Origin of the sequence: Pseudoalteromonas rubra, assembly GCF_005887095.1 — a bacterium.
Taxonomy (GTDB): Bacteria; Pseudomonadota; Gammaproteobacteria; order Enterobacterales; family Alteromonadaceae; genus Pseudoalteromonas; species Pseudoalteromonas rubra_E.
This window is the reverse complement of sequence record NZ_PNCI01000004.1, coordinates 1-57,671: the sequence shown is the minus strand read 5'-3', so window position 1 is coordinate 57,671 and position 57,671 is coordinate 1. Positions and strand designations below refer to the sequence as shown.

Annotated in this window: 52 protein-coding genes (1 of these 52 running past the window's edge); 23 read left to right on the top strand and 29 right to left on the bottom strand. The window is 48.9% G+C overall.

Annotated features, from left to right (window positions below; all coding sequences use genetic code 11):
- The 6 genes in view from CWB99_RS02060 to zapB are tightly spaced (at most 48 nt apart) and all read right to left on the bottom strand, a layout consistent with a single transcriptional unit that may run on beyond the window.
- A protein-coding gene (locus CWB99_RS02060) for an SDR family NAD(P)-dependent oxidoreductase (RefSeq protein ID WP_138549868.1) crosses the window boundary here: on the bottom strand, positions 1-225 show its 5' portion. The gene continues 504 nt to the left of window position 1, outside the view; only the first 225 of its 729 coding nucleotides appear in the window; it begins with the start codon at positions 223-225; its stop codon lies beyond the left edge, outside the window.
- A 9-nt stretch (positions 226-234) separates the two neighbouring features.
- A complete protein-coding gene (locus CWB99_RS02055) occupies positions 235-729 on the bottom strand; it encodes an FKBP-type peptidyl-prolyl cis-trans isomerase (RefSeq protein ID WP_138549867.1) in 495 nt (164 codons plus the stop codon).
- A gap of 41 nt (positions 730-770) precedes the next feature.
- Positions 771-2,264, bottom strand: coding sequence for a transglycosylase SLT domain-containing protein (locus CWB99_RS02050; protein WP_249331618.1), 1,494 nt, complete (start codon positions 2,262-2,264; stop codon positions 771-773).
- Between the two features lie 48 nt (positions 2,265-2,312).
- Positions 2,313-3,281, bottom strand: a complete 969-nt coding sequence (locus CWB99_RS02045; protein WP_138549866.1) for a hypothetical protein — start codon at positions 3,279-3,281, stop codon at positions 2,313-2,315.
- Positions 3,282-3,569, bottom strand: a complete 288-nt coding sequence (locus tag CWB99_RS02040; RefSeq protein WP_138549865.1) for a cell division protein ZapA — start codon at positions 3,567-3,569, stop codon at positions 3,282-3,284.
- Positions 3,569-3,796, bottom strand: a complete 228-nt coding sequence (gene zapB / locus CWB99_RS02035) for a cell division protein ZapB (protein ID WP_046005422.1) — start codon at positions 3,794-3,796, stop codon at positions 3,569-3,571. The genes CWB99_RS02040 and zapB overlap by 1 nt, the downstream gene beginning before the upstream one ends.
- A 223-nt stretch (positions 3,797-4,019) precedes the next feature.
- Between zapB and CWB99_RS02030 the strand changes: the two genes are divergently transcribed.
- Complete coding sequence (locus tag CWB99_RS02030) at positions 4,020-4,856, top strand: 23S rRNA (adenine(2030)-N(6))-methyltransferase RlmJ (RefSeq protein ID WP_138549864.1); 837 nt, start codon at positions 4,020-4,022, stop codon at positions 4,854-4,856.
- 17 nt (positions 4,857-4,873) lie between these two features.
- On the opposite strand, the gene CWB99_RS02025 is transcribed toward CWB99_RS02030, so the two are convergent.
- Entirely contained in the window at positions 4,874-5,662 is a 789-nt protein-coding gene (locus CWB99_RS02025; protein WP_138549863.1) for a substrate-binding periplasmic protein, read from the bottom strand.
- A gap of 147 nt (positions 5,663-5,809) precedes the next feature.
- On the opposite strand from CWB99_RS02025, the gene CWB99_RS02020 reads away from it, so the two are divergent.
- On the top strand, positions 5,810-7,087 hold the full coding sequence (locus CWB99_RS02020; protein ID WP_138549862.1) for an EAL and HDOD domain-containing protein: 1,278 nt from the start codon (positions 5,810-5,812) through the stop codon (positions 7,085-7,087).
- 109 nt (positions 7,088-7,196) lie between these two features.
- Here CWB99_RS02020 and CWB99_RS02015 read toward each other — a convergent pair whose 3' ends face one another.
- The 3 genes from CWB99_RS02015 to CWB99_RS02005 all read right to left on the bottom strand — a co-directional run bounded on the left by CWB99_RS02015 (position 7,197) and on the right by CWB99_RS02005 (position 11,492).
- Positions 7,197-8,684, bottom strand: a complete 1,488-nt coding sequence (locus CWB99_RS02015; RefSeq protein WP_138549861.1) for an exopolyphosphatase — start codon at positions 8,682-8,684, stop codon at positions 7,197-7,199.
- Positions 8,685-8,694: 10 nt separating this feature from the next.
- Positions 8,695-10,782, bottom strand: coding sequence for a polyphosphate kinase 1 (ppk1, locus tag CWB99_RS02010; RefSeq protein WP_138549860.1), 2,088 nt, complete (start codon positions 10,780-10,782; stop codon positions 8,695-8,697).
- Positions 10,783-10,988: 206 nt separating this feature from the next.
- The gene (locus CWB99_RS02005) at positions 10,989-11,492 is read right to left on the bottom strand and encodes a glycine cleavage system protein R (protein ID WP_054014383.1); all 504 of its coding nucleotides are present in this window, start codon (positions 11,490-11,492) and stop codon (positions 10,989-10,991) included.
- 466 nt (positions 11,493-11,958) lie between these two features.
- Here CWB99_RS02005 and CWB99_RS02000 point away from each other — a divergent pair, with 466 nt between their 5' ends.
- The 7 genes from CWB99_RS02000 (at position 11,959) to CWB99_RS01970 (ending at position 20,627) form a co-directional block, all read left to right on the top strand.
- Complete coding sequence (locus CWB99_RS02000; RefSeq protein WP_138549859.1) at positions 11,959-14,193, top strand: ABC transporter permease subunit; 2,235 nt, start codon at positions 11,959-11,961, stop codon at positions 14,191-14,193.
- Positions 14,194-14,208: 15 nt separating this feature from the next.
- On the top strand, positions 14,209-15,858 hold the full coding sequence (pstA, locus tag CWB99_RS01995) for a phosphate ABC transporter permease PstA (RefSeq protein WP_138549858.1): 1,650 nt from the start codon (positions 14,209-14,211) through the stop codon (positions 15,856-15,858).
- Positions 15,859-15,887: 29 nt separating this feature from the next.
- A complete protein-coding gene (pstB, locus tag CWB99_RS01990) occupies positions 15,888-16,715 on the top strand; it encodes a phosphate ABC transporter ATP-binding protein PstB (RefSeq protein ID WP_138549857.1) in 828 nt (275 codons plus the stop codon).
- An 82-nt stretch (positions 16,716-16,797) separates the two neighbouring features.
- Positions 16,798-17,499, top strand: a complete 702-nt coding sequence (gene phoU, locus CWB99_RS01985) for a phosphate signaling complex protein PhoU (RefSeq protein WP_125558340.1) — start codon at positions 16,798-16,800, stop codon at positions 17,497-17,499.
- A 130-nt stretch (positions 17,500-17,629) separates the two neighbouring features.
- Entirely contained in the window at positions 17,630-18,307 is a 678-nt protein-coding gene (locus tag CWB99_RS01980) for a TIGR00153 family protein (protein WP_138549856.1), read from the top strand.
- 50 nt (positions 18,308-18,357) lie between these two features.
- Positions 18,358-19,626, top strand: a complete 1,269-nt coding sequence (locus tag CWB99_RS01975; RefSeq protein WP_138549855.1) for an inorganic phosphate transporter — start codon at positions 18,358-18,360, stop codon at positions 19,624-19,626.
- Positions 19,627-19,703: 77 nt separating this feature from the next.
- The gene (locus CWB99_RS01970; protein ID WP_138549854.1) at positions 19,704-20,627 is read left to right on the top strand and encodes a hydrogen peroxide-inducible genes activator; all 924 of its coding nucleotides are present in this window, start codon (positions 19,704-19,706) and stop codon (positions 20,625-20,627) included.
- A 64-nt stretch (positions 20,628-20,691) separates the two neighbouring features.
- On the opposite strand, the gene CWB99_RS24530 is transcribed toward CWB99_RS01970, so the two are convergent.
- A complete protein-coding gene (locus CWB99_RS24530) occupies positions 20,692-20,895 on the bottom strand; it encodes a hypothetical protein (protein ID WP_010383280.1) in 204 nt (67 codons plus the stop codon).
- Between the two features lie 164 nt (positions 20,896-21,059).
- On the bottom strand, positions 21,060-23,570 hold the full coding sequence (locus tag CWB99_RS01960; RefSeq protein ID WP_138549853.1) for a GGDEF/EAL domain-containing response regulator: 2,511 nt from the start codon (positions 23,568-23,570) through the stop codon (positions 21,060-21,062).
- Positions 23,571-23,837: 267 nt separating this feature from the next.
- On the opposite strand from CWB99_RS01960, the gene queA reads away from it, so the two are divergent.
- From queA to CWB99_RS01920, 8 genes are all read left to right on the top strand, one after another.
- On the top strand, positions 23,838-24,878 hold the full coding sequence (gene queA / locus CWB99_RS01955) for a tRNA preQ1(34) S-adenosylmethionine ribosyltransferase-isomerase QueA (protein ID WP_138549852.1): 1,041 nt from the start codon (positions 23,838-23,840) through the stop codon (positions 24,876-24,878).
- A gap of 189 nt (positions 24,879-25,067) precedes the next feature.
- On the top strand, positions 25,068-26,192 hold the full coding sequence (gene tgt, locus CWB99_RS01950; protein ID WP_010383277.1) for a tRNA guanosine(34) transglycosylase Tgt: 1,125 nt from the start codon (positions 25,068-25,070) through the stop codon (positions 26,190-26,192).
- Between the two features lie 33 nt (positions 26,193-26,225).
- A complete protein-coding gene (gene yajC, locus CWB99_RS01945) occupies positions 26,226-26,564 on the top strand; it encodes a preprotein translocase subunit YajC (RefSeq protein WP_010383276.1) in 339 nt (112 codons plus the stop codon).
- Positions 26,565-26,585: 21 nt separating this feature from the next.
- On the top strand, positions 26,586-28,445 hold the full coding sequence (gene secD, locus CWB99_RS01940) for a protein translocase subunit SecD (RefSeq protein ID WP_138549851.1): 1,860 nt from the start codon (positions 26,586-26,588) through the stop codon (positions 28,443-28,445).
- A gap of 9 nt (positions 28,446-28,454) precedes the next feature.
- Positions 28,455-29,396 carry a protein translocase subunit SecF gene (gene secF / locus CWB99_RS01935; protein WP_138549850.1) on the top strand — a complete coding sequence of 314 codons (942 nt, stop codon included), beginning with the start codon at positions 28,455-28,457 and terminating at the stop codon, positions 29,394-29,396.
- Between the two features lie 68 nt (positions 29,397-29,464).
- Positions 29,465-30,049 (top strand): hypothetical protein, encoded by a 585-nt coding sequence (locus CWB99_RS01930; RefSeq protein ID WP_138549849.1) that lies wholly within the window; start codon positions 29,465-29,467, stop codon positions 30,047-30,049.
- A gap of 87 nt (positions 30,050-30,136) precedes the next feature.
- A complete protein-coding gene (locus CWB99_RS01925) occupies positions 30,137-31,918 on the top strand; it encodes a bifunctional diguanylate cyclase/phosphodiesterase (RefSeq protein ID WP_138549848.1) in 1,782 nt (593 codons plus the stop codon).
- Between the two features lie 121 nt (positions 31,919-32,039).
- Entirely contained in the window at positions 32,040-32,831 is a 792-nt protein-coding gene (locus CWB99_RS01920; RefSeq protein ID WP_138549847.1) for a substrate-binding periplasmic protein, read from the top strand.
- A 118-nt stretch (positions 32,832-32,949) separates the two neighbouring features.
- On the opposite strand, the gene CWB99_RS01915 is transcribed toward CWB99_RS01920, so the two are convergent.
- The 4 genes from CWB99_RS01915 to CWB99_RS01900 all read right to left on the bottom strand — a co-directional run bounded on the left by CWB99_RS01915 (position 32,950) and on the right by CWB99_RS01900 (position 36,918).
- Positions 32,950-33,570, bottom strand: coding sequence for a hypothetical protein (locus CWB99_RS01915; protein WP_138549846.1), 621 nt, complete (start codon positions 33,568-33,570; stop codon positions 32,950-32,952).
- Between the two features lie 462 nt (positions 33,571-34,032).
- On the bottom strand, positions 34,033-35,664 hold the full coding sequence (locus CWB99_RS01910; protein ID WP_138549845.1) for a methyl-accepting chemotaxis protein: 1,632 nt from the start codon (positions 35,662-35,664) through the stop codon (positions 34,033-34,035).
- A 126-nt stretch (positions 35,665-35,790) separates the two neighbouring features.
- Positions 35,791-36,501, bottom strand: coding sequence for a 16S rRNA pseudouridine(516) synthase RsuA (gene rsuA, locus CWB99_RS01905; RefSeq protein ID WP_138549844.1), 711 nt, complete (start codon positions 36,499-36,501; stop codon positions 35,791-35,793).
- Positions 36,502-36,585: 84 nt separating this feature from the next.
- Positions 36,586-36,918 carry a 5-carboxymethyl-2-hydroxymuconate Delta-isomerase gene (locus tag CWB99_RS01900; protein ID WP_138549843.1) on the bottom strand — a complete coding sequence of 111 codons (333 nt, stop codon included), beginning with the start codon at positions 36,916-36,918 and terminating at the stop codon, positions 36,586-36,588.
- Between the two features lie 126 nt (positions 36,919-37,044).
- Here CWB99_RS01900 and CWB99_RS01895 point away from each other — a divergent pair, with 126 nt between their 5' ends.
- From CWB99_RS01895 to CWB99_RS01875, 5 genes are all read left to right on the top strand, one after another.
- Positions 37,045-37,842: a hypothetical protein gene (locus tag CWB99_RS01895; RefSeq protein ID WP_138549842.1), complete on the top strand. Its 798-nt coding sequence runs from the start codon at positions 37,045-37,047 to the stop codon at positions 37,840-37,842.
- Positions 37,823-38,446, top strand: a complete 624-nt coding sequence (locus CWB99_RS01890; protein WP_138549841.1) for a LysE family transporter — start codon at positions 37,823-37,825, stop codon at positions 38,444-38,446. Before CWB99_RS01895 ends, CWB99_RS01890 begins: the two co-directional genes overlap by 20 nt.
- A 14-nt stretch (positions 38,447-38,460) precedes the next feature.
- Entirely contained in the window at positions 38,461-38,961 is a 501-nt protein-coding gene (locus CWB99_RS01885; RefSeq protein WP_138549840.1) for a gamma-glutamylcyclotransferase family protein, read from the top strand.
- Between the two features lie 66 nt (positions 38,962-39,027).
- Positions 39,028-40,557: a serine hydrolase gene (locus tag CWB99_RS01880; RefSeq protein ID WP_432760818.1), complete on the top strand. Its 1,530-nt coding sequence runs from the start codon at positions 39,028-39,030 to the stop codon at positions 40,555-40,557.
- Between the two features lie 87 nt (positions 40,558-40,644).
- The gene (locus CWB99_RS01875; protein WP_138549838.1) at positions 40,645-41,562 is read left to right on the top strand and encodes a histone deacetylase family protein; all 918 of its coding nucleotides are present in this window, start codon (positions 40,645-40,647) and stop codon (positions 41,560-41,562) included.
- A gap of 11 nt (positions 41,563-41,573) precedes the next feature.
- Here the strand turns inward: CWB99_RS01875 and CWB99_RS01870 are convergent, their stop codons facing one another.
- Positions 41,574-41,867, bottom strand: coding sequence for a hypothetical protein (locus tag CWB99_RS01870; protein ID WP_138549837.1), 294 nt, complete (start codon positions 41,865-41,867; stop codon positions 41,574-41,576).
- 76 nt (positions 41,868-41,943) lie between these two features.
- On the opposite strand from CWB99_RS01870, the gene CWB99_RS01865 reads away from it, so the two are divergent.
- Complete coding sequence (locus tag CWB99_RS01865) at positions 41,944-44,496, top strand: EAL domain-containing protein (RefSeq protein WP_138549836.1); 2,553 nt, start codon at positions 41,944-41,946, stop codon at positions 44,494-44,496.
- A gap of 7 nt (positions 44,497-44,503) precedes the next feature.
- On the opposite strand, the gene CWB99_RS01860 is transcribed toward CWB99_RS01865, so the two are convergent.
- From CWB99_RS01860 to rsmD, 12 genes are all read right to left on the bottom strand, one after another.
- Positions 44,504-45,331: a DUF2797 domain-containing protein gene (locus CWB99_RS01860; protein ID WP_138549835.1), complete on the bottom strand. Its 828-nt coding sequence runs from the start codon at positions 45,329-45,331 to the stop codon at positions 44,504-44,506.
- A 110-nt stretch (positions 45,332-45,441) separates the two neighbouring features.
- Positions 45,442-46,725 carry a phosphoribosylamine--glycine ligase gene (gene purD, locus CWB99_RS01855; protein ID WP_138549834.1) on the bottom strand — a complete coding sequence of 428 codons (1,284 nt, stop codon included), beginning with the start codon at positions 46,723-46,725 and terminating at the stop codon, positions 45,442-45,444.
- Between the two features lie 15 nt (positions 46,726-46,740).
- Positions 46,741-47,565 (bottom strand): class I SAM-dependent methyltransferase, encoded by an 825-nt coding sequence (locus CWB99_RS01850; protein WP_138549833.1) that lies wholly within the window; start codon positions 47,563-47,565, stop codon positions 46,741-46,743.
- A gap of 102 nt (positions 47,566-47,667) precedes the next feature.
- On the bottom strand, positions 47,668-49,254 hold the full coding sequence (gene purH / locus CWB99_RS01845; RefSeq protein ID WP_138549832.1) for a bifunctional phosphoribosylaminoimidazolecarboxamide formyltransferase/IMP cyclohydrolase: 1,587 nt from the start codon (positions 49,252-49,254) through the stop codon (positions 47,668-47,670).
- Between the two features lie 239 nt (positions 49,255-49,493).
- On the bottom strand, positions 49,494-49,784 hold the full coding sequence (gene fis / locus CWB99_RS01840) for a DNA-binding transcriptional regulator Fis (RefSeq protein WP_010374122.1): 291 nt from the start codon (positions 49,782-49,784) through the stop codon (positions 49,494-49,496).
- A 15-nt stretch (positions 49,785-49,799) separates the two neighbouring features.
- Positions 49,800-50,771, bottom strand: a complete 972-nt coding sequence (gene dusB / locus CWB99_RS01835) for a tRNA dihydrouridine synthase DusB (protein WP_138544549.1) — start codon at positions 50,769-50,771, stop codon at positions 49,800-49,802.
- Between the two features lie 242 nt (positions 50,772-51,013).
- Entirely contained in the window at positions 51,014-51,886 is an 873-nt protein-coding gene (prmA, locus tag CWB99_RS01830; RefSeq protein WP_138549831.1) for a 50S ribosomal protein L11 methyltransferase, read from the bottom strand.
- 90 nt (positions 51,887-51,976) lie between these two features.
- A complete protein-coding gene (gene rpoD, locus CWB99_RS01825; protein ID WP_138544547.1) occupies positions 51,977-53,821 on the bottom strand; it encodes an RNA polymerase sigma factor RpoD in 1,845 nt (614 codons plus the stop codon).
- A gap of 103 nt (positions 53,822-53,924) precedes the next feature.
- Positions 53,925-55,682, bottom strand: a complete 1,758-nt coding sequence (dnaG, locus tag CWB99_RS01820) for a DNA primase (RefSeq protein WP_138549830.1) — start codon at positions 55,680-55,682, stop codon at positions 53,925-53,927.
- Between the two features lie 73 nt (positions 55,683-55,755).
- Positions 55,756-56,202 carry a GatB/YqeY domain-containing protein gene (locus CWB99_RS01815; RefSeq protein ID WP_046004287.1) on the bottom strand — a complete coding sequence of 149 codons (447 nt, stop codon included), beginning with the start codon at positions 56,200-56,202 and terminating at the stop codon, positions 55,756-55,758.
- A gap of 18 nt (positions 56,203-56,220) precedes the next feature.
- On the bottom strand, positions 56,221-56,436 hold the full coding sequence (gene rpsU, locus CWB99_RS01810) for a 30S ribosomal protein S21 (RefSeq protein ID WP_010362466.1): 216 nt from the start codon (positions 56,434-56,436) through the stop codon (positions 56,221-56,223).
- Between the two features lie 230 nt (positions 56,437-56,666).
- The gene (gene rsmD / locus CWB99_RS01805) at positions 56,667-57,245 is read right to left on the bottom strand and encodes a 16S rRNA (guanine(966)-N(2))-methyltransferase RsmD (protein ID WP_138549829.1); all 579 of its coding nucleotides are present in this window, start codon (positions 57,243-57,245) and stop codon (positions 56,667-56,669) included.
- Positions 57,246-57,671: the final 426 nt, after the last annotated feature.

Here is a 57,671-nt window from a genome sequence, read left to right as displayed (position 1 = left end):
ACCTGCGTTAGACACCAGTGCATCAACACGTCCTGTAGTGGCGATGATGTCTGCGATGGTATCGTGCACTGCGCTTACATCACTGACGTCACAGTGGCGATACTCTCCATGTGACGCAGCTTGAATGTCCAAATTGAACACCTGATAGCCCTGATTTAGCAGACGTTCGACAATGGCTTTACCAATGCCGACGCTGCCACCGGTTACAATGGCAACTTTTTGCATGTGTTTTCCTTAATGGTTGTGACCGCAGCCGCCTTCAGCGTGCACGTGGCCATGTGCCACTTCTTCCGCTGTGGCTTCGCGCACAGACAAGATCTCGATGTCAAAGGTCAGTGTTTTACCTGCAAAAGGGTGGTTAAGATCGCAATCTGCGTTGAAACGGCCTACTTTAATGATCTGTACCTGGTGGCGACCTTGGTTAGATTCTACAATAGCTGTCATACCTGGTTTCCAGACTTTGGCGTTGCCCAGACCCTGCAGGTGCTTAATAGGGATGCGCTGAGTCAGGCCTTCCTGATACTCACCGTAGGCATCCTTTGGTTCCAGCGTCAGGGTCACTTTATCGCCTGCCGCTTTGCCTTCTAACCCAGCTTCCAGGCCTGGCAACATGCCTTCGGCGCCGTGCAGGTATACCAGTGCGTCCTGATTGGTGCTGGTTTCCAGCTGCTCACCGGCTTCGCTCAGGGTGTAGTGGAACTCAACCACAGTATTGTTTGCGATCTGCATAGTAATCTCTTCATTTTCGTAGTGTTGTAGTGTCAGGCATTCTACGGATCGCTTTTCGGCTTGACCAGTGTTTTTAGTTCATCGAGGTAATCTTTGCCGCTCCCTGTACCTACGCTCGGCTGAGGGGTTGCAGGGGCTTCTACTGGCAAGTGAAGGATCAGTGTATCGCCAGGAGATAGCAGACTTTGTGTTGTGAGTTGATTCCAGTCGAGCAAATCTTTCATCGGCACCTGATATTGGCGGCTGAGGGCCCAAAGAGAATCACCGTCCTGAATCACATGATGCTTTTCATAGGTCGCGACTTTAGCTGGCCGTTGTTGCTGTAAATAGGGACTGATCTCATAATCTACTGTGAGGTCGTCTTTGGCATGAGCGCGGTGGATAAGCAATGTTTCGCCAACCCGAATAAGGTCCCGGGTTTTATTGTTGAGCTGTTTTAACTGCGCAACGCTGGTGTTATGTCGTCTTGCGATACCGTAAAGAGTGTCATTGAGCTTCACCTGATAGTGCGTGCTGAACTGACGGCGGTAAAAGTCGGTGGCGAACAACTGCTGTTGATCCATAGGTAGCAGCACCTTAAATGGCCCGTCAGCCGGACTCTGATGACGTAAATACCCCGGGTTGAGCTGATGTAATCGCTGCTTATCAATGTCGAGTAATGCAGCCAAAATGCCAAAATTAAACGCTTGCCCAACATCTAACACGGTCGTTTGTGCTTCATTTGGCAAACTGGGGCGTCGCAGGCCTGTCTCTGGATGCTGTAACAGGTAGCTCAAAGCCAGTAGCTTAGGCACATAGTCAGCGGTCTCCCTGGGTAGTTTCAGATGCCAGAAATGGCTACTACGCTTGTGCTTTTGGTTGTATCTTATCGCCGCTTTAACTCGCCCTTCACCGGAATTATAAGCTGCCAGTGCATGTAACCAGTTACCATTAAACCGCTGCCGCAGATAGTGTAAATAATCGAGTGCCGCATCGGTTGCGGCCAGCACATCCTGACGGCCGTCATACCAGTCATTGCTTTGCAGGCCAAAATGGTAGGCGGTTGCATCAACCAGCTGCCACACTCCGACAGCACCCTGAGAAGAGCGTGCCGTGGGCCGGAAATCACTTTCAACAAAAGGCAACAATGCCAATTCCATAGGCAGCTTTCGTTGTTCTACTTTTTTCACTATGTGATAGAGGTAGGGGGCAGCGCGCTCGTTCACGCTCAATAAGTAATTAGGCTGTGACAGGTACCATTGCACCCGTTTCTGCAGGCGTGCATTGGGTGTAATATCAAAGCTGAGGTTTGCGGCGATATATTGCCAGAGCTCTTGATATTGCTGCGGCTGTTCTGTGATCACCGGCAAAGGGGCGGTGGTGTCTGGTTGCTCAGCTTCCGGGGTTGGTAATTCCTCGCCGGCGAGGTTCAACGCCAGGTTGATATCCGCAGGGGTAGCATGACGTTCCGGGGAGCTGAGACATGCTGTCAGCACCAATGAACACAAGACGATGACACCGCAGCGTAACGAATTAAGTACGCGCCACCAAGACATAAAAAAACGGCCTGAATCTCTCATAAGGTTCACTATACTTGCTGGCGATTATTTATTCAAAGCCTTCTTGTGGGCGAGCACTTTGACAGCCTGAGAGAAATGCTGAGTCAATTGCATCTGGTTGTAGGGTAGACCCTGATAAAGGGGAGTCAGAGCTGCTGGGAAACGGGTATCTGCCTGCGCAGCCTGTTGCTGTGCCAGCGTTAAAAATGTGATTGGTACACTGAGCTGTTCAGCTTTATAGGGTTTACCAAAAGCTGGCAGGATCCAGTCGAGTTGAGGAGTTTGCTGCAAGGCATGCAAAGCAGAGTGCCAACTTGTGTTGCGGACATAGGGCAGCAAGTTTGCGCTCTGTCCGGCGAACAAAGCGCCCTGCTGCACACTGAGCACACTCAGGTCGTAACCGCTTTGGCCGTGAAACTGACTGAGTTTTAGTGTGACTCCGCCCAGTTCCAACTGGGATGGTAGTATGGCCTCGTTCGTGACAGCCGTACTTTGCAACGTTTGCCAGCGGGTCAGCCGCTGCTTGGCCAGCGCCAGCCGTTGTCGCCACGAACCTTGTTGCTCAGCTGGTAGTTTACTTACTCTTTGCTCACTGAGCTCAATACTTTTGGCAAAGTTGCTGAGCTGTGTATCCAGTGCTTTTCGCAGCGTATGGTCGGTGAGCTGTGGCGCCTTTGGCAGGTGTACGCTGGCATTCGGAAAAGCTTGCTTTAACAGCGCCAGCCCGGTGAGCTGGTGCGCTTCGCTGGTAGTGGCGATTAAATGACACAGCGGGGTGTTCAGGCGTTCTTTGAGTTGATTAATCACCTGTTCCAGTGCCACAAAGTCCCCGTGGCTGTCTATCAAGGCGCTACAGGCTTTGCCCTGAATCAGCGCCATATTCGGTAAGATAAAACGGGCTTTTGCTTGGGGTTCTATCAGGGTTATCTGAGCAGAAACCGTATGCCAGTTGGCAGCATGCGCTGTTGGTGCCAGCATCAGTGTGGTGAAGACAGCACAAAGCAGGCGCAGCACTTAAGCGCGCTCTATCTGATTGCTGATACGTTGGGTCAGCTGTTGCAGCGTTTGCTCCGCTTGCTGGGTATCACTTTGCAATGCCAGCAATTCATGACACAGATGCAGCGCAGCGAGCAACAGGGCATTGTGATCGCTGCGCACCGTATCGCGCTGACGCATTTCGTCGACCCGACCATTAAGTAAGTCGACGGCATCAATTAGTGCTTGTTGTTGTCCTGGCGTGCAGGAAAACTGGTGACTCTTTCCCAGCAGGGTGACGGTGACCTGTTCGGGCGATTCTGACATTAGCCTGCCTGACTAGCACTCTGCAGTTTTTCTAACAGTCCACTCAGTGTAGAGCTGGTTTCTTTCTGTTTTTCTTCGCTTTCCAGTACTTCAAGCTGAAGTGTCTCATTTTCATCAATTAATTTGCTGTTTTGCTCTTTGAGCGTGTTTACCTGCTCAGTCAGAGTATTGTTTTGTGCAATAAGTTGATCAATCAGTTGCTCGAGTTGAGGGAGAATTTCTTTCATTTTAAATGCGCTCATTATCACTGTGATTATGTCATGCAAATGTAAAGCAAAGTGCGCTGCAAAGCTAGTGATTAGGGCAGGTTATGCTGATTTTTGTCTCGTTTTAAGCGATAATACCCAATACTAACAATTTTGTTCATTTATGGTTCAGCCGAAGCGCTTAAAAAGCGCGGCTTTATGCGCCAAAGGGATGGACAATGCCCACCTCAATTAGGAGCGGATAATGCTCAGTTATCGACATTCATTTCATGCAGGTAACCCTGCCGATGTCATTAAACATTTGGTACTGGCTCAAGTGCTGGAATATATGACACGTAAAGATAAGCCTTTTGATTATATCGATACGCACTCTGGTGCCGGATTGTTCGAATTGGCTGCCAAAGATGCGCAAAAGACACAAGAGTATCAGCTGGGCATTGCGAAATTGTGGCAGTATTGCGGCCAGGTGGGTGCCATTCAAGATTATGTTGAGCTGGTTAAATCACTAAATCGCGACACACTGGCTTATTATCCCGGCTCGCCCAAAGTGGCTGAACAGTTTTTGCGTAAACAGGACAAAGGCTGGTTTTTTGAATTACACCCGCAAGATCTCAAACTGCTGGAAAAAAACACCGCACATAAGCGCTCTTTACGCGTGAAAGGGGAAGACGGATTTAAAGGCCTGATGGGACTGGTGCCGCCACACTCTCGTCGCGCTTGTGTACTGATGGACCCACCCTATGAAATCAAGTCTGATTACGAGGTTGCGGCTCGCTCTATTATCAAGGCACACAAACGTTTTGCATCGGGCACTTATATGATCTGGTATCCGGTAGTGGAACGTGCGCGGATCGATCAGATGGAACAGACTCTGATTGAGTCCGGTGTGCGCAATATCCAGTTGTTCGAACTGGCTACCGAGGCGGATACCGAAGAACGTGGTATGACGGCATCGGGTATGATTGTCATCAACCCGCCGTGGACACTCAAAGCCACCATGGATGAAGTCTTGCCTGAACTGGTGACGTGCTTATCCTCAGACTCCGGGTTTTTCCGCAGTGAACAGTTGGTGGCCGAGTAAGCTGACTGTGAGTCAGCCTACTCGCTCTGATCCCTGCCCGCGAAGGCATGCTCCAGATAGTAGGTTTCTATCCGGGCGATTTGACCCGATTGCTGGAGTGTCAGAATCGCCTGGTTGAGTCGGGGCAACAGGTGGGCATGCTCGGCTCGCAGACGAATATGCAGCAGGCCCTGTGAATGTAACTGGTTGAAGTGCAAATTTACCTTGTCCTGCTCTGACCAATACTTTGCGGGCAAGTCGCCAACGATGGCCAGCTCCACCCGCCCTTTATCCAGCGCCTGTAACAACGCTCGCTCCGACTCAAAGTCTACTCGGGTAAAAACATCATCGTCATGATAATAGTAACCACGCACTGTACCGACCATTTGACCTGACAAACTGGTGAGAGGCTCCAAGGGCGTGCGTGTTACAACGTACTCGCGAATAGGCAGAATTGCTTCTGAAAAAACAAATCGCGGATCGGTGCGTTGGGATGAGTTTAGCCAGGCGGGGCTGATAAGGTCGAAGTCGATTTTACCGCTCGCGAGATAACGGTTGGTGCGTTTTGCAGGCAGCACGATATTCTCGCCTTGCAGAGATGCCTGCGTCAGTATGCGCACCACTAAATCGGGCAGGATACCCGGATGATGGGGGTCGTTAGTAAAATAGGGATAAAACGTGCCAGAGCCGCTGATGCTGTATTTTAGAGTATGTTGCGCTTGAGTCGCGCTGTGATGCTCAGACAAAGCCGCAACCCCCTGACTGCTAAAAAGCAACGGGATAAGAAAAAGCAGGATGCAAAAATGCGAAATAAGTGTAACACTCATAAGACCTATAATAGTAAAAGAGTGACAGTCTCGGCAACTACCTGAGGTAACTTTGTCGTTACCACAGGGGTGAGAAAATAGATTGCTCAAGGGCGTGAGTTTTCATATGCTGGGACACTGGAAGCCTTTAAAGTACAAGAGTTAAGGATGTTAATGAGCGGTCATATTGCCAAGTCAAAAAAAGACACGGTGCAATATATAGCACGCCAGGCCATATTCAATCGAGAACAGAGCGTGGCTGCCTATGAATTGTTGTATCGGGACTCACACAATAACGCCTTTCCTATCGGGGTCAGCGATGGCCAGGCGACAGGCAGGCTGTTTTTTAATTCTCTGCTCTTTATTGGTGTCGAGCGGCTGGCTGCCGGTGCGCCTGCCTTTATCAATCTGTCAGATGAAACTTTACTGCAAGAACTCCCCAAATTACTCCGGCCACAAGGGCTGGTAATCGAAATTGTCGAGCGTTCCACGAATTTGCCAGAGCTGGTCACCACTGTGACTAAACTAAAAAAGCTGGGATATCGTTTTGCCCTGGATGACTACGATGGCGACGAGCGCTGGGAAGTGCTGTTGCCACTGATGGATTACATTAAAATAGAAGTCCTTGATCCGGTGATCAAAACCACCATGATGCTGAAAAAGCTCAAACGCCGCTTTCCTGATGCAAAAGTGATTGTCGAGCGGATTGAAACCATGGAGCACTATAGCTTTATCAAAAGTGCCGGGGCAGATTACTTCCAGGGCTTTTTCTTCGCAGTACCGGAAATGCTGAACCATGGCAATGTCGAGCCGTCGAAACTGGTGGTACTGGACTTGCTACGTTGCACCGCCAAACAGTCTTTGTGTTTTAAAGAAATTCAGCAAAGGATCGCCAAAGATCTGAGCCTGACGGCGCGGGTGCTCAAGCTGGCCAATGCCAAGGCGGGTGAAGATAAAATCGAGATCCGTTCCATTGCTCAGGCAGTGGTGTATCTTGGTGAAGATGCTATTCGCCAGTTTGTTAAAGTACTGGCGTTAAGTGAACTGGGCGCAGACAAACCCAGTGAGCTGACCAAGCTAGGTCTGGCGCGGGCCAAGTTTTTAGAACAGTTTCTGCTTCCTGGTGGCGATGAAATGGCGCAGCAGGGTTATCTGATTGGTCTGATGTCGGTCCTGGATGCTGTACTGGATGTCGAGCTCTCCGTTATTGTCGATGAATTTTCCCTGGATCCGGACCTCAGCAGCGCGCTGTTAAGCTACAAAGGCTTGATCGGTGGGGCGCTGCGTCTGGCGATAGAAGTTGAGCGCAATAATATTCAGGAAGCCGAACTTATCCTCAATGCCATTCGCCCGGCATCCAGTATTGAATTACTTTTCTCACTGGCGCTGGACAGCCGTGTCTATGCCGATGAAATCTACGCCGTTGTAAAAGAAAAAGTCGCCTAGGCCCGCATACGGGCCTGAGTGCTTAGTGTTCCAGATGAGAAATACTTAATACTGTTAGCGTCCTGTTTGTTCCTTCAAATTGAACAGATATTGAGTGAAATGAATGGTATTAACTCATTGCGGGGAACATAAGTGTCATATTCAGCGTTTTCCAGTATGCCTGCTCTTGTTGCAGGTCGGCTACAAACAATGAGTGCTGAGCCAGCCAGTCGGGCTCGAACGTCAGCAGCAGGCTGTTATCCAGCGCTTCTATTGTGAACTTAGCAACCTGATCAATTTGTCGTTTCTGATGTACCAGAATGGCCAGGCGCAATAAGGTGAGCAGGCGAGCAAAGTGTGTCAGATCGGCTTCTACTAAGGCCGACAGTTCTGCGCGTTTGATTTTTTTGCGATGAAATCGGATCAAGGTGCCCAGCAGCTGTTGTTGCTCCTGAGTAAATCCCGGCAGCTGGGCATTTAATACTATGTAGGCACTGTGCTTGTGGATCCCCGATGAGTTTATTGCCAGCCCCACTTCGTGTAATCGCGCGGCCCAGCGCAGCATCTGCAGATCGACTTCATTGAGTGCCCAGTGCGCTCGCACCATGTCAAACATTTGGTTAAGGGTCTCGCAAATATGCTCCGCATGTTGCTTATCAACGGCATAATGATCGCCGACCGCGCTGATGGTACGGGCACGAATATCAAACTCGTCATTTTGCGCCATTTCCTGCAACAGGCCTTCGCGCAATGAGTTATCGCAATAACTCAGCTCGTCAATATTGAGTTGCCTGAATACCCCGATCAGAATGGCCAGGCCGCCCGCAATGCTGGCATACCGCTCTTCGGGCAGCGCTTTAAGATTCAGCGCACTCAGGGAGTCGGCTTCAATCAGGCGTTGTCTGATCTGTTCCAGCACTGTGAGGGTCAGGGTATCCTGGTTAAATAGTTCCTGAGCGATGGCACATAAGGTTTTAATGGTGCCCGACGTACCGATACAGGTTTGCCAGCCGGCCTTACGGTAGCTGGCGGAAATAGCCTCGATGTTCTGCTCGGCCTTTATTTCGGCTTTGGCAAAGCGTTTGGCCGTCAGTTTAAGCTCCTTGAAATGACTGTTACTGAGCGTCACGCAGCCAATATTGCGGCTGGTGAGTAATTTGTGATCCAGATGTTTGCCAATGATCAGCTCGGTACTGCCACCACCGATATCGATCACCAGGCGGTTGTCGTCGCTGTGAATGTGGTTTGCCACACCCTGATAGATGAGGCGAGCCTCTTCTTGCCCGGAAATAACATTGATCTTAAAAGGAAAAACTTGTTTTGCTTTGGCCAGGAAATAGCGAATATTGCGACAGTTACGCAGTGTATAAGTGGCCACCACTTGCACACTGTGTTTATCAAAGTCCTGTAACGTGGCTGCAAACTGTTGCAGCACATGCAGCGCGCGCTCTATGGCTTCTTCGCTCAGGTTGAACTGCTCATCCAGACCGGCGGCCAGAAACACCCGCTGCTTTTCTTTGTGCAGTAATTGCAGACGACCATCGACCTCCCGCGCGACGACTAAATGAAAACTGTTCGAGCCTAAATCAACGGCCGCGATGGAAGGGTATGTGGTCATAGAGCTGCCCTTATGTGTTGGATTGGTTGCTTTCCCACTTTTTCAGATGGTCATAGATGGCTATCTGGGAGCGGATCTTCTTCTTATTACCGCGACGAACATAGAGATTCTTCTGTTCACTGTCAATGATCCGTGCTTTTGCTCTGTCTTTAAATTGCAGTTCAAGAATATCAATGATCAACTGTTTGAGTGACTCGTCGTAAATGGGAGTGCCAACTTCAACCCGGTGATCCAGGTTACGGGTCATCCAGTCTGCTGAGGAAATATAGACCTGAGGGTCGCCATCGTTTTCAAATACCATGACCCTTGGGTGTTCCAAAAAGCGGTCGACGACACTGATCACTTTGATGTTCTCACTAAAGCGTTGCAGGCCGGGTACCAGAGCACACATGCCTCGAATGATCATGCGGATCTTCACGCCAGCCATAGAAGCATTGTACAAGGCGTCAATCAGCTCTTTGTCTACCAGGTTGTTGACCTTAACAGTGATCTTGGCTGTTTTGCCTGCCTGGGCATTTTGACTTTCCTGATCAATCAAAGCGAGAATTTTTTCTCGTGCATTGATTGGCGAAATCATCAGGTGCTTGAAGTTAAACGGCCTGTAGCTGCTCTCAATGAACTTAAACACATCATCACATTCATCACAGATCTCAGGGTGCTTAGTGAATAGGCTAAAGTCGGTATATATACGGGCGGTTTTTTCATGGAAGTTACCGGTGCCAATGTGGGCATATTTCACAATTTGGCCTTTTTCCCGGCGGTGAACCACACATAGTTTACTATGTACTTTCAGTGCCGGGATCCCGACCATGACTTTGATGCCGTAATCGCTGAGCATTTTCGCCCACTCAATGTTGTTTTGCTCATCAAAGCGGGCTTTGAGTTCGACCATCACGGTGACTTTTTTACCATTTTTGGCGGCATTGATCAGCGAAGCCATCAGTCGGGAGCGTGACGCAACGCGATAAATATTGACCTTGATCTGGGTGACTCTGGGGTCAAACGCTGCCTGGCGTACATATTCCAGCATGTGGTTAAAGGTATGGTAAGGGTAGTAAAGCAGGATGTCCCGCTTGGAAATCGCTCTGAAAATGCTGCGATAGGCGTTAAATGCTTCACTTTGCAGGGGTGGCAGGGGTTTGTTTTCCAGGTAGCCGCGACCGACATTCGGAAAACCAATAAAGTCGCGGAAATTACGATACGGGCCACCGGGGATCAAGGCATCCTGACTGGTGACGCCAAGGCGCTTTTTCATGACTTTGAGGATCTCTTCTGGCATCGCTTCATCGTAAGTCAGTCGCACCGGCTCAGCATATAAACGCTGTTTAAGGCCCTTTGACATTTTATCCAGCAGGCCTTCTTCAATTTCGTCATCCAGGTTGTACTCGGCATCCCGGGTTAGTTTGATTTCATACCCTTCGATGCTGTCAAAGCTGAGGAAGTTTCTGAACACGTCGTGGAGATAAAAACGTACCACTTCGTCGAGCATCACTATGGTTTTGTGGCGTCGGGTTTTTTCCGGTGGCAGCAGAATAAAACGCTCTAAGCGATCGGTTGGCAGTTCCAGCAATGCATGGTGTTGCTTGTCGCCACGCATTTCAACAAACAGGTAGGTCAGGGCATCGTTGATGTGATCTGAGTAGTCTTTACTTTCGCTCAGTAAAATAGGGCACATGTGCTGCAGCACCTGATCCTGAAAGTACTTGGCCAGCCACTGTTGGTGAAAGTCTGACAGCTCTGCCGGCTTTTTAATATGAATATTGTGCTCATTCAGGTCCACCAGGATCTGATCATAAATATGCGAGAACTTTTTGCCCAGCTCCAGCACTTTCTTGTTCATCTGGTTAAGCAGGGCTTCGTCTTCGTCGAAGTCAGTATCAGGCAGGTTACTTAATAAGATGCGACGTTTTACATCGGCAACACGAACCCGGAAAAATTCATCTAAATTATTGGAAAATATGCCTAAGAATCGGATCCGCTCAATAATGGGGTTACTTTTGTCTTTGGCTTCCTGAAGTACACGCTCGTTAAAGGACAGCCAGCTCAGCTCTTTGGCAAAGTAGCTGATGGTAATGGGATCGTTAGATAATGCTTGCATCTTTCTTTCCATGGTAATTAAAGCTGCGGGTAGAATATGTCTGTAGTGTGACACTTATATGACATGTGCTGTCATGTCACCGAATTATCAACAAAGTATAGACCAGCCTCCTTGATCTGGCTTGTTTGACATCAAAGTGCGTGTACAAAAAAGCTAATTGGTGGAATACCCGGTAAGGTAACTTGCAACCTTACCGGTCAGTGCGATCAGGACTGTTCGACATCCACGATCAGATCGCTGGTGATGGCTTCAAGGGCTTCGATAACGTTGTCTTTGATCATACCAGCGGGCAAGCTAACGGTAGCAAATGCACTAAAAATCGGGACTCCCCAATTAGGCGCACTCTGCTGTTTGGAGTTGAGGTGGGTAATGTTAGCGCCTTTGTGACGGATCACTGTTGCCAGCTCCTGGACAATGCCTGGACGATCATTCCCCGTTATCACTAAGTTTAAGGTTTCTGGTTCTGTGCTCTGGTCTTGTTCGCCATTGGCGATGCGTACCTCTAGCCCAGATATATCAAGTACGGCGTTTTGCAGCTCTTGTAAGTGCTCCTCTGCTACCTCAACCTGCACTATCCCTGCAAATTGTCCGGCAAGGTGACTTAAATTACTGGTTAGCCAGTTGCCGTGGTGGTTAAGAATGGTTGAGGAAACTCGTTCTACGAGACCTGGTTGGTCCTTGCCTATAAGTGTTAGTACTAACTGCTTCATATCACATGTCTCTTATTATTGGTGGCTCGGTATCTAAGCCCTGAATGAAAGCGAATAATCGCTCTATAAGCCTAGTAAATGAAACTTATTTGTCTACTTCCGATAATGGATACAATGTAAAAAAATGCAAAAATCACATTGCGTACTGTAATTCGAACCTTACTCCAAGTGTTAAGTTCCTTGGACAGCGAGATATTTTGCGTCTACTGACGCAGTCAAATTGTCATCAGAACGCTGTATTTATGGGGATTGAACACATTTTTTGTCGGGCAATCTGAGAACGGTGGTGTAAAGTTGGGAACTAACATATCCTCTCTGGATCAGAATTCAGCAGGAAAAAACAAGTAATGAGAGTAACTAATGAAAACCTATTCCAGAAAGAGGGCAGACTAGGAACTGGGTGTAACACAACTGTCATCTTGATGAAATATAATGCGCCGCAGTTTGATTATGAAAGGGTATTTTGATGACTTCCAATCCGCAAAAACCATCCTTTAAAACGGATAGAAGCCGTCTCTTTAAGGACCGCTTTGCCCAGTTTGGCATTACCTCAGGTGGGGTAATGGTATTGGTCGCTTTGCTATTGATATTCTTCTATTTGCTTTACGTTGTACAGCCTATTTTCGAATCTGCTAAGGTCGAAAAACGGGTTGATATCGCGTTATCTGCCGAGAAGCGTTATTTCGCTTTGGGTGTGGAAGAGCAAACAGAGATTGCGTACCTGCTGGATAATACCGGTCAGGTTGATTTTTATCAGGTGAAAGGCGATGGCGCAGGGGAGCTTGTCAGCACCTTGCAAACCAAGCTGGACGGCCAGATCACCAGCTTTGCGAAAAGTGCACCATTTTTGGGCCAGTATGCATACGGCCTGGATAATGGCCAGGTACAGATCCTCAAGCCCAACTTTGTGGTCACCTTTCCGGGTAACCAGCGTGTAATGAAACCTCGCCTGGGTTACCCACTTGCAGGTCAGCAGTTGCTGGTCGATGAGCAGCAACAGGCACTGAAAAAATTTGCCTTTAGCCATTACGAAGATAAAACGGCGGTGGTTGCTTTGACTGCCGACAAGCGGGTGATCTTTGCGTCGTTTGCTGCCGAAGAGAACATGTTTACCGGTGAGCTGGAGTGGCAGGTAACACGCACTGAGCTGCCAATCGACGGTCGCATTGACGACTTACTGATTTCACCGGATACCACCCGTACTTTTGTGCGCTCTGCGAATCAGATTTATATTTTTGATACCCGCTTTGCGGATGATGTTAAACAGTTTCAGCTGTTAGCGGCCAACGAAGAAAATGCCAATCTGGTCAGTATGGCGCTGCTGGCCGGTGCCAACTCGCTGATGCTGGCCAATGACAATGGTGAAGTATCACAGTGGTTTGAAGTAAACACGGACGCTGGTCGTGAGTTTGCCAAAATTCGTGCCTTCGATAGCGATAAGAGCAAACACATGAAAGTGCACAGTGAGTTCTATCGTCGTACTTTCTTCACCACCACGGAAAAGGGTGAGCTGGGCGTGTACTACACCACCAGCGAAGCCGAGTTATGGCGCGGTAAAGTTGCAGATCAGGCCATTGATGCCTTCGCGATTTCACCGCGTGCCAATGCAGCGTTATTGCTAACCGGCAATCAGGTGAGTGTGTTTGAGATCCACAATGAGCACCCGGAAGTAACCTGGTCGGCATTGTGGCAGGAAGTGTGGTATGAAGGCTATCCAGAGCCGGCTTACACTTGGCAGTCAACGTCAGCCAGTGATGACTTTGAATCTAAATTCTCGTTAGTGCCGATTTCGTTCGGTACGATTAAAGCCGCTTTCTATGCCATGCTGTTTGCGGTACCGATTGCGCTTTCAGCGGCCATTTACACCGCTTACTTTATGTCGAGCGAGTTACGTCGTGTGGTGAAGCCAACGGTTGAAATCATGGAAGCATTGCCTACCGTAATTTTGGGTTTCCTGGCAGGTCTGTGGTTAGCGCCGCTGATCGAAAGCCACTTACCCGCGATTGTCGCGCTGCTGTTACTATTGCCTCTGGCTATTTTGGGCACGGCACTGGGCTGGACCAAGCTACCTAAAGCCATTCGTCATCTGGTTCCGGATGGCTGGCACTCAATCTTGCTGATCCCTGTGGTATTGCTGGTTGGCTGGGTGTCTTTTGCCATGAGCGATGTCATTGAAGGGTGGATGTTCGGTGGTAACGTACGTCAGTATCTGACTAATGAACTGGGCCTGACTTTCGACCAGCGTAACTCTTTGGTCGTGGGTATTGCGATGGGCTTTGCGGTTATTCCAACGATTTTCTCGATTGCCGAAGACGCAGTATTCAGTGTACCCAGACACCTGTCAAACGGGTCGCTGGCATTGGGTGCAACGCAATGGCAAACACTGGTGCGTGTTGTGCTACTGACAGCCAGCCCGGGTATCTTCTCGGCGGTCATGATGGGCCTGGGTCGTGCCGTGGGTGAAACCATGATTGTACTGATGGCGACGGGTAATACACCGATTATGGACTGGAGTATCTTCCAGGGTATGCGTACCTTGGCGGCGAACATTGCGGTAGAAATGCCAGAATCAGAAGTGGGCAGCTCGCATTACCGGATCCTGTTCCTTGCGGCCTTTGTATTGTTTATTTTTACTTTCGTATTTAACACGATGGCTGAGTTTGTACGTCAGCAGCTACGTGAAAAATACAGCTCAATGTAACTGGAGTGAGATGACATGGTAAGACAGTGGTTTAAGTCAGGATCTCCGTGGATCTGGATGACAGGCGGTGCGGTCAGCATCAGTTTGATCTCTGTACTGGGCCTGCTTGCAATGATAGCGTGGAAGGGCCTGAGCTTTTTCTGGCCTTCTGAAGTGGTTGAAATGCACCTGCAGGGTTCTGTGCAAAAGCAAACCGTGATTGGTGAAATCTACGACCGTGAGCTAGTGCCCAAGTCGCGACTGGAGGCAACGGGCCTGGACTTTTCAAACCATCCGGGCGAGTACATTGAACGTCTGCTGGTTAAGACGGGTAACCGTGAGTATGTTGAGCTGGACTTCCGTTGGATCTTGTCCACCGACATCCAGAGCCAGTCTAAGCCGGCACAAATAGCGGTCTTTGAGCGGACTAAAAATGGTAACTTTTATGGTTATGTTGAGCGTGTTATTCGCGACGGCCAGGTGGTTACAGACAACCCGGTAGAAGCACTGGAAGAAATGGTTGAGCGTGCCGTAGAGCTGAATGACGAAGCACTTGACCTGCAAAACGGTGAGATTGGTCACATTAACTATGAGCTGGAGCGTTTGCGTCTTAAAGAGCGTGCTTATCAGCTGGATGATGAACTGACGCCTGAAATCATCGCTGATCTGGAAGCACAGCGTGCTGCCCTGCGCGAAGAATATAAGGTATTAGAGAAAACGCTGTTTGAACTGCGTAATGGTGCCAAACGCGACGAAGTGGTTGTGCGCGACATGCGTGGTGAAGAAGTGACCTTGCCTTTATACCAGGTTTTAGACTTTTGGTTCCCGAACGACATGGGCTTCTTTGCAAAAGTAGGCCATTATATGTCGCAGATTGGCAAGTTTATTAGTGATGACCCGCGTGAAGCGAATACCGAGGGCGGGGTATTCCCGGCTATCTTTGGTACTGTGTTTATGGTTATGCTGATGGCGGTGATTGTGACGCCATTTGGTGTGGTTGCTGCGATTTACCTGCACGAGTATGCAGCTAAAAATGCCGTGACTAAGATGATCCGTATCGCGGTGATCAACCTGGCAGGTGTTCCGTCTATCGTATACGGCGTATTCGGCTTAGGTTTCTTCGTCTATATGCTGGGTGGTTCTATCGATGCATTGTTTTACCCAGAAGCGTCACCAAGCCCGGTATTTGGTACACCTGGTGTGATCTGGTCAGCACTGACACTGGCAATTCTGACACTGCCCGTCGTGATTGTTTCGACTGAAGAAGGCCTGTCACGTATCCCAAGCACAGTGCGCCATGGTTCACTGGCACTGGGGGCGACCAAAGCGGAGACCTTATGGCGGATCATTATCCCAATGGCCAGTCCGGCAATTATGACCGGCCTCATTCTGGCGGTTGCCCGTGCTGCTGGTGAGGTAGCACCGCTGATGCTGGTGGGTGTAGTGAAAATGGCACCGACCTTGCCGCTGGATGGTAACTTCCCGTATATTCACCTGGATCGGAAGTTTATGCACCTGGGTTTCCATATTTATGATGTGGGCTTCCAAAGCCCGAACGTAGAAGCGGCACGTCCTTTGGTTTATGCGACCGCCTTCTTACTGGTGACCGTGATCATTGCACTGAACATCACTGCAATTGGGATCCGTAACCACCTACGTGAAAAGTTCAGAGCTTTAGAGAACTAATAGTAAAGTATTTAAATAGGTAAAAATTTATGATTACAGTAGCGCCACAGGTAAATAATGCAGATACCAGCAAGAAGTTGGATCTGGAAAACTTGAGCCCGGAACTTACCGCGTTAGAGATCAAAAACCTTGACCTTTACTATGGTGATAAGCAGGCTCTGAGCGATATCAACATGTTGATCCCGCGTGGTCAGGTAACAGCGTTTATCGGTCCGTCTGGTTGTGGTAAATCGACGCTATTGCGTTGTATCAACCGCATGAACGACCTGGTAGATATCTGTCGTATTGAAGGTGAGATTAATCTTAACGGTACCAACATTTATGATAAAAGCGTCGATGTCGCTGCGTTGCGTCGTAATGTTGGTATGGTATTCCAGCGTCCAAACCCATTCCCTAAGTCTATTTACGAGAACGTGGTTTACGGTCTACGCTTACAAGGTGTAAAAGACAAACGTAAGCTGGATGAAGTGGTTGAGCGCTCGCTGCGCGGTGCTGCTTTATGGGATGAAGTAAAAGATCGCTTGCACGACAGTGCGTTTGGTCTGTCGGGTGGTCAGCAGCAGCGTCTGGTTATTGCACGTTCAATTGCGATTGAGCCAGAGGTATTATTGCTGGATGAGCCAACCTCGGCGCTGGACCCTATCTCGACCCTGGTTATTGAAGAGTTGATCAACGACCTGAAAGAAAAGTACACCGTGGTGATCGTAACCCACAACATGCAGCAGGCGGCGCGGGTATCCGATCAGACAGCCTTTATGTACATGGGTGAGCTGATCGAATATTCAGATACTAATACTCTGTTTACAACACCGACTAAGAAGAAAACCGAAGATTATATTACCGGTCGTTACGGTTAATTCATCAGGCTCAGAAAAGCGCTGAGCCAGCGCCTCCACAAGGAGGCGCCTATGCTGTGTTGAAACAAATTAGGAACTGACTATGGAACATAATATTAATAAGCATATCTCTGGCCGCTTTAACGAAGAGCTGGAAAACGTTCGCAACCATGTCTTGAGTATGGGCGGACTGGTTGAACAACAGTTGAACCTGGCACTGGATGCGGTGAGTCATTGTGATGAAAACAAGGCCCGCAAAGTCAGCGAGAACGACTATCAGGTTAATGCCATGGAAGTGAGCATTGACGAAGAATGCACTCGCATTATTGCTAAGCGTCAGCCGGCGGCCAGTGACTTGCGATTGGTTGTTGCCATTGCAAAAACCATTGCCGATCTGGAGCGTATTGGTGATGAAGCGGAACGCATTGCCAAAGTAGCGCTGGATTCTTTCACCAAAGACCAGCAAGACTTACTGGTCAATGTTGAAAATATGGGCCGTCTGGTTTCTCAGATGCTACATGACGTACTGGATGCGTTTGCCCGTATGGATGCCCAGCGGGCATTTGAGGTACATAAAGAAGACGCCAAAGTTGACCGTGAATATGAAGCACTCACGCGTCAGATCATGACCTATATGATGGAAGACCCACGCTCTATTCCTAAGATTATGGACCTGATCTGGTCAGTACGCTCGCTGGAGCGTATCGGTGACCGCTGTCAGAATATTGCAGAATATGTGATTTATTTCGTAAATGGCAAAGATATTCGCCATACTTCTCAGGAAGATATCGAAAAATCACTGTGATCTGTAACAAATAACGGTGCCTTTTAGGTACCGTTAATCAGAACTTCACACGAAAAAGCGTTCACAAACTGGCTTAATGCTGTAAAATTGCGCCCTGCACATGCATATTAATATGATTTAAGGGTCAGTTATGCCTAGTAATGCATTTTTAGGAGTATTCGCAAAGTCTCCTATTAAGCCAATTGAAGAGCACATTAAGATCGTCCATCAAGCCAGTGAAACCTTGATCCCGTTCTTTCACCATGCCTTCAAAGGGGAGTGGACCGAGGCCGATGCGCTTCGTGTGCAGATCCGTAACCTGGAAAGAGAAGCAGATACTTTAAAGCGTGAAGTGCGCCTGCACTTGCCACGTGGTCTGTTTATGCCGGTAGAACGTACCGACTTACTGGAACTCATTACCCACCAAGACAAGATCGCCAATAAAGCCAAAGACATCGCGGGACGCGTAATTGGTCGTGAACTGGAGATCCCTGAATCAATTCAAGCCGACTTTTTGGCGTATCTGACACGCTGTGTTGATGCGACCAAACAAGCCTCAGAAGCCATTAACGAATTCGACGAACTACTGGAAACGGGTTTCCGTGGTCGCGAAGTTGCTCTGGTCGAAAAAATGCTCGTTGAACTGGATGCCATCGAGGAAGACACCGATGAGATGCAGATCCGTATTCGTAGAGGTTTACGCAACATTGAAAGTGAACTTAACCCGATTGATGTGATGTTCTTATACAAGATCATCGAATGGGTCGGTGAGTTGGCTGACATTGCAGAACGCGTAGGTTCACGACTGGAGCTGATGCTGGCGCGCTAAGCGTACACCATCTGCCTTCACACAATTAGTTAAGAATTAAAGGTTTTACAATGGATATCATTGCATCCTATGGCACGCTATTGATTATAATTGCGGCCGCAGTTGGTTTCTTTATGGCCTATGGCATTGGCGCGAACGACGTAGCCAATGCGATGGGTACATCGGTTGGCTCAAAAGCGCTGACCATCAAACAGGCGATCATCATCGCGATGATTTTTGAATTTGCCGGTGCTTACCTGGCCGGTGGTGAGGTAACCTCGACGATCCGTAAAGGGATCATCGATGCTACGCCATTTGTGGACATTCCGGAGCTGATGGTGCTGGGTATGATCTCGGCGTTATTTGCCGCGGGTACCTGGTTGTTGTTGGCGTCTATGCTTGGCTGGCCTGTGTCTACTACGCACTCTATCATTGGTGCCATCATAGGCTTTGCTTTAGTTGCTGTGGGCAGCGAAGCAATCCAATGGGGTAAGGTTGCTGGTATCGTCGGTAGCTGGATTGTGACCCCGGCGATTTCGGGCTTTATCGCATACCTTATCTTTATGAGTGCGCAAAAGCTGATCTTTGACACCGACAAGCCACTGGAAAACGCCAAGCGCTTCGTCCCGGTATACATGGGTCTGGCAGGTTTTGTGATGTCTTTGGTAACCATCAAAAAAGGTCTGAAGCACATTGGTGTTAACCTGGGCACTGTTGAAGGGTATGCGCTGGCTATTGGTATTGCTGTGTTGGTAGGCTTGATTGGTAAAATGGCCATCAACCGCCTGAAGATAGACCCGAATGCGGATAAGCAAATGCACTTCAATAACGTTGAGAAAGTGTTTGCGATTCTGATGGTACTGACAGCCTGTTGTATGGCGTTCGCACACGGTTCGAACGACGTGGCTAACGCGATTGGTCCTCTGGCTGCGGTTGTGAACATTGTTGAACACAATGGTGAAATAGCCAAGAAAGCGGCGCTGGCGTGGTGGATTTTGCCACTGGGTGGTTTAGGTATCGTCGTCGGTCTGGCTGTACTGGGTAAAAAAGTAATCAAGACTATCGGTGAAGGTATTACTCACCTGACACCAAGCCGTGGCTTTGCTGCTGAGCTTGCAGCCGCGTCTACAGTTGTTATTGCATCAGGTACAGGTTTGCCAATCTCAACCACACAGACCTTAGTGGGTGCGGTATTGGGTGTCGGTATGGCCCGCGGTATTGCTGCACTGAACATGGGTGTGATCAGAAACATTGTGGTTTCATGGGTGATCACATTGCCAGTTGGCGCTGCCCTTGCTATTGTTATATTCTACATTCTGAGAAGCGCATTCGGCGTTTAACAGAAAGGACAGACTTTTAGCTTGAAAAGATCTCAATGCCTTTGGTGTTGGGGTCTTTTTATTTGTGGGTATAAAAAGTGAATAACTTACCAAGCATTAAACAGTTACAGTATTTAATTGCGGTGCACCAGCACCAGCATTTTGGCCGCGCTGCGGAAGCTTGTTTTATTGGCCAGTCAACACTGAGCAGTGCCATTCAGAACCTCGAAGAAACGCTGGGATGCCAACTGATAGAGCGTGAAAACCGCAGTTTAATGTTCACAGATGTGGGCGAAGAAGTGGTGGAGCGTGCCAAACGCATTATCGGCGATACCATTAGCGTGGTAGAGCTGACCAAGAGCTTTAAGCACCCCTTATCGGGCAAATTGGTGCTGGGTATCATTCCTACCATCGCCAGCTTTATTGCGGCGCCTTTATACCGATTTTGTAAAGACGCTTTTCCTGAACTTCAGCTGGTACTGGTGGAGGACACCAGTGATCGTTTGCTCGATAAACTGGAGCAGGGCCATATTGATATGGGTATGCTGGCGTTACCCTACAGAACCGAAAAGTTTCACACTCAGGTGATTGCCCGGGATCATTTTTCCTTGGTTCGCCATCAGGAGTATCAGGTACCCGAGCAGCTGGATGACTTTAATGTGCTGCCGGAGCAAAGCGTATTTTTGCTGGAGCGGGAACACTGTATGACAGATCATGCGCTCAGTGCCTGTCACCTTAACCGCAGTGCCTGTATTAATCCCTTCGAGGCCGCTAACCTGCACACCTTGCTCAGCATGGTGGAATATCAAAACGGGGTTACTTTCTTGCCACAGATGGCGCTGAACGCTGGTATTCTGGATGGCAAGCCTATGGTCGCCACCGCGCCGCAGCCTGATGCTTACCGTGAGATAGGTTTGTTATGGCGTAAAACCACCGGACGGATCAGGGACTTCCGCTTATTCAGCGATAAAGCGGGGGAGTTTGTTGCGCAGCACTGCAACGAGGCGAACACCCGAAAATAAAACCATGAAGGGCGGCTGCCCTTCATGTCAGACTATTAATTCTGAAATGGGCTCTGAGGCGCGGTTACGACTCCAGAGACCCCAGTTGACGGCTTGACTTTAGGTCGGGTAAAAATAATAAGTAAACCCACACCACCAAATTAAAGTAAGGGACTAAGCCGAGTAAGGTAAAAAACAGTTTTGGGTAGCCTTTGTGGCTTGCGCTTCGGTAACATTGTACGGCAATAACAACGTATATGAGCAACAATATAATAGACAGCTGTACCATTGCAATTCCTCCATTTCCATAGCCAGACGTGTCCAAATCCGTTGAATGTCTTGTAAATACCTGTGTTTCATGTATTTAAAGTGACACGTCAAAATGTAAGCTTAATTATAGATGAGAATTGCCCAACAGGCAGCTAATTTTTAGTCGAAATTTGTACAAAAATACTAGCAGGCTGTTTTCTCAGATAAAATAGTTTTCAGTACGGCACTGAGTTGTTCAACGGGGAGTGGGCGTGAAATATAGTAGCCCTGACCGTAATCAATCCCTATCTCTTTGAGTGCGTCAAAAATCTCTTTGCTCTCCACATACTCAGCCACAGAGCGCTTATCCAGTGAGTGACTGATGTCATTCACCGCTTTCACCAGCGCCAGATCGATTGGGTCATTAAGCATGTCACGTACAAATGAGCCATCGATTTTAACGTGTTGAGCTGGCAGCTGTTTTAAGTAGCTAAAGGTACTGAATCCGGTGCCAAAGTCATCGATAGAGAAATGACAGCCGAGTTCATTGAGCTTGGCAATCATAGCCTGAGTCGCGCTGAGGTTGTTGATACTGGCCGATTCTGTGATCTCAAAAATAATCGCACTGGCCGCCACCTGAAACTCCGCCAGACAGGATTGAATATGCGGCAGCAAACGCTCGTCCAGAAATGACTGGGCCGACAGGTTGACCGAGACCTGGTGCAGTTCCGGGTGGCAGGCAATAGCGCGAATACATTCGCGGATCACGCACTGGTCCATCAGGTAGGTATCATTGAGTAATTCCAGTGCAGGAATAAATTGATTCGGATAAACCAGGTTGTCGTCAACACGCAGCCGCAACAGAGCTTCGAAGTAGGCTACCTGATTGCGCTTAAAATCCCAGATGGGCTGATAATGCAGCTCAATATGGTTATTCTGTAACGCCTGACGAACATTGTGCCCCCATTCTAACCCTGTCTGTAAGGTGCTGTTCTGCGCATCTTCTTTGCTGTAACAGTGGACCAGGTTGCGGCCCAGGTTCTTGGCAATATACAGGGCAATGTCGGCCTGTTTGAGGCACTCGCTCGGATCGCTGTTTTGCTGTGTCACTTGTGTTAAACCAATGGAACAACTGATGGTATAGCTGGCTTCCTCGGAATGGAACTGATGATGTTCAATGGCACTGCAGACACTTTCAGCCAGCATGTGGGCATCCAGCAGCGGAGTATGTTTCAGCAAAATCGCAAACTCATCGCCACCGATGCGGAAAATAAGATGCTCATCGGCGATGTGCTCTCCAAACAGCTGAGCCACTTCTTTGAGGACAATGTCTCCCTGCTGGTGACCTTTACTGTCATTGATGATCTTAAAATGATCCAGATCGATATAGATCAATGCGTGTTCAAGGTTCGGGTCATGCTTAGCCTGTTCACAGAAGAGATTCAATTGCTGGTCAAAGTAGTAGCGGTTATGCAGTCCCGTCAGGGTGTCATGCAGTGCAAGGTGGCGTAGCTGCAATTCGGCTTGCTTGCGTTCATGGATATTGTCTATGGTCGCTGTAATAGTCGCAGTGCTGGTGACATTTTTAATCAGCTGAAAGCGACACTCAACCCAGATAGGGCATTGATTGCTCTGCATCACTTGCAGTTCAAGCAGCGCTGATTGCTGCTCGCCTTGTTGTACTTTTGTCAGCACCGATGCCAGTTTGTCACGGTGCTCTGCCAGCACGTAGTCGAACATACTGGTGTGCAGGCTGGCTTTTAATTTGTGGCCTACCAACTGCTCCCATGCAGGGTTTAAAAAGCGGATCACACCCGCGGTGTCCAGCTCCATTACCACGGTATTAAGGTGCAGTAAAATGCGCTGGTGCGCCGAGAACAGGTCTTTGTAGCGTCGTTCGCTGCGGCTCAGCTGCTCGACCTTTTCTGCAAACTCGGCATAGCTGACCATAAAGTCTTCACGACGCGCGGCATGGTCGCACACTTTACTCAGCAAAGATAAATCATAGGGAGCACGCACAAAATCGGTGACGCCGAGTAACAAAAGCTGTTCAGCATAGTCTGCATCGCGGTTGTCTATAATAGTCACGATAGCCTGGCTGGGCTTATGCTGAAGAATGTTCGCCACCAGCTCTTTACCTGCATCGCTGTGTGTTGCCGTCGCATCCAGCAGCACAATGGCAAACTCACTTTGCAGGAACTGCGACAGCGCCCCATTGGTGGTGGTGACGTGTGTGGTGGTGAAGTTCAGCGATAAATGCTGGCAAATTTCATCGGCACGGACTTGGTCTGGTTCGAGCAGCAGCAGGTTTAAGCGACTGCTTTTTTCTAAATGCGTCGACAGTACATTCGCCAATACCTGAGGCAATACATCCTGGCGCTCCAGAGGTAGCACGGCATCTATGCTATAACTGCGGGCAGTGGTTTCCGCAATGCGTTCACAGTAGGTGGGCGGCGTCAGTACAATGGGTGTATTTTTGGGCGTTTTTAATAGCCCGGAGCGCACCATTCGCGAGAATCGCCAGCCATCAATCTTGCCAACATTAAGCCCGGTAATGATCAAATCAACAGCCTGGCGCTTTAATACACCCAACGCGGTTTGTGTGTCACTGTGCTCAACAATGTGAAACACATTCAGTGAAGACAAGGTTTTGACGATCAACTGTCGCTCTTGTTGATCTGCATTGACCAGCAATAATGTGAGTTGCTTTGCCATGGTGTTACTGCCTTAAACCCATGAAATAAGTAAACAAGTTTATGCCCTTTTTATCGGTGAAGTGTCTCGCTGCCTGTACCTTAGAGGATCCCAGGGCTGGGTCGTTCGCTGTGTGGCACGTTTTAGCTGCGAAATTTCGTACAATAGCGACTAGATTAAAGCTATTTTACTACACTGACAAGCGTTACATAGTTTTACCTCAGCACTTGATTTAGCGTAGGCGGATCACTAGACTTGGCGCCTATTTGCATTAATTTGAGGTCTTCTATGCGCGTTGCTGACTTTAGTTTTGAACTCCCTGATGAGCTGATCGCTCGCCACCCTAAAAAAGAACGCTCCAGCAGTCGTTTGTTAACGCTCGATGGCAACACGGGTGAATTACAGCATAAAGTGTTTAAGGATATTGTCGATCTGATCAATCCGGAAGATCTCATAATTTTCAATAATACCAAAGTGATCCCGGCCCGTATGTTTGGTCAAAAGGCCACCGGCGGTAAGCTGGAAGTACTGGTTGAGCGGGTACTGGATGAGCACAGCGTATTGGCCCATGTGCGTGCCAGTAAATCGCCAAAAGAAGGCGCTGAGATCATACTTGAAGGCAAAGCAACAGCCACTATGGTCGCCCGTCACGGTGAGCTGTTTGAACTCAAGTTTCATGGTGATTCATCGGTGTTGTCTATTCTCGACGAAATCGGTCATATGCCTTTGCCTCCCTATATTGATCGCCCTGATGATGAGCAAGACAAAGAGCGCTATCAGACCGTGTACGGTGAAAAGCCAGGTGCCGTTGCTGCGCCCACCGCAGGCCTGCATTTTGATGACGTGCTTATGGCACAATTGAAAGATAAGGGCGTTGAGATGGCGTTTGTCACTTTACACGTCGGTGCGGGTACTTTTCAGCCTGTACGGGTAGATAATGTGAACGACCACCATATGCATTCTGAGTACATCGAAGTGCCTCAGGATGTGGTTGATGCGATTGCCGCTGCGCGCCAGCGTGGTGGACGAGTGATCGCAATTGGTACAACGTCAGTACGCTCACTGGAGTCGGCTGCAAAAGCGCATCCGGAGGAATTAAAACCCTTTTATGGCGATACTGATATCTTTATCTACCCGGGCTACGAGTTCCAGCTGGTAGATGCCATGGTCACCAATTTCCACTTGCCCGAATCAACCCTGATCATGCTGGTCAGTGCCTTTGCGGGCCAGTCGCATATTATGCATGCCTATGAGACGGCGATTGCCGAGCAATATCGCTTCTTTAGTTACGGTGATGCCATGTTCCTGACTAAACAGGACAATGCATAAGCCTTGCAAACCCAGCCAAACGGCTGGGTTTTTCTGTTTTAAACCGCGAATTCTGTGGCCTGGCGCTTTAAAGTGCTATTTTAGACCCAATATTAATGCCGTTATGGTAGAATCTGGCGGTTTTCAAAGTTGTCGGGTTTGGTGCCCGATCTGGAATAAGTTGGACTGTTTTTCCGACCAGAGGTAAGTATGAAATTTGAATTAGATTGTACACAGGGCAAAGCGCGCCGCGGTCGCCTTATCTTTGACCGAGGCGTGGTTGAAACGCCTGCTTTTATGCCGGTAGGCACCTATGGCACCGTAAAAGGCATGACACCGGATGAATTAAAAGACACCGGTGCGCATATTTGTCTGGGCAACACTTTTCATCTGATGTTACGTCCGGGTACAGAGATCATCAAACAGCACGGTGATCTGCACGATTTTATGAACTGGGATAAACCAATCTTAACCGATTCAGGCGGTTTCCAGGTATTTAGTCTGGGCGCAATGCGTAAGATCAGCGAGGAAGGTGTGTTGTTCCAGTCACCGGTCAACGGTGAGCGGATCATGTTATCTCCGGAAAAAGCGATGGAAGTACAGCGTGATCTGGGCTCTGACATCGTGATGATCTTCGACGAATGTACGCCTTATCCTGCGACGGAAAAAGAAGCGCGTGATTCAATGGAGCTGTCTTTGCGCTGGGCAAAGCGCTCTAAAGAAGCCCATGGCGATAACCCGTCTGCACTCTTTGGCATTATTCAGGGCGGTATGTACCCTGAGCTGCGCGCCGAATCTCAGGCTGGACTGGAAGACATTGGTTTTGATGGTTATGCCCTGGGCGGCCTGTCAGTGGGTGAGCCGAAAGAAGACATGATCAACATCCTTGATCACTGTGCCTATAAAATGCCGGAGCAAAAACCGCGTTACCTGATGGGCGTGGGCAAGCCGGAAGACTTAGTAGAAGCTGTACGTCGTGGTATCGACATGTTTGACTGTGTGATGCCAACCCGTAACGCGCGAAATGGTCACCTGTTTATTACCGGTGGCGTGATTAAGATCCGCAACGCGGTGCATAAAACGGATACAGGTCCATTGGATCCTGAGTGTGATTGCCACACGTGTAAAAATTACTCGCGCGCTTATTTGCATCACCTGGATAAGTGTAACGAGATCTTAGGTGCGCGTCTTAATACTATCCATAACCTGCGCTATTATCAGCGCCTGATGGAAGGGATGCGTGAGGCTATTGCGGCCGGTACGTTTGATCAGTTTGTGGCTGACTTTTATGCCCGACGTGACAGACCGGTTCCGCCATTGGCCGATACCGAATAACAGTTTGCAATAAAAATTAAATGAGGAAGAGCTATGAGCTTATTTATGTCTAGCGCGCATGCCAGCACGGCAGCCGCAGCACCAGCCGGTGGCGAGTGGAGCATGTTAATCATGCTGGGTATTTTTGGTCTGGTATTTTATTTCCTGATCTACCGCCCACAAGCAAAGCGTGTAAAAGAGCATAAAGATCTGATGGGTGCGCTGACCAAAGGTGACGAAGTACTGACTCAGGGTGGCCTGGTCGGAAAAATCTCTAAGGTTGCAGAAGACAAAGATTTTATCGTTATTGCCCTGAATGATCAGGCAGAAGTAACGGTACAAAAATCAGCGGTATCAGCTGTGCTACCAAAAGGCACAATGAAGTCGCTATAAACCAGCAATAAGGATGATCCAGTGTTAAACAAGTATCCAATGTGGAAATATTTACTTGTGCTCGCTGTATTGGCCGTAGGTATTTTATACGCTACACCTAACCTGTATGGTCGTGATCCGGCCATACAGGTTTCTGGTACTAAAGGTACCAATGCCGATCTCAGTGTGCTCGACCAGGTAAATAAAACACTTAAAGACAACAACCTCACCGTAAAATCAACTGCCCTTGAAGATGGCCAGGTGCTCGTCCGTTTCACTAACGTTGAAGACCAGCTTAAAGCGCAGGATTTGCTGCGTAATACCCTGAGTGAAGATTATATCTCTGCCATTAACATGTCCCCGGCACAGCCTGAGTGGTTAAAGAATTTGGGTGCTAATCCAATGAAATTGGGTCTGGACTTGAGCGGTGGTGTTCACTTCACGATGGAAGTTGACATGGCGACGGCCATGGACAAAGCATTTGAGCAGATGGAGCAGGATTATAAGAGCGATCTAAGAGAAGAAAAACTACGTTATCGTTCGATTCGTCGTGTTGCTAATAGTGACCGTATTCAAGTAGTTATGCGCTCTGACGAAGACAGAGATGCGGCTGAGCGGTTCCTGAAAAAGCGTTACCCGGGCAACCTGTTTATCAACGACAGCAGCAATGGCCTGGCATTTTTCTCAACGCTGAGTGAGCCAAAGATTAAAGAGCTACGCGACTACGCCATCAAGCAAAATGAGACCATCATTCGTAACCGGATCAACCAGCTAGGCGTGGCAGAGCCGAATGTACAGCGTCAGGGCGCTGAGCGAATTATTGTTCAGCTACCAGGTGTCCAAGATACCGCGCGTGCGAAAGAGATCTTAGGGGCAACGGCCACGCTTGAGTTCCGCGAAGTGGATCAAAATGCTGATGCGCGTGCCGCTGCGCAAGGTCGCGTGCCGCCGGGTTCAGAAGTGATCATGCATCAGGCTGGTTATCCGGTTGTAGTGAAAAAGCGTGTTGTGCTGGAAGGGTCACACATCACAGGTGCTCAGTCAGGCCTGGATGAATATCAGCGTCCTAAAGTAAGCATCAACCTTGACTCCAAAGGTGGCGCGAAAATGAGTGCCTTTACCAAGCGTGCGATTGGTAAACCGATGGCTACGGTATTCATTGAATACAAGCCGTCAGGTAAAGTCGACAAAAATGGTAAAGCCCTGCCACCTATCAAAGTGGAAGAAGTGATCAACGTGGCTACCATTCAGGCCCGTCTGAACAGCTCATTCCAGATCACCGGGATTAATACCCCGGCTGAAGCGCACAATCTGAGCTTGTTGCTGCGTGCTGGTGCGCTGGTTGCGCCTATTCAAATTGTTGAAGAACGTACGGTTGGTCCCAGCCTGGGTCAGGAGAACATCCAGGCAGGTATGACTGCGGTTGTGCTGGGTTTTGCGTTTGTACTGGCATTTATGTTGATGTACTACAAAGGTTTTGGTCTGGTTGCCAACATGGCACTGGCTGCCAACCTGGTGATGATTGTGGGCGTTATGTCAATGATCCCAGGAGCAACGCTGACCTTACCGGGTATTGCCGGTATTGTACTGACCGTCGGTATGGCGGTAGATGCTAACGTGCTTATCTTTGAGCGTATTCGTGAAGAGCTGGCGGAAGGGCGCAGTCCTCAGCAAGCGGTTCACCACGGCTACGACAGTGCCTTCAGCACCATTTTCGACGCTAACATTACCACGCTTATCGCTGCCGTGATCCTATTCTCTGTCGGTACGGGTCCGATTGCAGGCTTCGCCGTGACGCTGGCCATTGGTATCTTAACGTCGATGTTTACGGCTATCGTCGGTACTCGTGCGGTGATCAATGCGGTCATCGGTGGCAAGCGTATTAATTCGCTTTCAATCTAGGAGACGAAGATGCAGTTATTAAGAATCAAAGACACTATCCGCTTTATGGCGGCGCGCAAAGTGTCGATGGCGTTTTCTGCGCTACTGATCCTGGCGTCGATTTTCAGCCTGACTTACAAAGGCATGAACATGGGTCTGGATTTCACCGGTGGTACCGCGGTTGAAGTGGGTTTTTCACAGCCTGCTGACTTACCGAAAGTGCGTAGTACACTGGCAGAAAGTGGCTTCCCTGATGCGTCTGTGACCTTGTTTGGTTCAAGCCAGGACGTGTTGGTGCGCCTTGCCCCTCGTGATGACGTGAAAGCTGAGATCCTGGGTAACCAGCTGGTCGATGCGTTGAAGCAGGTCGACAGCAATGTTGAAATGCGCCGTATTGAGTTTGTTGGTCCAAGCGTCGGTGAAGACCTCAAAGAGCAGGGGGGGCTGGCAATGCTGACCGCACTGCTGTGTATCCTTATCTACGTTGCGTTTCGCTTTGAGTGGCGCTTTGCCGTTGGTGCCGTCGCGGCTTTATTCCACGACGTGATCCTGACGATGGGCCTGTTCTCACTACTGGGTTTAGAGTTTGACCTGACTATTCTGGCCGCGATCCTGGCCGTAATTGGTTACTCTCTCAACGATACCATAGTTGTATCTGACCGGATCCGTGAGAACTTCCGTAAGGTCCGTATCGACGATACGCTGGAGATCATTGATATTTCACTAACTCAGACACTGAACCGTACTTTGGTGACGTCAATCACCACGATTCTGGTACTGGTTGCACTGTTTGTCTGGGGCGGTCAGACTATCCATGGTTTTGCAACTGCACTGTTATTCGGTGTATTCATCGGTACTTACTCATCGGTCTACGTGGCCAGCTCGGTAGCCGTTGCTATGGGTGTGAGCAAAGAGGACCTGATCCCGGTTGAAGTGGAAAAAGAAGGCGCCGACCTGGATGCCATGCCATAATCAACCTGCAATGTAATAGAAAGCCGCGATTGTATCGCGGCTTTTTTGTCATCACCGGAGGAAATACAATGCGTAAGGAATTAGCGACCGTGTTATTGGGCCTGGCTTTGGCCGGCTGCTCAGAACCGTCAGAGCAGGTGGCCAATGCCCAGACTGCCACATCAGTAGAACCTGATTCTGAGATCGAAACCTATCAATTACTCGCCAGCGAACTGCTTAAGGACATCCGGATTCAAAGTGATGCCGAACTGGTTCGCAGCCATGCTGATAACCTGATAAAGCAGGGCAGTAAGGTGCTGGACGCGTTTAACCTCGCGTATCCGCAGTGCCAGCCTTACTTCAACGCTGTACAGACAATCGGGGGGTCTCTGAGCGGCTTGTCTCTGGATGAACTGGAACAAGGTTATCATGATGGTAATAAATTACCTGAGCTGCCCGATCCGGTTTGTTATCATGGCAAAGAGCTGATGCTGCACCCTGCCAGAGTCTTAGTCATCGTTAAAGATGGCTTAGGTGACGACGAAAGCTATCTGGAAGCTGAGCTGGAAATGGTCGAAGCCATGGCACATGCTGAGCAGGTTAAACAGGCAATTAAGCGCTCTGAAGCAGCGGCAGAGGAACAGGCAATTGCAAATGATTCAACATCAAATTAGGTACAATTTTCTTTTTGACATATAACTGTCATGTAAAATTGATAATTTGCTCGATTATCAATCAAACCTCATCTTGGTCATCGAGCAGTGGACTCAACGCAGATCCTTTTGGATGAAATCATCGCAAATAAGGCCGTTTATACGGCATTCCAGCCAATCTATGACTTGGCGAAGGAGCAGGTGCTGGGCTTTGAAGCGCTGAGCAGAGGCAAGCGCGGCTCTGCGCTGGAGCAACCTGACAGCTTGTTTGCTGCAGCCAGTCGCTACGATCGACTCTCTGAGCTGGAATTACTGTGCCGTCAAAGGGCGATCACGCAATTTGTGGCGCTGCAATTACCCGGTAAGCTGTTTCTCAATGTCAGCCCAAAGGCGTTACTGGATCCGCGCCATCCCAAAGGCGAAACCTTGCATCTGGTTGAGCAGGCTGGGTTGGCTGCCAATCGTATTGTGATTGAAGTGACTGAACAGGATAAGGTGGATGACGGCTTCTTACTGTTAAAAACCATTGCCCATTACCGCCAACTGGGGTTTACCATTGCCATCGATGACTTGGGTGCGGGTTACTCGGGGCTTAAGCAATGGTCAGAGCTATGCCCCGACTTCGTCAAAGTGGACCGCTATTTTATCGATTATTGCGATCAGAGTATTGTCAAACGTGAGTTTCTTAAGTCCATTATTGAACTTGCCAAAGCGACCAATACGGCGGTCATCGCCGAGGGCATCGAACGCATGGAAGAGCTCGCTTTGCTGGAGCAGTTGGGTATTGTCAATGCGCAGGGGTATCTGCTGGCCAAGCCCAGTGAACGCCCGGACCGTGAGATGATTAATCTGGCCCAGCATCGCCACAATGACAACAAAGACAATCCCTTTGAGCAGTCTATTGCCATTGGCTGGCTGGCAAAAGATGTGGCTGCCATTCACACCTGTACACAATGTCTCGATGCTCACCGGCACTTTGAACGTGATAAACGGCTGATGAGTCTGACGGTGGTCAATGACGCCAGAGAGCCGGTGGGATTGTTACACCGGGATCAGCTCACCGAAGTCTTTGCTGCGCCCTATGGTCATGCCTTGTTCGACAAAAAACCTGTGACAGAGTTGATGGACAAGCAGCCCCTGATTGTCGATGAGCAGGAACAACTTGATAGTGTCAGTCAGCTTATTACAGAACACGAATTCGATATACGACGGCATATTATCATTACCCGGGAAGGGCGCTATCTGGGGCTGGCACCACTGCGTGACATCCTCAAGCACATTACCGACGAGAAAATTCGTCATGCACAACATGCAAACCCACTCACCATGTTGCCGGGCAATGTGGCTATTAATGAGGCCATTGAACAGCGTCTGCGTGCCATGCACGGGTTTTCGCTGGCCTATATCGACCTTAACCACTTTAAGCAGTTTAATGACCTGTATGGCTATGCCAGTGGCGACAGTGTGATCAAGTTGCTGGCAGAAGTGACGGTTGCAGTATGTAAGCACAGTCATTGCTTCGTGGGTCACATTGGTGGCGATGACTTTATGGTGGTGTTTGATGAGGACGATGCAGAAACCTTGTGCCATGAGATAATCCAACGTTTCGAAGCTCAGTCTAAGGCCTTTTTCACCCCTGAGCATGTGGCTGCAGGTGGTTACTGGGCCAGCAATCGGGAAGGGCAGAAGCAATTTGTTCCTTTGCTGACTTTATCGATTGGACTGGTTTCGCCGGACGTAGAATCTTGTAGTAACAGCCATCAGGTTGCTGCACTGGCAACGGATGCAAAAAAAGAAGCTAAGAGATACCGCAATAGTTATTTGTTTGTTTGCAATCGCCGCAAACCCAGTGCCCCTGTGGTACGTTTAGACGCGGTCAGCAGCGTCTAATACCAACTTCACTCGAGTATTGTTGCAGTTAAGCACGCTAGGGTGTAGTTTGAAAGTCACCAACGTTAGCGCCTGAGATGCAATGTGCAGGGCGGACAATTCAATGTGAATTAGGTGGTGTATGGTAAAATGGTATGTTTATCTGATGCTATTCCTGCTTGGGGTCGTTGCCGAAGCTAAGTCAACCATATATGTTGCAAAAGAGATGCGGCCGCTGTACGACCGCGACTTGTTCCTCTACGAACTGCTCGACTTATCTTTAAAAGCCGCTGAATACCCGGTGGATATTCAACACGTCAAGGTCCATCCTCATCAGCAAAGAACGCTTCTGGCGCTGAGCAAAGGGGAAGTTGATTTACACTGGAGTATGTCCAGCCCGGCACGGGAAAAGCTGGCCATCGCGGTCAAGTTTCCACTCTTTGACGGTTTGATAGGGAAACGGGCATTGCTGGTTAATCGGGCACAGTTAGCACGATTTCAAGCCCTGAAGGACAAAGCTGAGCTGGCTAAATTGGTGGCTGTGCAAGGCCATGACTGGCCAGACACTAAGATACTGGCGGCCAATGGCTTAAAAGTCAGGCCGATTGTAAATTATCAGGCTATGTTCGATTTAATTACGGCTCAGAAGGCCGACTATTTTCCTCGCTCAGTGATAGAAATCGACTCTGAGCTGGCGGCACAAGCCTCTGATGACTTGATAAAGCTACCGCAGTTTTACTTGTCTTACCCGGCACATTTCTATTTTTTTGTGAACAAGCAAAAGCCTGAGCTGGCGGAGAAGCTGGCGCTGGGGTTATCGCGCCTGAAAGAAAGTGGCCAGTATGAAACGCTTTTGGCGCACTATTTTGATCTGTCCTTTTTGAGCACAGCGCGCCCTATTTATCTGGATAACCCATATTTTTACAGCGACTGAAGACCGCCTGCAAAGGTGTATTGAGGTGACGAAAACGCACGGTAAAGGCCATACATCAATACACTGACAGTTTTTAAGACAAACCGGCGCTGAACCAGGCAGGCTTGTCTATAGAATGCTAACCCCGCTTTTTAATGGTCGGTACTTTCAATTCATAGGCTTCTTTATACGAGATCACGGTCAGTGCAACCAGCATCGCACATATGGTTGAAAATATTAGGTAGCCAGTAATTTCAAATGCATAGAAGAAAAAGGTAATGTCGTAGCCTTTCGCGTTTCGGAAATAGTTTTCTATCAGCGCGAAGAAGCTGATAGCTGCGCCTATCAGATAGAGCCAGGGCATCATACTGTCAGCAAATGTGGCACGGATTTGGTGTTTAGGAAAAAGCGACTTGGTGATTTCAATACGGTAAGTCAGTAGCACCAAAATTAATAACTCTCTGACCATCGAGAGGCCGAATATAATACTGTTTTGCAGCAGGCGGTTTTCTTCGTCTGAATATAGGCTAATTAAGCCAGTGGAAAACAGCAGGTTTTCGATAAGAATGGATGACAAGTTCATCATTGCGAGTACGCAAATATTAATGTCTTTGATCCGCAGTCCAATCAAAAAAACCAGAGAGATGATCGCAATACAGGAGAGGATGAACACATAAGTGGCATCCTGCATAATAAAAATGACTACTACCATCACGACGTATGGTAGTAGTAGGTCTTTAATCGATAAATCCTTTGTCATGTCGAACTACGTGTAGCTTCAGATTTGAGAGTATATTGTTGGGCATCGGGTCTAACAGGGTGTAACACACTGGAACCGGCAGCGACTTTTTGGCAATCAGTAAATGAAAGAGTTTTCATATTGATGTTCCTTATGTCATTGTTGTTTGCCTAACCAAAACGACTACAATAACTGGCTAGTCAGGTTATTGAGTATAGGCACAGCTTCCGCCTTTGCTCATTCATCGGGAGATTACGTGTTGGCTTGGCAAACGTAATTCAGATGAACAGGGTGTGCTTTAAGACCTATCATATATGATTTATTTCATATAGCACAACATAAGGTCTATTAAGCTCTGGTTAATAAATTTACCACCTAGTCCAGAAAAGTGAAATGAAATTTTTCATATAATTTTAATTATTTGTTAATTTTGTTGTTTGTTTCACTTTTTCTTCTTGAAAATCTGAACATTAACTAGTCCAACTAAACTTTGAATTTTGCCATTTCTTTTTCCAGTTGGTGTGTCAATGCCGTAATACTGTCGGTTGCCTGGTGTGCGTGGTGAGACACCTGGGCTGTCTGACTGGCAGTATCAGATATGGTTACTACTCGGTGGGCTGTGTCTTCCCCAGCAGCAAGCTGCTCTTTGGCTGCCTGTGCAATCTGAAAGCTCATATGAGATATTGCACTGAGCGATTCGGCAACACGTTTGAGCGCTTCACTTGCTTCGCCGGACATTGTGACGGTTTTTTCACTGGTGGCAATACTGAGTGTGACCGACGCCTTTGCTTCTTGTGTCGCCGACTGAAGGTTGCCGATCATGGTATGAATTTCCTCTGTGCTGCTCTGTGTCCGTTGAGCCAGTTGTCTTACCTCGTCAGCAACAACCGCGAAGCCGCGACCTTGTTCGCCTGCACGCGCAGCTTCAATGGCCGCATTGAGTGCCAGCAAGTTGGTTTGCTCGGCAATGCTTTGGATCACACTCAGTACGTTCGCAATGTTTTTCACTTCTTCATCAAGCACCTGAATGTTGTTGCCTGCACTGTCAATCTGTTGCTCCAGCAGTGCAATGGCCTCTGATGCTTTGGTGGTCAGCTTGTCAGCACTTTGTCCCTGGCTTTCCGCTTGTTGCACAGAGTCAGCCGCCTGCTCGGCATGTTCCACAACGGTTTGTGCAGAAGCGGTGAGCTCGGTAATGGCTGATGCGACCATTTGGGTTTCTTCACTCAGGCTGCGGGTGAGAGATTCTAATTCGTTAGAGCGTTTCTCGCCATTATGGCTTTGCTCATTCAGTGAATCACTGACCGATTTAAGCCCGCCAACCACGCCTTTTAGTCCTTCTTGCATATATTCCATACCGGCCAGAATGCTGTCTGGTTTGGCGTTGTCGCTGCGTATCTCTGAAGTCAGGTTACCACGAGAGACTTCCTGAACAATATCCAGTACATCGTCCAGCTCGGCGCCCAATTTATTGGACAGTGACAACCCGAACCGCGTCAAAGCAAAAGTGAGCACAACGGCTATCAAAAGTGACAGGGAGGCAAGCCAGCTGGCGGTATCCCAATAGCGTTCGTCGACTTCCTGGTAGCTGATCCCGGTGCCAACATACCAACCAAACAAAGGCGTTTTTTGCACCACTGAGGTCATGGCTGCAATGGTGCCGTTGCGCTCAGATGTCCAGTTATAGGTAATGATACGATTGGTTTGTGAGCCAACCAGACGTTCAACCATGCGGCCAATACTGTTGCCATTGGCGTCCTTGAAATCGTTAAAGCTGGTGTCATGTAAATGTGGGTCGTGGGGGGCAGCGATAAAGTTGAGCTTATTATCTACCACGTAGACATATTCAGAATCGTGGTATTTATTTTCCCTCAGGATTTGCGATGCCAGGGTTTTGGCTTGTTCTTCAGTTAATGCTCCGCTGCGTACAAACCCTTCGAACTGTTGCACAATGTTTGCCGTGCTTTTCATCAGCTGGTTGATACGAGCAATATTATCCGTTTCGCTCGCATGCCTGAGAGATTGCAGCCCTACGATTGCCACCAAAATGAGCGCGACAAAGATTGAGGCTGCAAATAAAATGATTTTTGTTCTTAACGTAAGTGATGAAAACACGTGATGCCCCTGTAGCAGAACCTGACTTTATGATTTAACACGAATTCCGTATTGTGAAAAGCTGAAAAACATCATTGTTCGCTGTTTTTTAGATGATTTTTCCTCATTATGGGGCATGATAGCGTTTTACCTTGCATTAATTATGTTAATCTCATCATCGTCAAGTAAGCGATACTCTCCTGGGGCCAGGTGTGGATCCAGCTCGATACCAGCTACATTTTCCCGGTGTAGCTCAACAACCTTATTACCCACCGCAGCCAGCATGCGTTTTACCTGGTGATACTTCCCCTCGCAGATCGATAAGCGTAGCGCATACTTATCCAGCTGCTCCGCTATGGCGGGCTGGGTGAGGTTTTTTTCGTTGTGCAGTGCGACACCCTGACGTAATTGCTCGAGTGCATCTTCTGTGAGTTGCTCCTGTGTCTCAACCAGGTAAGTTTTGTACTTTTGCTTTTTGGGCGAGGTAATTTGATGTGACCAGTCGCCGTCATTGGTGATTAAAACAAGCCCTGTGGTATCCAGGTCCAGTCTGCCTGCAACATGAAAATCTTTTAAGTTGGGCTCGTCCAAAAGTTCAAAAACGGTTGGGTGCAGGTCGTCCTGATTGGCACATACATAACCACTGGGTTTATTCAGCATAAAGTAGCGTTTACCCAAATAAGCAAGTGGTGTGTTGTCCCATTCTACATGATCATCCTGGGCAATAGCATGATCTGCTTTGCTAATCACTTCGCCGTTGACGACGACGAGGCCTTTCTTGATCCCTATTTTGACTTGACTGCGTGGCAATTCACGAATGTGACTGACAAACTTATCTAAACGGCAGGGGAATTTCATAATAATGGCTCTGTTAAGTAAATGTGGCCCGCACGGTCAGTGCGGGTAAACTGAAGTCAGCTCTGAGTCTGGTTTTATTATACGTCAGTTCTTGCGGTAGATCTCAGGGTCCAAATCATAGGGGTGTACACTGAGGTTTATCTGCTGGTCTTGTATCAGTAAGCGCAGGGCGCTGAGTAATGCATCACTCAGCTGCTGTTTTTGTGTCAGGGTTCTTCCTGAAATAATGTGCGCCTGGACATGAATAAAGCCCTGACGCTCCCCACCAAGTTGATACTCACTGTAGGCAATTGCCCGTGTCTTTATCGATGAAGGATCAAATAGTTGAGTACCTTCGGCGCCTTGATGGACGGCCTTAACGAGTTGACTGACAGGTATATCTAAGTTTGCAGAATGTTCAATGATCAGATGGGGCATGGTATCACAGGGTATTTATCGCTAATATGGCGATATGATAAAAACCTTTTCTTACAATGCCAAGTGATTCATGGCGCAGATAGGCGCCCTTGATCGGACAGGCTTGTATAGGGATAACAGGATAGAATGCTGGCGATATTTAAATCTAAACCACTACTGGAAGAGGCACAGGCTCAGCAGTTGATTACATTGTTTGGCTGGGCAGTGGAGCACTTTGATGTTGATTTTTTTCTAACTCATACGCGAATTGTTGAGCCTACAGTGAAAGATTTCCCTGATCAGGTTAACAGTGTTGAGCAGATGGCACAGACCGTGTTTAATCGGGTGCGAGACTATGCCGGGTTGCAGCATTGGCCAATTTCCTTGCTGTCACCGCAGCAAATGCCGATGCAGCAAGCTTTTCCACAGTTTAGCTTAACGGGTGGACTTCGTGGTGAGCAGGTTTGCGTATCTCAGCCACCGGCTGTGCCGATTGCAATGTCGTATAACCCTAATCAAATTAATCAGCCTCAGGATATGGTTGCGAGCCTGGCTGGCACTTTGGCTATGATCTTAATCCACCGGGTTGGCAAGTTACCGCCTGGCGGCGAGGCGCATCTGCCTGTTGCTGCAGATGTGTTGGCTATTTATATGGGGTTTGGGGTCATGCTGAGCAACAGTGCTTATCATTTCAGGGGAGGGTGTGGCTCTTGTTACAACGCCTATGCGAATCGTCAGGCTGCGCTCAGTGAAGCCGAAACCATATTTGTCCACGCGCTCGTGTGCTACTTTAAACCAGAATATAATGGGGCCAAACACCTGAAGCCGCATTTAAGAAGCCTCTATAAGAAAGCCCGGAAACAGTTGCAGGGGATCATAAAATCATCTCCTGATCCGGTTTTACTGGCACTCGAGGAGCGCAGTCGTGTCGCCTTACCTGGATGAATTTATTTTGATTGCGCTGGCCCATTTTTTTGCGGTGGCCAGCCCCGGACCCGATTTTGCGATAGTGTTGAAACAGAGCATCAGCTTTGGTCGCCGTAATGCATTAATGACCAGTGCGGGTGTAGGCCTTGGGATCCTGGTACATGTCACCTATTGTTTGCTGGGCGTTGCGCTGTTGCTCTCCCAGTCTCCCGAGTTATTTAATGCTTTCAAATATATAGCAGGCGCATACCTAGCCTACATGGGAGTTCAAGCATTGCGAGCAACTGCTGCGCCGGTTTCGCCGCACAGTGATGCCGCTCAGCTTGTGCAGGAAAGCACGTTTTCGGCACTTCGTCGCGGATTTTTGGTTAACGCCTTGAACCCCAAAGCCACCTTATTTTTTCTCTCCTTGTTTACCCTGGTGATAGATCCCGACACGCCACAGTCCGTACAACTTTTCTACGGATTATATATGGCTGTTGCAACCTGGTTATGGTTTTCATCGCTGTCGCTGGTGTTGAGTAAAGCCGCGGTCCGTGGTTTTTTTCAGCGTGCCGGACACTGGTTTGATCGCGCAATAGGGGTGGTTTTACTTTTGCTGGCACTTAGATTGGTTATTTAACGCCGGGAGTTCGTATGGCAGCAAGAGAAATACTAAATTTTGCTTTTGGTTCAAACTTAACACCTGCGCGCCTGCAAGCGCGTTTGCCCCACGCCAGGTTACTCGGCACAGCCTGGTTACCTGGTTATACCTTAGGTTTTCGTCATCGGGGTCAGGACGGCTCTGCAAAGTGCTCCATTGAACCGGATAACAGCGGTGACGCTTGTGTCCATGGTGTACTGTATGCGCTGACCGAACAAGAAGTGTCGATGCTTGATAGCATAGAAGGAGCGGGTTATGTGCGTCAGTGTGTTGATGTGATCCGTCAATGTGGCACTCAGACCACCGCGCACTGCTACCTTACTCAACAATTTCACAACGACCTGTTGCCGTTTTCCTGGTATCTGGAACATGTGCTTCGGGGTGTTCAATATCATCAGTTTCCCGCATCATATCAGCAGCTGTTATCCAGACAGCCTTGTATCCTGGATTTGGACTATCACAGGGCCCAGCGGGAGTTGTCTATTTATCAATAAGGAAGAAAAATAAAAATGAAGTACCAATTTGGCAGAGGCCTTATCGCCGCAGCACTATTGACTGTTATGCAAACCCCGGCATTGGCCGGGCAGGTCAATTCTAAAGTCAATGTCGCAGAGGTGGAACGAGCGGTCGTCGAAGCGATGGAGACATTTAACATTCCGGGTATCGCACTGGCAGTGGTTGAGCGTTCAGAGGTGGTACTGGCTAAGGGGTTTGGAGTGCGCCATGTTGCACATCGGGATAAGGTAGACGCGGATACCTTGTTCGGCATTGCCTCGAACAGTAAGGCTTTTACTGCTGCGGCTTTGGCTATGCTGGTGGATGAGGGCAAGCTGAACTGGGATGACAGAGTGATTAATCATATCCCGGAGTTTCGTCTGGCTGACCCCTATGCAACGCGTGAGATGACCATCCGCGACTTACTGAGTCATCGCAGCGGGTTGGGGAAAGGATCCGGCGATTTGATGATTTGGCCGGACACAGACAAATCCATGTCAGATCTGCTTAATGGTATTGCGCATTTACCGACAAGCAGCAGTTTTCGCAGTGAATATGCCTACAATAACCTGATGTTTGTCGTAGCGGGTGAGGTTGTGCATCGGGTGAGCGGCCAGGATTGGCGTACATTTGTTGAACAGCGACTGTTTAAGCCTTTGGGCATGAATACCTCTAAAGCCGGATTTTCACGGATACCGGCACAAAACACCAACTGGGCCACGGGCAGCATTTACTGGGATGACCAACTTACGCCATTCTTCATCGATTATCTGGAGGACTTCCGTGGTGCAGGCGCCATTGCCTCCAGCGCAAATGACATGAGCCGCTGGTTACTGACCCAGTTATCACAAGGACAAACACCTGAAGGTAAACGCTTGTTCAGTAGTGAACAGCAAACCCAGATGTGGTTGCCTCATATTATGCGTAAGCCCAGTAAAGAGGGTAAAAAATACTACCAGCAACAATTCAGAGGCTATGGCCTGGGCTGGGCCATTGAAGATTATTTTGGCCATAAGAAAGTGGGTCATGGCGGCGGGATCCTGGGCATGGTTTCCCAGGTAGCGATGATACCGGGCAAAGAGCTGGGTGTGGTGGTGTTATCAAATCAGCAGGTTTACCCGGCCCTGACCGCCATCATCAATGAGGTATTTGAAGACGCACTCGGCTTGCCAGACAGAGACTGGGTAAAAGAAACCGCAGAGCGTTATTACGCAAAGCGCGAGGAAGCTTATAGTGAGGCGGGTGTAGTAAAAGTTGACAACCCGCAACCGGCACTGGCCAATCAGGTGTATACAGGCACCCTGAGCAGTCCCTGGTATGGTGATGTCATTGTTGAAGAGCTGGATGGTCAGTTGTATATCGATTTTACCCACACTGCGATGCTCAAAGGAAAGTTGGTCCATCATACGGGGAATACCTTTGTTGTTAAGTGGCAACAACCTATGCTGGAGGCAGATGCCTATATTCACTTTACCTTGTCCCCATCGCAACAGGTTGAGGCGGCAAGTATGTCCTGGGTAAACCCGGATATCACGGATTTCAGTTTTGATTTCCATAATTTGCGGCTTACAGCTAAATCGTTACCAGAACAGTAAGTAGGCAGGTTACACCAAAGTATCAGGGTCCGCCCTAGTCGGCTCTGATACACTTAGTCTATTACTTTACGAAGGACTGGCTTTGCTATGCGTACGGCGTTGATCATTCACCCACTTTGCCGCAAACATAAGATGATTGCGGACCATCCGGAATGTCCGGAGCGTCTGGATGCCATCTCTGATCGTATTCTGGCCTCCGGGTTGGATGTCGCCATTGAATATAAAACAGCACCCAGGGCGACATTAGAAGATATTGCACGAGTGCATGACCAGGAACATATCACTCGGGTATATGAGGCATTACCAGAGTCTGGTCTGGCAGAGCTCGATGGCGATACCTGGTTGTGTCCGGATTCTATGAAAGCCATCGAGCGGGCTGTGGGCGCCGGGATCCTGGCCGTCGATGAGGTGTTAGCAGGTAAGCTGGATGCGGCATTTTGCGCTGTTCGTCCTCCTGGCCATCATGCCAACCAACATAGCTCCTCGGGGTTCTGTGTATTCAATAATCTGGCCATTGCGGTGGCTTATGCAAAGCAACAAGGAGTAGAGCGCATTGCGGTGCTGGACATCGATGTGCACCATGGCAATGGCACGCAAGACATAGTGCGGGATGATCCTCAGGTGTTGTTCTGCTCTTTGTTTCAATATCCGTTCTACCCAAACACAGCGATTGAAAATACTGACTCAGTGTTAAATTCGCCGCTGCCGGCTGGCAGTGATGGGCGTGACTTTCGGGCGCTGGTTGAGCAGCAATGGCTGCCCAGACTCAAGACGTTTTCCCCTCAGCTGATTTTCATCAGTGCTGGATTTGATGGTCACCTGGAGGACGATATGGGCGGCCTGAGCTTTGTCGAGCAGGACTATATCTGGTTTACCGAACAAGTGATTGCTTTTGCCAAAGCCCAGTCATGTCTGGGGATCATTTCCTACCTTGAAGGCGGCTATGATCTGTCATCGCTGGGGCGCAGTGTCGAGTGTCATGTTCGGGCACTGGCAGAAGCCTGAGGTCTCCCCTGTTAACGAATATCCTCTATCAGGGTAAAGGCATCCTCTACGCTACATTCACTGAGTTTAGAGACGCAGCACTGGCCTTCCTGTACTAAGGTTTGTTGCACTAATCGGGTGAGTGCATCGGCCGACAGGGGCGCTATCACCTCCCCGGAACGAGTCATATACTGGCCATCACGATAGATACAGATCCCCTCCTCAGGGCCCGAATAATGGCACATTTCCGTCAATTCAGTCTCATTGCTGACATAAGCTAGACTTTGGTCTAACCATAATAGGAACGGGTAAGACTTTATTGTCATTATTTGTTCTTGGTCAAGGTTGTTTAAATTCTCTTCATTATACTCGATTAGATTGGCTGAAAGCGAGACTGTGCTTATGATGGGCGATACACGTCAACTGCAAATTAAAGATGTTTATTCAAATAACCTGCTGTGTTGTGACTACACCACGTGTCTGTATGATGCGCTGAGCCTGATGCGAGAGCGGCGGGTCAGTTCAATATTCATTACGCAGGACGATAGAATCGTCGGAATTTGGACGGAGTCAGACTGTGTCAGCCTGGATTTCGAACACAGTGGTCTGGCACAGACCGCCATAGGCAACATAATGAACTCTCCGGTTCATGATATCCTGATCAGCCAAACGCTGAGTGAAGCGACCATCAAGTTTCATCAACTGGGTATTCGCCACTTACTGGTGAAGGATGCCCATAACCGGCCACTGGGCGTGGTTTCTCTGTCTGACATTGTACGCAACCAGGGACTAGACCACTATCTGCACTTTCGCCCCATAGAAGATCATTTCGAGTCACAGATCAGCACCTTGGATGCTCAGGCTTGTATTTCTGAAGCCATTCAGGCGATGCGCCGGGACAAGACCACGGCCGTTTTAGTCTATCATCAGACCTTGGCAGAATATGGCATTATCACACAACGGGATGTGGCCTATGTGATCCTTAATCAGGACTGGCGTATGCCTTGCTGGGAGCTGGCCAGTTACCCCATGGAGTCCATGACACCCAAAGATAGCTTGTTTGATGCTTATCGCCTGATGACTGCCCGCTCTATCCGCCATCTGGTGATCCGTGAGCCAGAGTCTAACCAGGTGATGGGTTTACTGGCACTGAAAAATGTACTGACAGAAATAGAAACTGCCTACTGTAGTGAACTGGAAAAAGTGCTGGCTCAGCGTGACTTGGCACTGCAAAAGTCGGAGAAAAACCTCTATCTGGCCAATCGCATTATCGATGCATCGCTCGACGGTATTATGATCACCCGGGCCAACGGTGAGATCATCCAGATAAATCCGGCGTTTAGCGCATTAACCGGGTATCAGGACTACGAAGTGCTGGGTAAAAACCCCAGTATTCTCAGCTCCGGAGTACATGGTCAGGATTACTATGAACGGATGTGGAAGGAGTTACGAAATAAGGGCGTCTGGCAGGGAGAGATCTGCAATAAACGTAAAAGTGGTGAAGTCTACGTTGAATGGCTGACTATTATTGAGATCAATGAACCCTACAGCGATGATGTCCTGTATGCGGCTATTTTCAGTGACATTACTGAACGTAAAAATGCTGAGGAAAAAATTGCCCGGCTGGCCTATTTTGACGAATTAACCGGATTACCTAACCGGCGCTTATTTTACGATAGACTGTCGATGGCTCTGGCCTCAGCACAGCGCGATAAACATAAACTCAGCGTAATGTTCATCGATTTGGATCGCTTTAAAGAAGTCAATGACACGCTAGGCCACAGCGCCGGAGATAAGCTGCTCAGCCAGGTGAGTGAGCGGATCAAAGCCATTCTGAAACAAGGGGACACACTTGCCCGTCTCGGTGGCGATGAGTTCGTGGTGTTACTCACGGAAGTAGAGCACATGGAAGATGTCGTTAATTTTGCTGATCAGATCCTAAGTGAGCTCAGCTTGCCCTTTGCACTTGGAGAACTTAACGTCACTGCCACGGCCTCTTTGGGCGCGGCAATCTATCCCGAAGACGGCCTGGACAGCGAGAGTCTGCTCAAACATGCGGACGTAGCAATGTATCGCTCCAAAGAGCTGGGACGCAATTCGTTTCAGTTATACAAAGCGTCAATGAATGCGCGTTCGCTGGAACGTTTGTCGATGTTAAGCCGTTTTCAAAGTGCACTGGAAGGAGGGGAGTTTGAACTGCATTATCAACCACTGCGCTGTCTGACCAGCGGTCGGATCATGAGTGTGGAGTGCCTGCTGCGCTGGCAGGATCCAAACCTGGGCACTATCTCGCCTGCTCAGTTTATTCCACTGGCTGAAGAGCTGGGCTTAATTGTCAAGCTGGACCAATGGGTGATTAACGAAGCTTGCCGGCAAATGGCGCTATGGTTGAATGAAGGGCTGGATATACGTCGCATTGCAATCAACATCTCCGCCAGCCACCTCAGCCAGGGCGATTTGGTGATGACCATGGCCAAAGCACTGGAACAGCATAATCTGGATGGTCGCTATGTGGAGTTAGAACTGACCGAAACCAGCTTTGTCAGCAATCTGCACGATGCCAAGGTCATGCTGAAGAAGCTCAAAACTCTGGGTGTCTCGATTGCATTGGATGATTTTGGCACCGGCTATTCGGCGCTGAGCTATCTGACCAAACTGCCGATCGACATACTGAAAATTGATGCCAGTTTTATTGCCAAAATTCCCGATGAATATGGGAATAGCGAAATAGTAACGGCGATTGTCGCGATGGCCAAAGCACTGAACTTACATGTGGTGGCAGAAGGAGTTGAAAAATCGGTGCAGCAGAAGTTTTTGCAAAAGCTAGGGTGTCACACCATGCAGGGGTATCACTACTGTCGCCCGTTGCCGCAGTCAGACTGGCTTAACTTTTATCGCTCAGAGCGGGGGATAAGCGAGCTTGTGCCCCCGCAGCGCCTGGTAAACGGACGTTAAACTATGATTAATCCAGGCTCACCGAGACTTCGTATGAAGTGAACTTACGAATATTGATAACGCCTGTGTCAAAGATTAGGTACTGACCTTTAATACCTTGTAGGGTGCCACTGACAATCGGCTCTTTATCAAAGTTAAAGGAACTGATTTTACTAGGGTAACTGGTAACCGGGAAGTTCAGGTCTACCACGTCTTCATCCAGCCGCTCAATCGCCGTGGCGCCAAACAGTTCGGCCAGCTCGTCCAGCTTGGCCTGGATCTGAGGGATCAGCTCTGCTGCGGATGCTTTGAGGTCCAGCTCAGGATTAATGCCCTTAAGCATGTTGCGCCAGTTGGTTTTATCGGCAATGAATTCGGCCAATGCCACTTCCACCAAGCCGGATTGTAATCGGGTCTGGACTTTAAATATGGGCACAGCCTGTGTGGCCCCCTGATCTATCCAGCGGGTTGGGATCTGGGTATGACGAGTGATACCGACTTTAAGACCGGACGTATTTGCCAGATAGACGTAGTGGGGGATCATACAGTGGGTTTCACCCCACTCAGGCTCGCGGCAGGTACCCTGATCGTAGTGACAGGTTTCAGGCTTCATGATGCACATGTCACAGCTGGCCAGTTTTTTCATGCACACAAAACAGTGGCCCTGAGAGTAGCTCTTCTTGGTTTTTTTGCCACAGTTACAGCAGAAGATATTACCGCTGAAGGTGAGCGTCAGACGCTTGCCAATCAGGTCATTCAGTGGCAACAGCTCGTCGCCCACGGGTAGCTGATAGTTTATGGTTGGTGCTGATGCACAATTCAATTGTGCCTGCATCTTACGTAGAGTACCTTGCATCTTTACGCCCCTAAAGATGGTTGAAATAGGCGATCCTAGCAAAGCGCGACTCAGAGGTGAAGGAAGGGAGAGAAATAAAAAACCGGGTCAGCGACCCGGTATAGTATAACTTATTGCTCGCGAGCAATGGCGCGATAGGCGATATCAGTACGGTATTCAACACCGTCCCAGTTAATCTCCTGAACCAGTGCATACGCGCGTTTTTGCGCTTCTGTCACTGTATGGCCTAAAGCTGTGGCACACAGTACACGTCCGCCCGCAGTAACCACAGCGTCACCGTCTTGCTTGGTGCCAGCGTGGAAGACTTTCTCACCTTCCGGGTAAGCAACACGCAGACCAGAGATTGCGTCGCCTTTCGGATAGCTGCCTGGATAGCCTTTAGCCGCCAGGACAACGCCCACTGCAGCACGAGGATCAAACTGGATCTCAGTCTGATCAAGCTCCTGACGGTTAGCCGCTTCAATCAGTGTGACCAAATCCGATTGCAAACGCAGCATGATAGGCTGCGTTTCAGGGTCACCAAAGCGACAGTTGTACTCAATCACTTTAGGGGTACCGTCTGCAGCAATCATCAGGCCCGCATACAGGAAGCCAGTGTAAGGGTAGCCTTCCGCCGCCATGCCTTCAACGGTTGGTGTTATCACTTCATCCATAATACGCTGGTGGATCTCTGCAGTTACAACCGGAGCAGGAGAGTATGCGCCCATGCCGCCCGTGTTCGGACCTTCATCGCCATTATAAGCGCGCTTGTGGTCCTGACTGGTGGCGAATGGCAAAACGTTTTTACCATCGACCATCACGATGAACGAGGCTTCCTCACCTTCAAGGAATTCCTCGATCACCACGCGGCTACCGGCTTCACCAAAGGCATTACCCGCCAGCATATCGCGAATGGCGTCTTCCGCTTCCGCTTCGGTCATTGCCACGATCACACCTTTACCGGCAGCCAGGCCATCTGCTTTGACAACAATGGGGGCGCCTTGCGCTTTGACATAGGCCAGAGCAGGTTCGATCTCTTCAAAGGTCTGATAGGCCGCTGTCGGGATCTGATGGCGTGCCAAAAAGTCCTTAGTAAATGACTTAGAGCCTTCCAGCTGAGCGGCGCCCTGAGTCGGACCGAAAATAGCCAGACCGGCTTCTCGGAAGCGGTCTACCACGCCGATCACCAGTGGCGCTTCAGGGCCAACAATGGTCAGCTCGACCTTATTCTCTGTGGCAAAAGCCAGTAGTGCGTCGATGTCTTCCACACCAATGGCGACATTTTGCAGTTTTGGCTCAAGTGCCGTGCCTGCGTTGCCTGGCGCAACAAAGACCGTTTTTACAGATGGGTTTTGTGCAGCCTTGAACGCCAGAGCGTGTTCACGGCCACCGCTGCCAATGACGAGTATATTCATGGCAATTGATTCCTATTAAAGCTTTTTGAATTTCAGGGTCATTCGATCGCTTTCCCCGATGGCCTTGTACTGCTCGGCCTTTTCATCACCCAAAGCTAAACGTGGTGGTAAAGTCCACACGCCTTTCGGGTGGTTGGCACTGTCCAACGGGTTGGCGTTGATTTCACTGCTTGCAACTAATTCGAATCCAGCTTGCTTCGCGAGACTGATGACATGGTTTTGCTTCATATAACCAGAATTTTGCTGATCTTTATCATCACGGTGTTCAGGTAAGCGGTGTGCAACAACGCCCAAAGTGCCACCTGGTTTCAATGCTTTATTGAAAGCCTGAAAGGCAGACAACACACCTTCGTCACCCTGACGCATATACCAGTTATGTACACTGCGGAAGATGAGCACCATATCGGCGCTGCCCGCAGGCGCTATATTGGTGTGCGTGCCAGGTGCAAACTCGGTGACTTTGACTTCACTGAAACGCGCATCTTCTGCGATTTTTTTCTTGAAGCCATCCAGTGAACGTTTGAAGTAGCCTTCACTATTCTCTGGGAAGTGCGCCGCATAGTAGGTACCTTGGCCTTTAACAATCGGGGCCAGAATTTCGCTATACCAGCCGCCACCTGGGGCAATTTCAACTACCGTCATATTTGGCTGTACGCCAAAAAATGCCAGGGTTTGCTCCGGATTACGATACTGGTCACGGGCGCGGTTTTCCGCTTTACGCTCTGCGCTTGCAACGGCAGAGGTGATCTCACTGGATGCACCGCTGTCCGTGGTGCTGTTACAGCCGCTCAGAGCGGTCAGAATGCCTGCTGCGATGATAGATTTAATGGCAAATTTCATAGTCAGTTCCTTCACTGTCATTATTGTGATTGTCTTTACCCACAATACTGGAAATTAGCGCAAACAAAAAGCGCGAAACGGTGAAGGTTTCGCGCTCATCGATTAGTGACGGAAGTGACGCATGCCAGTGAAGACCATGGCCATGCCCGCTTCGTCGGCTGCGGCAATGACTTCTTCATCGCGCATTGAGCCACCAGGCTGGATAACCGCCGTGATACCGGCTTCGGCTGCTGCATCGATGCCATCGCGGAATGGGAAGAAGGCATCAGAGGCCATCACAGAGCCTTTGACTTCCAGATTTTCATCTGCGGCTTTGATACCAGCGATTTTCGCAGAGTAAACACGGCTCATCTGGCCGGCACCCACACCTATGGTCATGCCATCGCGTGCATAAACGATTGCATTCGACTTAACGAATTTAGCTACTTTCCAGCAGAACATCAGATCTTTCAGCTCTTGCTCGGTTGGCTGGCGCTTAGACACGACTTTCAGATCGCTCGCCTGAACCATGCCCTGGTCGCGGTCTTGAATCAGCACACCACCATTAACCCGTTTAATGTCGACACCGGTTGTTGCCGTTTGCCATTCACCACACTCCAGCAAACGCACGTTCTTCTTCGCTGCAACAATCTGTGCTGCCGCGTCAGAAATCTTAGGTGCGATGATCACTTCAACGAACTGACGTGAGATGATGGCTTCTGCCGTGTCAGCATCCAGTTCACGGTTGAAAGCAATGATGCCACCAAATGCAGACGTTGGATCGGTTTTAAAGGCGCGGTCATAGGCGCTCAGGATGTCTTTATCTTCTGCCACGCCACAGGGGTTGGCGTGTTTAACGATCACACAGGCAGGTTCTGAAAAGCTCTTCACACACTCAAGGGCGGCATCGGTATCCGCGATGTTGTTGTAAGACAGTGCTTTACCCTGAATCTGTTTCGCAGTTGCCACTGACGCTTCTTCAATGTCGTTTTCAACATAGAAGGCCGCATCCTGATGCGAGTTTTCACCGTAGCGCATATCCTGCTTCTTGGTGAACTGCATATTGATGGTGCGCGGGAACTTAGAGTCTTCAGCAGCCTCTTCGGTATAGTCTGGGACCATTTTACCAAAGTAGTTCGCGATCATACCGTCATACTGCGCTGTGTGCTCATAAGCTGCAATCGCCAGGTCAAAGCGCGTCTTGTACTCAGTTGAGCCATTATTCGCTTTCATCTCGTTGATAACACGGTCATAGTCAGCTGCATTCACAACAATGGTCACATCTTTGTGGTTCTTCGCAGCAGCGCGAACCATAGTTGGACCGCCGATGTCGATGTTCTCAATGGCATCTTCCAGTGAGCAGTCAGCTTTTGCAACGGTTTGTGCAAAGGGGTATAAGTTGACTACGACCATATCAATGGCTGAGATGTTGTTGTCTGCCATCACGCCTTCGTCCTGGCCGCGACGAGCCAAAATACCACCGTGGATTTTCGGGTGTAGGGTTTTGACCCGGCCGTCCATGATTTCCGGGTGACCAGTGTGGTCAGATACTTCAGTAACAGGAATGCCGTTCTCGGCAATGAGTTTACAGGTGCCGCCAGTTGATAGCAGTTCAACGCCTTGCTCGCTCAGAGCTCGGGCAAATTCAACGATACCGGTTTTGTCAGACACGCTCAGCAGCGCGCGACGAATTGGACGATGTATATCCATGATGGTTCAGGTTTCCTCAATGATAAGTTAAGGGCTAGCTTAGAAGTGCTGTATTTTAGCCTAACTTGGCTCAGAAAACGATTGAAAATGCGTGAGTGAGATTGAGAAAAACAGAGTTGCTTTTCGCTGTGTGTCTTTAATTGCTGGTAAGTGTTTTGTTTACAGCAACAATATGCCAGAGAGTAGGGGAAACAAAAAAAGCACCCGCAGGTGCTTTTTTCAATTTTAACAGGAACAGATTAGTTCATGCCGTACTTTTTCAGTTTCTTACGCAGTGTACCACGGTTGATACCCAGTAAGATGGCAGCACGAGTTTGGTTACCACGTGTGTAAGTCATTACTTCTTCAAGTAGTGGTGCTTCAAGCTCAGAAAGAACCAACTCATAAACGTCTTGTACGTCCTGACCGTTAAGCTGTTTCAGGTAGTGGTGTACAGCTTTTTTCACTGCATCGCGAAGTGGTTGCGGTTTCTCTTGTGACTGAACATGAGCGTTAGTGATAAATGGAGAAGTCACATTTTGTTCGAACATCTTTATGTCTCTTTCTTAGTTAGCTGCTAGTGTTTCAAAATAGTGTTCTAATGTCTCGACCTGCTCAGTGGCATCGTCCAGCGCATTGAATACTCGCCTAAATTGACCTTCTTGGTCATGGGCCTGCAAATACCAGGACACATGTTTGCGTGCGATGCGTACACCCATTGGCATACCGTAGAATTGATGAAGGTTCACTAAGTGCTCCATCAAAATGCTGCGAACCTCGGATAACTCCGGGGCTGCAAGCGTTTCTCCAGTACGCAAGTAATGGTCTATCTCCCGGAAAATCCAGGGACGACCTTGGGCTGCTCGACCAATCATGATGGCATCTGCGCCCGTAAATTCCAGCACCTGTTTGGCTTTTTGTGGAGAATCTATATCCCCATTAGCCACAACAGGAATGCCAACCGCCGCCTTGATCGCTTTGATCGTGGCATACTCGGCTTCGCCTTTATACATACATGCACGGGTGCGTCCATGTACGGCTAAAGAAGCAATGCCATTACGTTCGGCAATACGGGCAATCTCAATACCATTGCGATTTTCCGGATCCCATCCTGTACGGATCTTTAGCGTGACCGGGACATCGACTGCGTTGACCACAGCCTGAACTATCTCTTCCACTAGTTCCGGATATTGCAATAGTGCTGAGCCTGCCAGCTTTTTATTCACTTTCTTAGCGGGGCAGCCCATATTGATATCTATGATCTGCGCGCCATTGCTGACATTGAACTGTGCGGCCTGTGCCATCAACTCGGGATCTGCTCCGGCAATTTGCACAGAACGGATACCCGATTCACCACTGTGATCCATGCGGTTCATCGACTTATCGGTTTTCCATACCTTAGGATTTGAAGACAACATTTCTGACACCGCCAGTCCTGCACCTAAGCGCCGACACAATTGTCTGAAAGGTCTGTCGGTGATCCCCGCCATTGGCGCGACCATTAAGTTGTTTTCAAGTTGGTAAGGACCAATACGCACTGCAGTTCAATCCGCCTCTTTTCAAGGGGCGCTAAGTTTACGGTTTTTTTTGCAAAAATCAAAGGCTATAAATTGAACATAAGTGCTTTTTTTTTGAGCTTGACGGGTTGACTTTTCATAACAAACTGACTGAAGGTCAGAATTGTTTTAAAATTAACCGCTTTTCATTTTGATGAGGTAAAGGGAGCACTGTAAAAAATGCGTAAAGCCTGTTAACTAAGGGCTTTACGCGTGATAAGGCACTAACCTTTTTTTCCGCTCACTCGGGTCCATTCGCCTTCCTGAGCAATGGCGTCAAGTGCAAGGAAAGGGGCATAGACATCGGCAACCGATTGCGCCTGTTCTTCCAGAATGCCTGACATGGCAATTTCGCCGCCAGGTTTAAGGAATCCGAGGATCACTTCATGGAGCTCTCTGAGCGGCTGTGCCAGGATATTTGCGACTACAATATCCGCAGAGAAATCAGGTTGGTTCTCAGGTAAATACACTTCCAGCTGATCGGCTACGCCATTGCGTGCAGCATTGTCTCGGCTGGCAACCAAAGCCTGTGGATCGATGTCGATGCCGATCACCCGCTCTGCGCCCAGTTTGATCGCTGCGATCCCCAGGATCCCTGAACCACAACCAAAGTCGACCACAGTTTTACCACTGAGGTCCTGTTGCTCCAGCCATTTCAGACATAACGCTGTGGTGGCATGGGTACCTGTACCGAAGGCGAGGCCTGGGTCGAGTAGTACATTGACGGCATCCGGATCCGGCACGTCGCGCCAGCTCGGGCAGATCCACAAACGCTCACCAAATTTGATCGGGTGGAAGTTATCCATCCACTCGCGTTCCCAGTCTTTGTCTTCGAGCTGCTCCAGCTTGTATTTAAGTGGGGCATCACTGGCGGTCTTCAGGTAGTCGACAACCGCCTGCATATCGTGGTTGGCCTCAAACAAGCCAATCACTATGGTTTGCGGCCAAAGCAGCACTTCACCGGGCTTAGGCTCATAGATGGGGTTGTTTTGTCCGTCAATATAGGTGACGGACGGGCAGCCGATCTCCATCAGCAGATCGCTGTAATGGTCGGCGCTGTTTTTGTCGGCATCAATGCGGATCTGGATCCAAGCCATAGTTGTTACCTATTTATAAATCGGGTCTATCGATCCCAGAGTAAACTAAAAAGGCCGCAAATGCGGCCTTTGATGATTTTGAATGGGCGCTTAGCCTTTCACATCCAGGAAGCTCTTCAGTAAGTCAGAGCGTGAAGGGTGGCGAAGCTTACGCAAAGCCTTCGCTTCAATCTGACGGATACGTTCACGTGTCACGTCAAATTGCTTACCTACTTCTTCCAGAGTATGGTCGGTGTTCATGTCGATACCGAAACGCATGCGTAGTACCTTGGCCTCACGTGCCGTCAGGCCAGCAAGTACTTCATTGGTGGCACCACGTAAGCTCTCCATAGTGGCTGAATCCACTGGCGACTCAATTGTCGTGTCTTCAATGAAATCACCCAGATGCGAATCTTCATCATCACCGATTGGGGTTTCCATGGAGATAGGCTCTTTGGCAATTTTCAGCACTTTACGGATCTTGTCTTCTGGCATCATCATGCGCTCTGCCAGCTCTTCCGGGCTGGGCTCACGACCCATTTCCTGTAGCATTTGACGAGAGATACGATTCAATTTGTTGATCGTTTCTATCATGTGTACCGGAATACGAATAGTACGCGCCTGATCCGCAATAGAGCGGGTAATTGCCTGACGGATCCACCAGGTTGCATAAGTCGAGAACTTGTAACCACGGCGGTATTCGAATTTATCAACCGCTTTCATCAGACCTATGTTACCTTCCTGGATTAGATCCAAAAATTGCAGGCCACGGTTGGTGTACTTTTTGGCAATTGAGATAACCAGACGTAAGTTGGCTTCAACCATCTCTTTTTTCGCACGGCGGGCTTTGGCCTCACCAATGCTCATGCGGCGGTTGATGTCTTTAATACGCTCAATGCTCAGGCCAGTGCTTTCTTCAATGGCAGTTAACTTGTTCACACAGCGTTCGATTTCTGGCTTAACGTCTGCCAGTTTAGCTGAGTGTTTGTCACCTGCGGCAATTTCTGCATCCACCCAGGCCATGTCTGTTTCATTATTAGCAAAGTGCTTGATGAAAGTTTTCTTCGGCAGCTTTGCAATCTGAACAGCTTGCTTCATGATGATACGTTCTTGTACACGAACGCGATCCATCATGTCGCGCATGTTATTTACCATGCGGTCAAACTGTTTTGGAACCAGCTTGAACTTACGGAACAGCTCGCCAATCTCGGCGATGGCCGCTTGAGAGTCCGGGTGTGCACGACCTTTTACTTCAAAGCACTTACGTGCGTTGTTGTACAGGGTTCTTAATTCTTCGAAGTGCTCGCGTGCAATTTCAGGATCCGGGCCTGTGTCTGCATCTTCTGAATCGTCGTCGTCTTCATCACCATCATCGTCTTCATCGTCTAAGTCTTCTTCGCTTAGCTCTGAACCGATGTGTGTTGCTGAAATCGGGGCTTCATCGTCTTCTAACGAGTCAAAGAAACCAGAAACGATGTCGCTTAAGCGCATCTCTTCGGCTTCGTATTTGTCCCATTGTTCAAGCAGGTAGGTAATTGCTTCGGGATATTCGGCAACAGAGATCTGTACCTGATTAATCCCCTCTTCAATTCGCTTAGCGATTTGGATTTCGCCCTCACGAGTCAGCAGTTCAACCGTGCCCATTTCGCGCATGTACATACGCACGGGATCTGTGGTTCTGCCGATTTCTTTTTCTACCGTTGCCAATGCGGCAGCCGCTGCTTCGGCTGCATCCTCGTCGGTCGTGGTTTCCTGCATCATCAGTTCATCGGCGTCCGGTGCAGATTCTGCTACCTGGATACCCATATCATTGATCATGCTAATGATATCTTCTACTTGATCCGAATCTATGATGTCTTGTGGAAGATGATCGTTAACTTCTGCAAAAGTTAAGTAACCTTGCTCTTTACCTTTCTGAATCAGAAGTTTGAGTTGTGACTGAGGAGATTGATCCATAGAGATTATTGCTTCCACTCTGATAAAGTTGTTACAACGGGCGTCAGCTAAAAACCACACTATTTTGGTTGACGCAGTGAATAGAACATTATAACAGCAAAAATTATTTTTGACCAGTTCTTCGCGCACCTAACGCTTGGGTCAGGAGCGCGCATTCCAGTCGTTCATCGCTATTTAAGCCTTCGGTTTTGTCTTTTATTAATAAGGTCTCAAGGCGCAAATTTAAACACTGATCTTCAATAAACTGAAAAGTATTTTTAAATTCATCAACCAGCTTTTCTTCATCGATATTATGCTGCCAGGTAGCCAGCTTGTTCAGCGCTGAGTATTCCGGTGTGTCCCTAAAAGCTTCAAGAATATGCGCAGTGGTATAATCGGGTCGCGATAAGCAAGTCGCCTGCAACGTCAGGAACAGACGCATACCGGGTAAGGGCAATTCTGCCAGCTCAGGTAAATGCTCAACGACAGATGCCAAACTCGGATGTTGCAACAACAGGCCAATGGCCCGACGCATGGGTGTCACTTTAAATTTACGCTCTATGGCGTGCTGTTTGCGCGGTGTCGCCAGTTTGGCACTAAGCTGCTCACGGGTGCGGCCGATTAAGCGTGCCAGAGTGGTCAACAAAGACTCCTGGTAATACTCACTGGGCACTTTTTCCACCAATGGCAGGGCTTCACTGAGTAGCTTGGCCTTGCCGGCATCTGTGGTTAAATCACATTGTTCTGATAAACGAGCGAACAGTACTTTGCTGTAATCTTCAGCCTCTGCCAGGCGTTGCTCAAAGGCGTCTTTGCCCTCTTTTTGCACTAAGGAATCCGGGTCTTCGCCATCCGGGAGGAACACAAAGCGCAGTGACTTACCGTCTTTCAGGTTGGGCAGGGCATGCTCAAGTGCCCGCCAGGCGGCATCCTTACCAGCGCGGTCACCATCGTAACAACAGATCACCTGATCGGTATTGCGAAATAAGGTTTGCATGTGTTCTGCTGTCGTCGCTGTGCCCAATGCTGCCACCGCATAGTCGATACCATATTCCGACAAGGCGACGACATCCATATACCCTTCGACAATCAGCACTTGTGCAAGCTGGCGATGAGCCTGTTTTGCTTCGTAAAAGCCGTATAGCTCAAAGCTTTTATGGAAAATTCGGGTTTCCGGCGAGTTGAGATATTTGGGTCCCTGATCTTGCCCCATAACACGACCACCGAAGGCGATCACCCGACCACGTTTGTCACGAATGGGGAACATCAGTCGGTCGCGGAAAAAGTCAAACTGACGGCCCGGTGACTTTTCTGTCGCGAGTTTCAATTCAACCAGCTGCTGACGCTGAGCCGGGTTGCGTGCCAGCGTGCGAATAAGTTGATCCCACTCGGGCGGTGCAAAACCCATCTGAAACTTATCTATGGTTTGCTGGGATAAGCCACGTCCAGAAATATAGGCTTTAACCTCTGCGGATTTCTGATGCTGATTAAGTTGCTGCTGATAAAAGCGCGCAGTTTGCTGCATCAGATCGTAGTCGGACTTTTTCTCTTCGAAGCTACGTTGTGGCCCACCCAGACCTTGTTCTCTGGGGATCTCCAGGCTGAATTGTCCCGCCAGTTCTTCGATGGCATCGACAAACTCCAGCTTGTCGTATTCCATTAAAAATGAAATCGCGTTGCCGTTAGCACCGCAGCCAAAGCAGTGATAAAACTGCTTGTCACGAGAGACGGTGAAAGAGGGAGATTTCTCGTTATGAAAAGGGCAGCAGGCCTGATAATCTTTGCCGGCTTTTTTCAGACCGATGCGGTTATCGATTAATTCAACGATGTCGGTTCTGGCCAACAGGTCGTCAATAAATTGTCTTGGAATTTTTCCTGCCATTTTTACCCTATCGCTTAGACGAAGAAACCGAGCGCTAGGCTCGGTTTACTTATAATCATACTTGATGCGGGGCTTATGCGCTAAGCTTCTGTTTAATTAAACCTGAAACTTTGCCCATATCAGCGCGACCTTCAGCTTTTGCTTTAATCACGCCCATTACTTTGCCCATGTCCTGCATGCCAGCGGCGCCGGTATCGGCGATTGCAGAATCGATCAATGTTGCTATCTCTTCTTCACTCAAAGGTTGAGGTAAGAAGGACTCCAGCACAGTGATCTCACCAGCTTCTACGTCGGCTAAGTCTTCGCGGCCAGCGTCTTTATACTGAGTATAAGAATCGCGGCGTTGCTTTACCAGCTTCACTAAAACAGAGGTAATACCTGCGTCGTCCAGTGTCGTTTGGTTATCGATTTCTCGTTGCTTAACTTCAGCAAGGGCAGCACGAATAGCAGTAAGACGAGGTTTGTCTTTGGCTTTCATGGCTGCTTTTTGCGCGTCTTTTAACGTAGCTAACAGGCTCATATGCAAGACTCGCAGCGATTAGTATAATTTAACGCGACGTGCGTTTTCGCGAGAAAGCTTTTTCATGTGACGCTTTACAGCAGCTGCTTTCTTGCGCTTACGCTCAGCTGTTGGCTTTTCATAGTGCTCGCGACGACGAACTTCTGAAAGGATACCTGCTTTTTCACATGAACGCTTGAAACGACGAAGTGCTACGTCAAACGGTTCGTTCTCTCTTACTTTAATTACTGGCATTAAAAATTCACCTACCTAATTAGTGAGCTTTGCTCTAACCGACCAAAAAAGGGTCAATTGGTTCAAAAATGGTGCGGTATTGTAAGCCGAAGCATCACCGCATGTAAAGATCAAATTATAGTTAAAATTGCAGCAGCTGTCATGCCCGAAGCCCGACACGAGATTGGGTACGAGCATTTATACTAAACTGCCTATTATTTCAGCTATTTAGTCTTGTTATTGCTGAGTAATTAAGTGCGCTGGAAGAGTCGGCAACAAACCTGACCCGCCAACTTTTCCTTTAAAATGGTCCAATTTTCAGGGAATGAAGGGGTACTTTCGCGTTCAAACTCGACATAAATCAGAGCATCTTCGCTCAGCCAGTGATTGGTTTCGAGCAAAGCACAGCTGGTTTGCACCATATCGCGCCTGAATGGCGGATCGACAAAAACCAGATCATAAGCGTGTGGCGCCTCTGTGGCCAGTCTGGCCAAGGTGTCACCGTGCTCGACCTGGGCATTATCCAGCTTGAGGGTAACAATATTCTGTTGCAGCTGCTGGGCAACTTGTTTGTCGAATTCGAAAAAGCTGGCGCTGTGCGCAAATCGTGATAAAGCCTCAAATCCGAGGCTACCAGAACCGGCAAAGCAATCTAATACTTTGGCATCTCTGACATCCTGCATTAGCCAATTGAACAGGGTTTCTTTGACTCTGTCGGTGGTTGGCCTGAGCCCTTCAACGTCTTTGACCGGTAATTTACGACCCCGAAATCGACCACTGATCACACGAATATGCCCTGACACTGGCTTTTTGGATTGTTGCTTTCTCATTTTTTACCAACTGCGTGCAAAAGATAGCAGTCAGTATACCGCATCGGGGCAGGTGTATAGCAAGATTTATTGCTGCCTGGTGCCGTTATCAGACAGATATCATTAAGCTGTGATTTTTCATCCTATTGGAACATGGTACACTGTCGCCCCAGTAATGACAGAGCTTGTTATCAGCCATGTACATGGCCTGTCAGGTCTTCCACCAGAGCGCTCATGCGCATGGATTATCTGCGTCAATAAGTTCTCACTAATTTGATTGCACACTAAAACGGTATTTAGCGAGTTATGGGTAAAAAGAGCAAAATTCTATCCTGGTTAGGGTTCGGAAAATCAGACAAAAAACAGCAAGAAGCTGAACGAGAAGCCGCTCGCTTAGCCGAAGAGCAGGCTGCGCGAGAAGAAGCGGAGCGTTTGGCCAAAGAACAG

Coding starts and splice junctions, on each gene's coding strand:
- CWB99_RS02055 (WP_138549867.1), bottom strand. CDS start 729: ATGCAGATCGCAAACAATACTGTGGTTGAGTTCCACTACACCCTGAGC.
- CWB99_RS02050 (WP_249331618.1), bottom strand. CDS start 2,264: ATGTCTTGGTGGCGCGTACTTAATTCGTTACGCTGCGGTGTCATCGTC.
- CWB99_RS02040 (WP_138549865.1), bottom strand. CDS start 3,569: ATGTCAGAATCGCCCGAACAGGTCACCGTCACCCTGCTGGGAAAGAGT.
- zapB (WP_046005422.1), bottom strand. CDS start 3,796: ATGAAAGAAATTCTCCCTCAACTCGAGCAACTGATTGATCAACTTATT.
- CWB99_RS02030 (WP_138549864.1), top strand. CDS start 4,020: ATGCTCAGTTATCGACATTCATTTCATGCAGGTAACCCTGCCGATGTC.
- CWB99_RS02025 (WP_138549863.1), bottom strand. CDS start 5,662: ATGAGTGTTACACTTATTTCGCATTTTTGCATCCTGCTTTTTCTTATC.
- CWB99_RS02020 (WP_138549862.1), top strand. CDS start 5,810: ATGTTAATGAGCGGTCATATTGCCAAGTCAAAAAAAGACACGGTGCAA.
- CWB99_RS02015 (WP_138549861.1), bottom strand. CDS start 8,684: ATGACCACATACCCTTCCATCGCGGCCGTTGATTTAGGCTCGAACAGT.
- ppk1 (WP_138549860.1), bottom strand. CDS start 10,782: ATGCAAGCATTATCTAACGATCCCATTACCATCAGCTACTTTGCCAAA.
- CWB99_RS02005 (WP_054014383.1), bottom strand. CDS start 11,492: ATGAAGCAGTTAGTACTAACACTTATAGGCAAGGACCAACCAGGTCTC.
- CWB99_RS02000 (WP_138549859.1), top strand. CDS start 11,959: ATGACTTCCAATCCGCAAAAACCATCCTTTAAAACGGATAGAAGCCGT.
- pstA (WP_138549858.1), top strand. CDS start 14,209: ATGGTAAGACAGTGGTTTAAGTCAGGATCTCCGTGGATCTGGATGACA.
- pstB (WP_138549857.1), top strand. CDS start 15,888: ATGATTACAGTAGCGCCACAGGTAAATAATGCAGATACCAGCAAGAAG.
- phoU (WP_125558340.1), top strand. CDS start 16,798: ATGGAACATAATATTAATAAGCATATCTCTGGCCGCTTTAACGAAGAG.
- CWB99_RS01980 (WP_138549856.1), top strand. CDS start 17,630: ATGCCTAGTAATGCATTTTTAGGAGTATTCGCAAAGTCTCCTATTAAG.
- CWB99_RS01975 (WP_138549855.1), top strand. CDS start 18,358: ATGGATATCATTGCATCCTATGGCACGCTATTGATTATAATTGCGGCC.
- CWB99_RS24530 (WP_010383280.1), bottom strand. CDS start 20,895: ATGGTACAGCTGTCTATTATATTGTTGCTCATATACGTTGTTATTGCC.
- CWB99_RS01960 (WP_138549853.1), bottom strand. CDS start 23,570: ATGGCAAAGCAACTCACATTATTGCTGGTCAATGCAGATCAACAAGAG.
- queA (WP_138549852.1), top strand. CDS start 23,838: ATGCGCGTTGCTGACTTTAGTTTTGAACTCCCTGATGAGCTGATCGCT.
- tgt (WP_010383277.1), top strand. CDS start 25,068: ATGAAATTTGAATTAGATTGTACACAGGGCAAAGCGCGCCGCGGTCGC.
- yajC (WP_010383276.1), top strand. CDS start 26,226: ATGAGCTTATTTATGTCTAGCGCGCATGCCAGCACGGCAGCCGCAGCA.
- secF (WP_138549850.1), top strand. CDS start 28,455: ATGCAGTTATTAAGAATCAAAGACACTATCCGCTTTATGGCGGCGCGC.
- CWB99_RS01930 (WP_138549849.1), top strand. CDS start 29,465: ATGCGTAAGGAATTAGCGACCGTGTTATTGGGCCTGGCTTTGGCCGGC.
- CWB99_RS01920 (WP_138549847.1), top strand. CDS start 32,040: ATGGTAAAATGGTATGTTTATCTGATGCTATTCCTGCTTGGGGTCGTT.
- CWB99_RS01915 (WP_138549846.1), bottom strand. CDS start 33,570: ATGACAAAGGATTTATCGATTAAAGACCTACTACTACCATACGTCGTG.
- rsuA (WP_138549844.1), bottom strand. CDS start 36,501: ATGAAATTCCCCTGCCGTTTAGATAAGTTTGTCAGTCACATTCGTGAA.
- CWB99_RS01900 (WP_138549843.1), bottom strand. CDS start 36,918: ATGCCCCATCTGATCATTGAACATTCTGCAAACTTAGATATACCTGTC.
- CWB99_RS01895 (WP_138549842.1), top strand. CDS start 37,045: ATGCTGGCGATATTTAAATCTAAACCACTACTGGAAGAGGCACAGGCT.
- CWB99_RS01885 (WP_138549840.1), top strand. CDS start 38,461: ATGGCAGCAAGAGAAATACTAAATTTTGCTTTTGGTTCAAACTTAACA.
- CWB99_RS01880 (WP_432760818.1), top strand. CDS start 39,028: ATGCAAACCCCGGCATTGGCCGGGCAGGTCAATTCTAAAGTCAATGTC.
- CWB99_RS01875 (WP_138549838.1), top strand. CDS start 40,645: ATGCGTACGGCGTTGATCATTCACCCACTTTGCCGCAAACATAAGATG.
- CWB99_RS01870 (WP_138549837.1), bottom strand. CDS start 41,867: ATGACAATAAAGTCTTACCCGTTCCTATTATGGTTAGACCAAAGTCTA.
- CWB99_RS01865 (WP_138549836.1), top strand. CDS start 41,944: ATGATGGGCGATACACGTCAACTGCAAATTAAAGATGTTTATTCAAAT.
- CWB99_RS01860 (WP_138549835.1), bottom strand. CDS start 45,331: ATGCAAGGTACTCTACGTAAGATGCAGGCACAATTGAATTGTGCATCA.
- purD (WP_138549834.1), bottom strand. CDS start 46,725: ATGAATATACTCGTCATTGGCAGCGGTGGCCGTGAACACGCTCTGGCG.
- CWB99_RS01850 (WP_138549833.1), bottom strand. CDS start 47,565: ATGAAATTTGCCATTAAATCTATCATCGCAGCAGGCATTCTGACCGCT.
- purH (WP_138549832.1), bottom strand. CDS start 49,254: ATGGATATACATCGTCCAATTCGTCGCGCGCTGCTGAGCGTGTCTGAC.
- fis (WP_010374122.1), bottom strand. CDS start 49,784: ATGTTCGAACAAAATGTGACTTCTCCATTTATCACTAACGCTCATGTT.
- prmA (WP_138549831.1), bottom strand. CDS start 51,886: ATGGCTTGGATCCAGATCCGCATTGATGCCGACAAAAACAGCGCCGAC.
- rpoD (WP_138544547.1), bottom strand. CDS start 53,821: ATGGATCAATCTCCTCAGTCACAACTCAAACTTCTGATTCAGAAAGGT.
- dnaG (WP_138549830.1), bottom strand. CDS start 55,682: ATGGCAGGAAAAATTCCAAGACAATTTATTGACGACCTGTTGGCCAGA.
- CWB99_RS01815 (WP_046004287.1), bottom strand. CDS start 56,202: ATGAGCCTGTTAGCTACGTTAAAAGACGCGCAAAAAGCAGCCATGAAA.
- rpsU (WP_010362466.1), bottom strand. CDS start 56,436: ATGCCAGTAATTAAAGTAAGAGAGAACGAACCGTTTGACGTAGCACTT.
- rsmD (WP_138549829.1), bottom strand. CDS start 57,245: ATGAGAAAGCAACAATCCAAAAAGCCAGTGTCAGGGCATATTCGTGTG.